The organism is Mycobacterium sp. URHB0044, assembly GCF_000620625.1.
Lineage (GTDB): Bacteria > Actinomycetota > Actinomycetes > Mycobacteriales > Mycobacteriaceae > Mycobacterium.
The window spans coordinates 336,168-392,664 of record NZ_JIAW01000002.1 but is presented as its reverse complement, the minus strand read 5'-3'; the positions used below and the strand labels follow the sequence as shown (position 1 = coordinate 392,664).

Annotated in this window: 54 protein-coding genes and 3 pseudogenes (2 of these 57 only partly in view); 29 read left to right on the top strand and 28 right to left on the bottom strand. The window is 66.9% G+C overall.

Annotated elements, in window-relative coordinates; translation table 11 throughout:
• On the top strand, positions 1-682 hold the 3' portion of the coding sequence (locus N536_RS0106005) for an FAD-dependent oxidoreductase (RefSeq protein ID WP_029112782.1). Its footprint begins 494 nt before the window's first position; only the last 682 of its 1,176 coding nucleotides appear in the window; the start codon falls outside the window, past its left edge; its stop codon occupies positions 680-682.
• Position 683: 1 nt separating this feature from the next.
• On the opposite strand, the gene N536_RS0106000 is transcribed toward N536_RS0106005, so the two are convergent.
• The 7 genes and pseudogenes from N536_RS0106000 to N536_RS0105970 form a co-directional block, all read right to left on the bottom strand.
• A complete protein-coding gene (locus tag N536_RS0106000; protein WP_029112781.1) occupies positions 684-1,190 on the bottom strand; it encodes a transglycosylase family protein in 507 nt (168 codons plus the stop codon).
• A gap of 241 nt (positions 1,191-1,431) precedes the next feature.
• Positions 1,432-1,659: pseudogene (locus N536_RS0105995) on the bottom strand (transglycosylase family protein); the annotation flags it as partial.
• 1,144 nt (positions 1,660-2,803) lie between these two features.
• Positions 2,804-3,376, bottom strand: coding sequence for a molybdenum cofactor guanylyltransferase (gene mobA, locus N536_RS0105990; protein ID WP_369798384.1), 573 nt, complete (start codon positions 3,374-3,376; stop codon positions 2,804-2,806).
• Between the two features lie 16 nt (positions 3,377-3,392).
• Positions 3,393-4,472: a 2-oxoacid:ferredoxin oxidoreductase subunit beta gene (locus N536_RS0105985; RefSeq protein ID WP_029112778.1), complete on the bottom strand. Its 1,080-nt coding sequence runs from the start codon at positions 4,470-4,472 to the stop codon at positions 3,393-3,395.
• Positions 4,469-6,403, bottom strand: a complete 1,935-nt coding sequence (locus N536_RS0105980; protein WP_369798389.1) for a 2-oxoacid:acceptor oxidoreductase subunit alpha — start codon at positions 6,401-6,403, stop codon at positions 4,469-4,471. Before N536_RS0105980 ends, N536_RS0105985 begins: the two co-directional genes overlap by 4 nt.
• Positions 6,404-6,760: 357 nt before the next feature.
• Complete coding sequence (locus N536_RS0105975) at positions 6,761-7,618, bottom strand: PfkB family carbohydrate kinase (RefSeq protein ID WP_231514426.1); 858 nt, start codon at positions 7,616-7,618, stop codon at positions 6,761-6,763.
• A gap of 89 nt (positions 7,619-7,707) precedes the next feature.
• Entirely contained in the window at positions 7,708-8,712 is a 1,005-nt protein-coding gene (locus tag N536_RS0105970; RefSeq protein ID WP_029112775.1) for a LacI family DNA-binding transcriptional regulator, read from the bottom strand.
• Between the two features lie 175 nt (positions 8,713-8,887).
• Between N536_RS0105970 and N536_RS0105965 the strand changes: the two genes are divergently transcribed.
• From N536_RS0105965 to N536_RS0105940, 6 genes are all read left to right on the top strand, one after another.
• Positions 8,888-10,045, top strand: coding sequence for a phytanoyl-CoA dioxygenase family protein (locus tag N536_RS0105965; protein WP_029112774.1), 1,158 nt, complete (start codon positions 8,888-8,890; stop codon positions 10,043-10,045).
• Positions 10,042-11,049 (top strand): Gfo/Idh/MocA family oxidoreductase, encoded by a 1,008-nt coding sequence (locus tag N536_RS0105960; RefSeq protein ID WP_029112773.1) that lies wholly within the window; start codon positions 10,042-10,044, stop codon positions 11,047-11,049. Before N536_RS0105965 ends, N536_RS0105960 begins: the two co-directional genes overlap by 4 nt.
• Complete coding sequence (locus N536_RS0105955; protein WP_036435555.1) at positions 11,046-11,924, top strand: sugar phosphate isomerase/epimerase; 879 nt, start codon at positions 11,046-11,048, stop codon at positions 11,922-11,924. The genes N536_RS0105960 and N536_RS0105955 overlap by 4 nt, the downstream gene beginning before the upstream one ends.
• Complete coding sequence (locus N536_RS0105950) at positions 11,921-12,910, top strand: Gfo/Idh/MocA family protein (protein WP_029112771.1); 990 nt, start codon at positions 11,921-11,923, stop codon at positions 12,908-12,910. The genes N536_RS0105955 and N536_RS0105950 overlap by 4 nt, the downstream gene beginning before the upstream one ends.
• Before the next feature lie 113 nt (positions 12,911-13,023).
• A complete protein-coding gene (locus tag N536_RS0105945; RefSeq protein WP_029112770.1) occupies positions 13,024-13,392 on the top strand; it encodes a nuclear transport factor 2 family protein in 369 nt (122 codons plus the stop codon).
• A gap of 92 nt (positions 13,393-13,484) precedes the next feature.
• Positions 13,485-14,399, top strand: coding sequence for a zinc-binding dehydrogenase (locus N536_RS0105940; RefSeq protein WP_029112769.1), 915 nt, complete (start codon positions 13,485-13,487; stop codon positions 14,397-14,399).
• A gap of 34 nt (positions 14,400-14,433) precedes the next feature.
• Here the strand turns inward: N536_RS0105940 and N536_RS37560 are convergent, their stop codons facing one another.
• Together N536_RS37560 and msrB are read right to left on the bottom strand one after the other, a co-directional pair.
• Positions 14,434-17,187, bottom strand: a complete 2,754-nt coding sequence (locus tag N536_RS37560) for a LuxR family transcriptional regulator (protein WP_036435553.1) — start codon at positions 17,185-17,187, stop codon at positions 14,434-14,436.
• 74 nt (positions 17,188-17,261) lie between these two features.
• Complete coding sequence (gene msrB, locus N536_RS0105930; RefSeq protein WP_029112768.1) at positions 17,262-17,720, bottom strand: peptide-methionine (R)-S-oxide reductase MsrB; 459 nt, start codon at positions 17,718-17,720, stop codon at positions 17,262-17,264.
• A 144-nt stretch (positions 17,721-17,864) separates the two neighbouring features.
• Between msrB and N536_RS0105925 the strand changes: the two genes are divergently transcribed.
• Genes N536_RS0105925 through N536_RS0105915 form a run of 3 tightly spaced genes read left to right on the top strand, consistent with a single transcriptional unit; the run spans position 17,865 to position 20,272 of the window.
• On the top strand, positions 17,865-18,557 hold the full coding sequence (locus tag N536_RS0105925; RefSeq protein ID WP_029112767.1) for a type 1 glutamine amidotransferase domain-containing protein: 693 nt from the start codon (positions 17,865-17,867) through the stop codon (positions 18,555-18,557).
• Between the two features lie 28 nt (positions 18,558-18,585).
• Positions 18,586-19,347 (top strand): SDR family NAD(P)-dependent oxidoreductase, encoded by a 762-nt coding sequence (locus tag N536_RS0105920; protein WP_155948442.1) that lies wholly within the window; start codon positions 18,586-18,588, stop codon positions 19,345-19,347.
• 25 nt (positions 19,348-19,372) lie between these two features.
• Positions 19,373-20,272 (top strand): ABC transporter substrate-binding protein, encoded by a 900-nt coding sequence (locus N536_RS0105915; RefSeq protein WP_029112765.1) that lies wholly within the window; start codon positions 19,373-19,375, stop codon positions 20,270-20,272.
• On the opposite strand, the gene N536_RS0105910 is transcribed toward N536_RS0105915, so the two are convergent.
• From N536_RS0105910 to N536_RS0105870, 9 genes are all read right to left on the bottom strand, one after another.
• Positions 20,252-22,999 carry an AAA family ATPase gene (locus tag N536_RS0105910; RefSeq protein ID WP_029112764.1) on the bottom strand — a complete coding sequence of 916 codons (2,748 nt, stop codon included), beginning with the start codon at positions 22,997-22,999 and terminating at the stop codon, positions 20,252-20,254. The two genes, N536_RS0105915 and N536_RS0105910, sit on opposite strands and share 21 nt — an antisense overlap.
• A gap of 101 nt (positions 23,000-23,100) precedes the next feature.
• Positions 23,101-24,618: a malate dehydrogenase (quinone) gene (gene mqo, locus N536_RS37555; RefSeq protein ID WP_051574272.1), complete on the bottom strand. Its 1,518-nt coding sequence runs from the start codon at positions 24,616-24,618 to the stop codon at positions 23,101-23,103.
• A 1-nt stretch (position 24,619) separates the two neighbouring features.
• A complete protein-coding gene (locus N536_RS0105900) occupies positions 24,620-25,561 on the bottom strand; it encodes an aldo/keto reductase (protein ID WP_029112763.1) in 942 nt (313 codons plus the stop codon).
• 4 nt (positions 25,562-25,565) lie between these two features.
• Positions 25,566-26,270 (bottom strand): cysteine hydrolase, encoded by a 705-nt coding sequence (locus N536_RS0105895; protein WP_029112762.1) that lies wholly within the window; start codon positions 26,268-26,270, stop codon positions 25,566-25,568.
• 102 nt (positions 26,271-26,372) lie between these two features.
• Entirely contained in the window at positions 26,373-26,960 is a 588-nt protein-coding gene (locus N536_RS0105890; RefSeq protein WP_029112761.1) for a TetR/AcrR family transcriptional regulator, read from the bottom strand.
• Between the two features lie 32 nt (positions 26,961-26,992).
• Positions 26,993-27,856, bottom strand: a complete 864-nt coding sequence (locus N536_RS0105885; RefSeq protein ID WP_029112760.1) for an ABC transporter substrate-binding protein — start codon at positions 27,854-27,856, stop codon at positions 26,993-26,995.
• A gap of 12 nt (positions 27,857-27,868) precedes the next feature.
• Complete coding sequence (locus N536_RS0105880; protein WP_029112759.1) at positions 27,869-28,621, bottom strand: SDR family NAD(P)-dependent oxidoreductase; 753 nt, start codon at positions 28,619-28,621, stop codon at positions 27,869-27,871.
• 1 nt (position 28,622) lies between these two features.
• A complete protein-coding gene (locus tag N536_RS0105875) occupies positions 28,623-29,561 on the bottom strand; it encodes an aldo/keto reductase (RefSeq protein WP_197040071.1) in 939 nt (312 codons plus the stop codon).
• A complete protein-coding gene (locus N536_RS0105870; protein ID WP_029112757.1) occupies positions 29,561-30,412 on the bottom strand; it encodes an enoyl-CoA hydratase/isomerase family protein in 852 nt (283 codons plus the stop codon). The genes N536_RS0105875 and N536_RS0105870 overlap by 1 nt, the downstream gene beginning before the upstream one ends.
• A 182-nt stretch (positions 30,413-30,594) precedes the next feature.
• Between N536_RS0105870 and N536_RS0105865 the strand changes: the two genes are divergently transcribed.
• The 3 genes and pseudogenes from N536_RS0105865 to N536_RS37550 form a co-directional block, all read left to right on the top strand.
• Positions 30,595-31,344, top strand: a complete 750-nt coding sequence (locus tag N536_RS0105865) for an SDR family oxidoreductase (RefSeq protein WP_029112756.1) — start codon at positions 30,595-30,597, stop codon at positions 31,342-31,344.
• Positions 31,341-31,907: a sigma-70 family RNA polymerase sigma factor gene (locus N536_RS0105860; RefSeq protein WP_029112755.1), complete on the top strand. Its 567-nt coding sequence runs from the start codon at positions 31,341-31,343 to the stop codon at positions 31,905-31,907. The genes N536_RS0105865 and N536_RS0105860 overlap by 4 nt, the downstream gene beginning before the upstream one ends.
• A gap of 44 nt (positions 31,908-31,951) precedes the next feature.
• Positions 31,952-32,392, top strand: a pseudogene (locus N536_RS37550) (zinc-binding dehydrogenase); the annotation flags it as partial.
• A 517-nt stretch (positions 32,393-32,909) separates the two neighbouring features.
• Here N536_RS37550 and N536_RS0105850 read toward each other — a convergent pair.
• From N536_RS0105850 to N536_RS0105830, 5 genes are all read right to left on the bottom strand, one after another.
• Entirely contained in the window at positions 32,910-33,800 is an 891-nt protein-coding gene (locus N536_RS0105850; RefSeq protein ID WP_029112754.1) for an NAD(P)-dependent oxidoreductase, read from the bottom strand.
• 9 nt (positions 33,801-33,809) lie between these two features.
• Complete coding sequence (locus N536_RS0105845; protein WP_036435551.1) at positions 33,810-34,202, bottom strand: carboxymuconolactone decarboxylase family protein; 393 nt, start codon at positions 34,200-34,202, stop codon at positions 33,810-33,812.
• Positions 34,199-35,005 carry a TauD/TfdA family dioxygenase gene (locus N536_RS0105840; RefSeq protein WP_029112752.1) on the bottom strand — a complete coding sequence of 269 codons (807 nt, stop codon included), beginning with the start codon at positions 35,003-35,005 and terminating at the stop codon, positions 34,199-34,201. The genes N536_RS0105845 and N536_RS0105840 overlap by 4 nt, the downstream gene beginning before the upstream one ends.
• Positions 35,006-35,053: 48 nt before the next feature.
• Positions 35,054-35,227 (bottom strand): hypothetical protein, encoded by a 174-nt coding sequence (locus N536_RS42075; RefSeq protein ID WP_155948440.1) that lies wholly within the window; start codon positions 35,225-35,227, stop codon positions 35,054-35,056.
• A 222-nt stretch (positions 35,228-35,449) separates the two neighbouring features.
• On the bottom strand, positions 35,450-36,085 hold the full coding sequence (locus tag N536_RS0105830; RefSeq protein WP_029112751.1) for a TetR/AcrR family transcriptional regulator: 636 nt from the start codon (positions 36,083-36,085) through the stop codon (positions 35,450-35,452).
• A 126-nt stretch (positions 36,086-36,211) separates the two neighbouring features.
• Between N536_RS0105830 and N536_RS43470 the strand changes: the two genes are divergently transcribed.
• The 4 genes and pseudogenes from N536_RS43470 to N536_RS0105815 all read left to right on the top strand — a co-directional run bounded on the left by N536_RS43470 (position 36,212) and on the right by N536_RS0105815 (position 38,346).
• A complete protein-coding gene (locus tag N536_RS43470) occupies positions 36,212-36,484 on the top strand; it encodes an SDR family NAD(P)-dependent oxidoreductase (protein WP_369798383.1) in 273 nt (90 codons plus the stop codon).
• Positions 36,415-36,561, top strand: a pseudogene (locus tag N536_RS43465) (hypothetical protein); the annotation flags it as partial. The gene N536_RS43470 and the pseudogene N536_RS43465, both read left to right, overlap by 70 nt.
• 121 nt (positions 36,562-36,682) lie before the next feature.
• Positions 36,683-37,597, top strand: a complete 915-nt coding sequence (locus tag N536_RS0105820; protein WP_155948439.1) for an SDR family NAD(P)-dependent oxidoreductase — start codon at positions 36,683-36,685, stop codon at positions 37,595-37,597.
• Positions 37,594-38,346 carry an alpha/beta fold hydrolase gene (locus N536_RS0105815; protein ID WP_029112748.1) on the top strand — a complete coding sequence of 251 codons (753 nt, stop codon included), beginning with the start codon at positions 37,594-37,596 and terminating at the stop codon, positions 38,344-38,346. The genes N536_RS0105820 and N536_RS0105815 overlap by 4 nt, the downstream gene beginning before the upstream one ends.
• Before the next feature lie 29 nt (positions 38,347-38,375).
• Here the strand turns inward: N536_RS0105815 and N536_RS0105810 are convergent, their stop codons facing one another.
• Positions 38,376-39,047, bottom strand: coding sequence for a TetR/AcrR family transcriptional regulator (locus N536_RS0105810; RefSeq protein ID WP_036435549.1), 672 nt, complete (start codon positions 39,045-39,047; stop codon positions 38,376-38,378).
• Between the two features lie 131 nt (positions 39,048-39,178).
• Here N536_RS0105810 and N536_RS0105805 point away from each other — a divergent pair, with 131 nt between their 5' ends.
• The 6 genes from N536_RS0105805 to N536_RS0105780 all read left to right on the top strand — a co-directional run bounded on the left by N536_RS0105805 (position 39,179) and on the right by N536_RS0105780 (position 46,329).
• A complete protein-coding gene (locus N536_RS0105805) occupies positions 39,179-40,516 on the top strand; it encodes a hypothetical protein (RefSeq protein WP_029112746.1) in 1,338 nt (445 codons plus the stop codon).
• Complete coding sequence (locus N536_RS0105800) at positions 40,513-41,949, top strand: acyl-CoA reductase (RefSeq protein ID WP_029112745.1); 1,437 nt, start codon at positions 40,513-40,515, stop codon at positions 41,947-41,949. Before N536_RS0105805 ends, N536_RS0105800 begins: the two co-directional genes overlap by 4 nt.
• 176 nt (positions 41,950-42,125) lie before the next feature.
• Complete coding sequence (locus N536_RS0105795; RefSeq protein WP_029112744.1) at positions 42,126-42,797, top strand: GntR family transcriptional regulator; 672 nt, start codon at positions 42,126-42,128, stop codon at positions 42,795-42,797.
• 99 nt (positions 42,798-42,896) lie between these two features.
• On the top strand, positions 42,897-44,255 hold the full coding sequence (locus tag N536_RS0105790; RefSeq protein ID WP_081809066.1) for an MFS transporter: 1,359 nt from the start codon (positions 42,897-42,899) through the stop codon (positions 44,253-44,255).
• Positions 44,252-45,196, top strand: coding sequence for a dihydrodipicolinate synthase family protein (locus N536_RS37540; protein ID WP_197040070.1), 945 nt, complete (start codon positions 44,252-44,254; stop codon positions 45,194-45,196). Before N536_RS0105790 ends, N536_RS37540 begins: the two co-directional genes overlap by 4 nt.
• A complete protein-coding gene (locus N536_RS0105780) occupies positions 45,193-46,329 on the top strand; it encodes a mandelate racemase/muconate lactonizing enzyme family protein (protein ID WP_029112742.1) in 1,137 nt (378 codons plus the stop codon). Before N536_RS37540 ends, N536_RS0105780 begins: the two co-directional genes overlap by 4 nt.
• 11 nt (positions 46,330-46,340) lie before the next feature.
• Here N536_RS0105780 and N536_RS0105775 read toward each other — a convergent pair whose 3' ends face one another.
• The 3 genes from N536_RS0105775 to N536_RS0105765 are packed head-to-tail and all read right to left on the bottom strand — an operon-like array spanning position 46,341 to position 49,248.
• Positions 46,341-47,165: an ATP-binding cassette domain-containing protein gene (locus N536_RS0105775; RefSeq protein ID WP_029112741.1), complete on the bottom strand. Its 825-nt coding sequence runs from the start codon at positions 47,163-47,165 to the stop codon at positions 46,341-46,343.
• A 3-nt stretch (positions 47,166-47,168) separates the two neighbouring features.
• Complete coding sequence (locus N536_RS0105770) at positions 47,169-48,227, bottom strand: ABC transporter permease (RefSeq protein ID WP_029112740.1); 1,059 nt, start codon at positions 48,225-48,227, stop codon at positions 47,169-47,171.
• Between the two features lie 31 nt (positions 48,228-48,258).
• Positions 48,259-49,248, bottom strand: a complete 990-nt coding sequence (locus N536_RS0105765) for a substrate-binding domain-containing protein (protein WP_029112739.1) — start codon at positions 49,246-49,248, stop codon at positions 48,259-48,261.
• Positions 49,249-49,435: 187 nt separating this feature from the next.
• On the opposite strand from N536_RS0105765, the gene N536_RS0105760 reads away from it, so the two are divergent.
• A complete protein-coding gene (locus N536_RS0105760; protein ID WP_029112738.1) occupies positions 49,436-50,224 on the top strand; it encodes a TIM barrel protein in 789 nt (262 codons plus the stop codon).
• A gap of 16 nt (positions 50,225-50,240) precedes the next feature.
• Here N536_RS0105760 and N536_RS0105755 read toward each other — a convergent pair whose 3' ends face one another.
• On the bottom strand, positions 50,241-50,972 hold the full coding sequence (locus tag N536_RS0105755) for a GntR family transcriptional regulator (RefSeq protein WP_029112737.1): 732 nt from the start codon (positions 50,970-50,972) through the stop codon (positions 50,241-50,243).
• A gap of 156 nt (positions 50,973-51,128) precedes the next feature.
• On the opposite strand from N536_RS0105755, the gene iolC reads away from it, so the two are divergent.
• The 5 genes in view from iolC to N536_RS0105730 are tightly spaced (at most 59 nt apart) and all read left to right on the top strand, a layout consistent with a single transcriptional unit that may run on beyond the window.
• Positions 51,129-52,100, top strand: coding sequence for a 5-dehydro-2-deoxygluconokinase (iolC, locus tag N536_RS0105750; RefSeq protein ID WP_029112736.1), 972 nt, complete (start codon positions 51,129-51,131; stop codon positions 52,098-52,100).
• Positions 52,093-53,001: a hypothetical protein gene (locus N536_RS0105745; protein ID WP_029112735.1), complete on the top strand. Its 909-nt coding sequence runs from the start codon at positions 52,093-52,095 to the stop codon at positions 52,999-53,001. Before iolC ends, N536_RS0105745 begins: the two co-directional genes overlap by 8 nt.
• Before the next feature lie 2 nt (positions 53,002-53,003).
• Positions 53,004-53,879: a 5-deoxy-glucuronate isomerase gene (gene iolB / locus N536_RS0105740; protein ID WP_029112734.1), complete on the top strand. Its 876-nt coding sequence runs from the start codon at positions 53,004-53,006 to the stop codon at positions 53,877-53,879.
• A gap of 2 nt (positions 53,880-53,881) precedes the next feature.
• Positions 53,882-55,828, top strand: a complete 1,947-nt coding sequence (iolD, locus tag N536_RS0105735) for a 3D-(3,5/4)-trihydroxycyclohexane-1,2-dione acylhydrolase (decyclizing) (RefSeq protein ID WP_029112733.1) — start codon at positions 53,882-53,884, stop codon at positions 55,826-55,828.
• 59 nt (positions 55,829-55,887) lie between these two features.
• On the top strand, positions 55,888-56,497 hold the 5' portion of the coding sequence (locus N536_RS0105730) for a Gfo/Idh/MocA family protein (protein WP_029112732.1). It continues 410 nt past the right edge of the window; the window shows 610 of its 1,020 coding nt (coding positions 1-610); its start codon is at positions 55,888-55,890; its stop codon lies beyond the right edge, outside the window.

Below are 56,497 nucleotides of genomic sequence, written 5' to 3'. Positions count from 1 at the left end.
CGGTGCGTTGCCCCGCCGCTATACCGGTTACACCGCGTGGCGCGGCGTCGCCGACCATTCGCTGGACCCGAACTTGTCCGGCGAGACCGTGGGCTCGGGAACCGAATTCGGCCACGTGCCCCTCGGCCCGGATCACACCTACTGGTTCGGCACCGAACGCAGCCCGGAGGGCCGGTGCGCGCCCGAGGGTGAACTGAACTATCTACGGTCGAAGTACTCCGGCTGGGCGGACCCGATTCCCACGTTGTTGGCGGCGACCGATCCCGACGACGTGCTGCGCAACGATCTCTACGACCGGGCCGGGGCCCGGCAGTGGGCGCGCGGTTGCGTGGTCCTCGTCGGCGACGCCGCCCATCCAATGCGGCCCCACCTGGGCCAGGGCGGCTGCCAGGGCCTCGAGGACGCCGCGATCCTGGCGCACTACGTGGGATTCAACGACGATGTCGGGCACGAAGACGACCTGCCTGCTGCGTTCGCGCGTTTCGCCGACTTCCGTCGGCCCCGACTGCGGTCCCTGATCCGTGAATCGAGGCTGCTGGGCGAGATCGTCAACGTCCGGCCTTCGTTCGTTGGTGCCGCCGTGATGCGGGCCTCGGCGCTGGTGCCGGAGGCACTCCTGACCCGCCATCTGGCGTCAGTCGCGTCCCGGTCGGCATTTGCGCTACCCCAGGGCGGCCGTTAGATCAGCGTCCCAGCGGACCGAGCAGCGCCGAGCACATCTGGCGCGGGTTGATGAAGCCGAGCAGTCCGCTGGTGGGCATGGCCGCGCAGCCGGTGGCGATCGGGGCCTGAACGGGAACTTGGGCCGTGGACGCGGTCCACAGCGGAGGGGTACCACCGAGCGCGCCGCACTTGGGCCATGCCTTGGCGCCCTGGCTGGCGAGGACGTTCTCGGCGACCCGGATCTGCTCCTCGCGCGACGCGGCGACGGGCGAGCCGACGCCGCCGTTGGAGGACCAGGTGGCCGGCTTGAACTGCAGTCCGCCGTAGTGACCGTTTCCGGTGTTGGCGGCCCAGTTGCCGCCGGACTCGCACTGGGCGACGGCGTCCCAGTTCATGCTGTCGGCGTGGGCAGTGCCCGAGGCCAGCACGCTGGACATGGCCATCGCCGCGACGGCGAAGGCGCCGCTGACCAGGACAACCTTCAGGCTGCGAGTAACTATCTTGCGAATGCCGTTACGAACGTTCATCTTGCGGTCCTTCCCCGACCGGTTTGACACGAGGACCGCTCCAACAGCGCTGCGTTATTGACGCGATCACTCGGTAATTCGTGTGATGCGGCTCACGCGTTACAGAAGAGGTGGAAGTTCTTTACCGGGGCGTGATGGAAAGCAGAGAACAGTGAGGTAGACGGGGTAAAAGAGAAGAACGGCGCCGGGCGTGTCGCCCGGCACCGTTTCGTCACCCTTGCAAGTGGTCGACCTGGGTTTATTAGCCCCGCCGGCCACAGACCGGCCAGGCGCCGATGCCCTGGCTCTTGAGCACGTTGTTGGCGACGCGGATCTGCTCCTCGCGGCTGGCCTGGTGCGGCGAGCCGCTTCCTCCGTTGGAGCGCCAGGTGCCCATGGTGAACTGCAGGCCGCCGTAGTAGCCGTTGCCGGTGGCGATGTGCCAGTTCCCGCCGGACTCGCAGGCTGCGACGGCGTCCCAGTTCACCCCACCTTCCGCATTCGCGGTACCGGCGCCCAGCGCCATCGGAGCCATCACGAGCGCCCCGGCAAAGGTGGCCAGTCCAAGCGTCTTGCGGATGTTCTTCAACTTCGATCCTTTCGCCAAGCGCGCGCCAAAGATGCCCGCGGCGGACGCGGACGTAGATGCCTGGATTCCAGGCGGCAGGATTGGGTCGCACCGTCTCGGTCGGGCACGACAGCGGGAGGCCGGTTTCGCCTCGCGGGCATCACGCCCGGCCTACGGGGGCCCGTGGCCCACCGCAGCCCCGCTCACACGCAGGTTCGTGGTATTTGAAATTATTTGCTCCATTTGGAGACTCAGGGACCGTACAAATCTTTCGACGCAAAGTCATGTTTAGCGACATACGTGTCGCGGGTACATCACGAACAGATCACGACGGGCTTATGGACTGTTCGCGCAGGTGAACGGTGAGTTTCGGCGCGGTGGACGCTCTGCGCGATCACCCTGGAAAGGTGAGGCAGATCACCATCTTTGTGTGACCCCGCCCACTAAAAGTGGTTTCACACCAGCACCTTTGGCCACTTTCACCGGTCGAAAAGGGCTTGGACGTGCACCAACGCGGTTGGGAGCCGGAAACCGGTTCGCTGACGGGCGGTGCCGCGCTGCGCTGGATCACGCGACCGAATGCCGTTGCAAGTCACTGCATTTCAACGACCAAGAGCGAGCACGTAGTTCTGCGGCCATGATTCGTCCGGAGCTCGACTTACCATGGTGTTTTTGCGAATCACGCTGGGCGACATTGTCTTTCGAGTCGCGCGTCCGAGTCGCCTCGGGAGCCGCCACCGCGCGCGTCGTCCCTACCCGGGCTCCGGCGCTGCCCGTTCGACGCGCCTACCGGCGCTTACCGCGAATGGTGGCGCGTGCCCGACCCCTCCGTCGTATTCCCAGCCGAAAGCCGAAGAATTCCCGCCAGGGGAAGCGGCCATCAAATCCGCACTCCCCTAGTGGATTTCAGGGCGCCGACCGCACCGTCCGACATCCGGACCGGCAGACGCCGCCCACAATTACTTCATGAATAACATGCACCAAGCGTCACAAGGAATTCCAATTAATGGTGTTAGTCGTGAATTGCGACCAGTTCGCGCATTAATTGGTAATTTGCTGTGCCGGCTCAGACGAGATCGGCTGCGGTGTTCACGTTGGTGAGTGCGCGCTGCTCGGGCATGACGATGCGTTGGGTGTCCGCGTGCCCGACCAGCGCGCGCATGCTGCGCTCGCCCGCCGCCACGAGGTCGTCGGCGCGGGCGGCCAGCGCGGTGCGATAGACACCGGCGAGGTAGTGATCCCGCCCGTCCCATGGCAGCACCACGTCCGCGCCGAGGCGCACAGCGGGCCCAACCAGCTGGTCGATGAGCTCGACGGTCAGATAGGGCATGTCGACCGCACAGACGAAAGCCAGCTCACAACCGGCGTCGGCCGCCGCCCGCAGACCGCGGGCCGTCGCCAACAACGGGCCGACGCCACGCACGTCGTCGCGCAGCACCACGGCGTTCAGCGCCGGAAGCGCCTGCCCGGGTGCCGCGACCACGAAGATGGGGGAACAACGATCCCCAAGAGTCGCCACGGTGTGCTCGACGAGCGTCGTCCCGCCCGTCCGGCCCGGCACGGTCAACGTCGCCTTGTCGCGGCCCATGCGCCGAGAAGCCCCGCCGGCCAAAATCACGGCAGCCAGCGGGGTCGTCACGACTATTTCACCGTTACTAGACGGTCCAAGTGTCCTTGCCACGAAGCAAGGATTGCAGAGCCGCAGCGTCGTGGGGCTTGGAATCCATGGCCGACTTGACCTGCTCGCGCGCGGCACCGTCATACGTCGGCCGATTCACCTGACGGAAGATGCCCATCACGTAGTGCTCGAGGTTCTGTTCGGACAGCCGTGACAGCGCGAACGCGTAGGCCGGGTCGTCGAGGTTGGCGTCGTGCACCACGATGTCGGACGGCGCCACGTCGGCGGTCTTGGCGATCTCCAGCCCGTATCCGGACTTCACCACGCACTGCTCGCCGTTGGCGCCGAACGTGATCGGCTGGCCGTGGGAGAGGTTGATCAGGCGGTCCTCGGAACCCTCCTTCCGGAGCGCGTCGAACGAGCCGTCGTTGAAGATCGGGCAGTCCTGCATGATCTCCACGAGCGCCGCACCGCGATGCATGGCCGCGGCCCGCAGCACCTCGGTCAGACCCTTCTTGTCCGAGTCCAGCGCGCGACCAACGAAGGACGCCTCGGCGCCAAGCGCCAGCGACACCGGGTTGAACGGGTAGTCCAGCGAGCCCATCGGCGTCGACTTGGTGACCTTGCCGACCTCGGACGTGGGTGAGTACTGGCCCTTGGTCAGCCCGTAGATCCGGTTGTTGAACAGCAGGATCGTGATGTTGACGTTGCGGCGCAGCGCGTGGATCAGGTGGTTGCCGCCGATGGACAGCGCGTCGCCGTCACCGGTGACGACCCAGACCGACAGGTCGTCGCGGGCGAGAGCCAGACCCGTCGCGAACGTCGGGGCCCGACCGTGGATGGAGTGCAGACCGTAGGTCTCCAGGTAGTACGGGAACCGGCTCGAGCAGCCGATGCCGCTGACGAACACCATGTTCTCGCGCTTCAGACCGAGTTCCGGCAGGAAGCTGCGGATGGTGTTGAGGATGACGTAGTCACCGCAACCCGGGCACCAGCGCACCTCCTGGTCGCTGGCGAAGTCCTTCGCCTTCTGCGGCTCGTCGGTGGTCGGTACGCCGCTGATCTTGGTCAGGCCGGCAGGCGTCAACCCGAGATCTGCCCCGATAACGTCAGTCATCCATCCGCTCCTACGGCACTGTCCACGGTAGCTGCTGCCAGCCGTGCGAACTTGGCCTTGTCGCTTTCCTTTTCGCCGAGCGTTCCGTCCAGAGCGGCATCGATGATGCCCTCGACCTCTTCGGAGAGGAACGCCATGCCTTCCACCTTGGTCACCGATTGCACGTCGACCAGGTACTTGCCCCGCAGCAGCAGTGCAAGTTGACCCAGGTTCATCTCCGGGGCCACCACGTTCGGGTAACGGCGCAGGACTTCGCCCAGGTTCGCCGGGAAGGGATTGAGGTGGCGCAGGTGGGCGTGCGCCACCTTGATGCCCTTGCGGCGGGCGCGTCGGCATGCCTCACCGATTGGGCCATAGGAACTGCCCCAGCCGAGGAGGAGCAGTTCGGCCTCACCGCTCGGATCGTCGACCTCGATGTCGTCGACCGGGATGCCGTCGATCTTCGCCTGGCGCAACCGGACCATCAGGTCGTGGTTCTTCGGTTCGTAGGAGATGTTGCCCGAACCGTTCGCCGATTCCAGCCCGCCGATGCGGTGCTCCAGGCCCGGCGTCCCCGGGACCGCGAACTGGCGCGCGAGCGTCTCCGGATCACGGGCGTATGGCTGGAACGGCTCGCCGGACTTGGCGAAGCTGTGGTCGATCGGTTCGAACGTCGTGACGTCCGGAATGCGCCACGGCTCCGAGCCATTGGCGATGGCGCCGTCCGACAACACGATCACCGGGGTGCGGTAGGTCAGCGCGATGCGCACGGCCTCCACGGCGATGTCGAAGCAGTCCGACGGCGACTTGGGCGCCAACACCGCGACCGGCGACTCGCCGTTGCGGCCGTACAGGGCCTGCAGCAGGTCGGCTTGCTCGGTCTTGGTCGGCAGTCCCGTCGAGGGCCCACCGCGTTGGACGTCGACGACCAGTAGTGGGAGTTCGGCCATCACGCCGAGGCCGATGGCCTCCGACTTCAGCGAGATCCCCGGTCCGGAGGTGCTCGTCACGCCGAGCGCGCCGCCGTAGGAGGCGCCCAGTGCGGCGCCGATGCCTGCGATCTCGTCCTCGGCCTGGAAGGTCAGCACGTTGAAGTTCTTGTGCTTGGACAGCTCGTGCAGGATGTCCGACGCCGGCGTGATCGGGTAGCTGCCGAGCATCACCTGCGTGTTCGCCAGCTGACCCGCGACGACGATGCCGTACGCGAGGGCGGTGTTGCCGGAGATCTGGCGGTACTCGCCGGACTTCAGCTGGGCAGGCGACACCTCGTAGGTGGTGCCGAACGCCTCGGTGGTCTCGCCGTAGTTCCAGCCGGCACGGAGCGCCAGCACGTTGGCCTCGGCGACCTCCGGCTTGCGGGCGAACTTCTCCCGGATGAAGATCTCGCTCTGCTCGAGCTCGCGGCTGTACATCCAGGACAGCAGGCCGAGCGCGAACATGTTCTTCGCCCGCTGACCGTCCTTCTTCGTGGCGCCGATCGGCTCGACGGCGCCCAGCGTCAGCGTGGTCATGGCGACGGCCTGCACGACGTAGTCGGACAGTTCGTCGGTCTCGAGCGGGTTTGCCTCGTAGCCGACCTTGGCCAGGTTGCGCTTGGTGAACTCGTCGGAGTTCACGATGATCAGGCCGCCGCGGGGCAGGTCGGCGACGTTGGCCTTGAGCGCGGCGGGGTTCATCGCGACGAGGACGTCGGGCCGGTCGCCCGCGGTGAGGATGTCGAAGTCGGCAATCTGGATCTGGAACGACGACACACCGGGCAGGGTGCCCTGTGGCGCGCGGATCTCGGCCGGGTAATTGGGTTGCGTCGCAAGGTCATTGCCGAAGAGGGCGGCTTCGGTGGTGAACCGGTCACCGGTCAGCTGCATGCCGTCGCCGGAGTCACCGGCAAACCGGATGACGACCTTCTCGAGCTTCTGCGGCGGGGCTGGGTTCGTCCCGGCGCCGTTGACGATGCCGTTTTGACCCACGACCCCTGCCTTTCACATGCTGTTCTGGTCACACCATTTCGCGTCGCGATCGTGCGATGCGCCGTCGATATGACGTCCACCAAGTTTGTATGTCACTGGTAGTACCGATTATTGCACTTTCCTTAGTCTGGCCTGTTCAGGACCCGCCGGTTACCGGGAAGTAAATGAAAGGAGAGATCGCAGGTCAGTGACATGATCTCCAGCCGAAGGCGAGGAAATTGTGGTTTTCGTCACGTTCGGAGAACGTCATTCTCTAAGGATGCGGTTACCGACGAGTAGCCGGATGGCTAGCACGACCGGGGCGGTTTTGACACGTGTCGACTTTGCCTGCGTTACCTGCGGCTACACCAGGTCGGAGGAACCGACCCGCAGCCGGCGATCGAGTTCGCGGGCGACGAGTTCACTCGCGAGTTCGACGGCCCTGCGCGGACCGGCCCCCGCGGCGCGATGTGCCACGTAGCAGGACGTGAACATGTCGCCCGCCCCCGTGGTCTGTACGCCTTCGACGCGCCATGCCGCCGGCACGCGGACGACCGTGTCGTCGGTGTAGATGTCGCACCCCTCGGATCCGTACGTGACGAGGATTTCGGGGACGCCGAGTTTCTTGGCGGTCGACTGGTCGAACGGGCCGTCGGCGACGATGACGGCCTCGTCCTCGGCGAGCTTGAGCACGCTGACGTTGCGGAGCAGTTCGGGCGGGTAGTGCCGGTCCACGAGCAGCGGTCCGAGCCGGTCGGCGCGGACGAGCCCCTGCCCGTCGTAGGCGACTCGATGTCCTCGTTCGGCGAGGAGGGCGACGGTGCTTGCCGGAAAGTCGGTGCGCAGCAGCGGTGCGAGGTGAACCCAGGTGGTGTCGGGATCGGCGGCTTCGATCTCGGCCGGACCCCACACCGGACCGATGGCGTCGACCGACATCCGGCGGTGGTCCACGTCGTCGTAGTCGAGACTGAACGCGCTGGTCCTGTCGGCGGGCAAGATCCGGACGATCGAGCCGAACCGCTCGAGTAACGCATCGAACAGGGCATGGTCCGTCTCGGCGGCCAACGCCACGATGCGACCGGGTCCACCCGCGTCTTCCAGGGCGACCCCGGAGAATGAGGCGCAGCCACCCGGGCTCTTCGGCGCGCCGTCGATGACGTCGATGGCCAAGTTGCCGAGCACGGTCACGCCGTGGATGAGCTTGAGGCGCTGTCGCCGCACCGATCCGTCTCCTGGTCTACGTCGGCGGGTGTCGTCGCCATTGGGGCGAAATGATAGTCGTGATCGCCGCGAATCGACGATTCCGGCGCTTAGCCGGGCAGGTTGTAGGGCGTCACGACCTGGATCGGAGTGGGGCGGGCGGGTTCGGGCGGCAACGCCTGGTGTTGCTGGAGGATCAAGCGCAGGGCCTGCCGCGCGTCGGCGCGCAGGTCGTTGTGCAGCACGACCGAGATGCGCCCGTCGCGCAGCAGCCGCCGGTTGTCGGCGTCGAGGTCGTGGGCGATGAAGACTCTGCAGTTCCGTCCCAACCGGTCGAATGCGGCGACGGTGGCGGTGTTCCCGCCGCCGACCGAGTAGACCGCCTCGACGTTGGGATGCCGGTCGAGCGCCTCGAGGACCAGGCGTTCGTTGGTGGCGTCGATGCCGTCGCTGTCGCTCACCTCGACGATGCCCCGCCCGGTGCCGCGCAATGCCGATCGGAACCCGACCTCACGCTCGCCTTCGCCCCGGAACACCGTGCGGCTCACCGTGATCAGCACGTCCGACGGTGCCGAGCCGAGCCACTGATCCATCAAGTACGCGGCCGTGACACCCGCGCCATGGTTGTCGATGCCGACATAGGCGCACCGCGCACTGGTCGGCACGTCCGTCGTGTACGTCACCACGGGCACGCCCGCGGCAACCAGCCGGTCGACGGCCTCGGCCACCTCGGGCTCGTCCTGTCCCTTGAGTACCACGCCGTGACTGCCACGGATCCGTCCGAGGGCTTCGACCATCTGGGCGCTCGATCCGGACTCCCAGAGATGGAAGCGGGCCCGCAGCATCGCAGGCGCGAAGGCGGGCAGCTCGGCTTCGACCGCGGCCCGGAACGCGTCCGAGAACCGCCGCGGTGTCTGCATCACCACGTCGATGAGGTAGCGGCGACCGTTGAGCCGCAGTTGTGCGCGCTGCTTGTCGAGGTCGGCGATCGCCTGCATGACTTCGGCGCGGGTGTTCTCCCGTACGCCGGGCCGCTCGTTGAGGACGCGGTCGACGGTCGCCTCGCTCAGCCCCGACTGCTGGGCAATCTCGCGGACCTTGTACCGACGCGCCATCCTCGTCCCCCTCCTCTCTCGCCCTCCCCCCTCCCTCACCGCGATTTCGGCGTGATTTCGCTCGCTGAGCGAGCGTCTCCACGCCCAAATCGCTGGGGTGAGGCCGCAATCGTGAGGGGTTTTTGATGGTTTTTTGGTGTTGATTGCGGCGCGGATCACAACAACACTAACGGGTATGCCTGCGCCGCTGACCACTACGCATGGCGCGTGGATCGAGGAGCGGGACTGCAATCTCAACGACTTCCACGCGCTGGTATCGCAGCACACCGACCTCGCCGACTACCCACTCGCCGTCGATGTCCGTCGTGACGTCCTGGTCTACTCCGCCGAAACCGTGGCGACGGCGGACCGGTGCCGCCTGCAAGCCGAATTGATCCGCGCACTCGCCGACGGCCCCGGCGTGGTGGTCTTCGAGGGCGCCTTCGACGCCGACGTCGTGGACGCGGCGAGCGAGGCGTTCACCGCGATCATCGAGGCTCAGCGGGGGGTGACCGCCGGCGACCACTTCGGCAAGGCTGGCGCCAACGACCGGATCTGGAACGCCGCGCAGAAACTGGCACTGCACGCACCCGCCGTGTTCGCCGACTACTACGCCGCCGACGCGCTCGCGCTCGTCTCACAGGCCTGGCTCGGCCCGCGGTATCAGGTCACCTCGCAGGTCAACGTCGTGAATCCCGGTGGCGCCGCACAGGTTCCGCACCGCGACTACCACCTCGGGTTCGTCGCCGCCGATCAGCTGACGGCCTTCCCCGCACACGTGCACCGGATGTCGGCGATGCTGACCCTGCAGGGTGCCGTCGCGCATTGCGACATGCCGTTGCACAGCGGGCCCACGATGCTGCTGCCCCACTCGCAGCGCTACGCCGGCGGCTACGTCGCCTTCTACCGCCCCGAGTTCATCGACTACTTCGCGCGCCATCACGTGCAGGTGCCGCTGCGCAAGGGCGACGCGGTGTTCTTCAATCCCGCGCTGTACCACGGCGCGGGGGCCAACACGTCGACGGACATCCGCCGGATGGCGAACCTGCTGCAGATCTCGTCGCCATTCGGCCGCGCGATGGAGGCGCTGGACCGCACCGCGATGGTGCGCGCGGTCTACCCGGCACTGCAGGCGATGCGGGCCGCCGGCCGACCGGATCGGGAGATCCGCAACGTAGTCAACGCCGCCGCCGAGGGCTATGCCTTCCCCACCAATCTCGATCGCGATCAGCCGATCGGCAGCCTGGCACCGCCAAGCCAGGTCGACACCGTACTGGCCGCGCTGGCCGGCGGTCTCACCCCAGAAGCACTCGACATCGCACTCGGCGATCAACACGAACGGAGAATCCCATGACCACCCTCGGCGTAATCGGGCTGGGGCGCATCGGCGCCTTCCACACCGAAACCCTCAGTGCCCTCGAAGGTATCGACGGGCTGGTGGTCACCGACGAGCGCACCGACGTCGCCGCCGCGGTGGCCGCCAAACACGGCGCCAAGGCCGTCGACACCGTCGAGGAGTTGTTGTCCTCTGGCGTCGATGGCGTGGTCGTCGCGGCCGCCACCCCGGCCCACGCGGCGCTCACGCTGGCCGCGGTCGAACGCGGCATCCCGACGTTCTGCGAGAAGCCGATCGCCGCCACCGCCGCCGAGAGCGCCCGAGTCGCCGAGGTGATCGCCCGCTCCGGCGTGCCCGTCCAGGTCGGCTACCAGCGCCGGTTCGACGCGGCGTTCGCGGCCGCCAAGCGCGCTGTCGACGACGGGTCGCTCGGCACCCTGCACACCGTGCGCAGCACCACGATGGATCCCGCTCCCCCGCCGATGGAGTACATCGCCGGCTCGGGCGGCATCTTCCGCGACTGCGCCGTGCACGACTTCGACGTTCTGAACTGGATCACGGGGCAACGTGCCGTCGAGGTGTACGCGACCGGCACCGTCCAGGGCGATCCCCGATTCGCCGAGTACGGCGATGTCGACACCGCCGCCGTGGTGGTGACGTTCGACGGCGGGGCCATCGGCCTGGTGTCCGCGGCACGGTACAACGCCCGCGGCTACGACTGCCGCCTGGAGGTCCACGGTTTCGACGACAGCGTCGTGGCGGGTTGGGACGAGGGCGCACCGGTGCGAAACATGGATCCCCGCAACACCTTCCCCGCCGGCCCTGCGCACCACTTCTTCATGGACCGCTTCACCGACGCGTTCCGCGCCGAGCTAGCCGCATTCGTCCAGGTCGCCAACGGTGGCCCGATTCCGGGCGCCACCGTGGCAGACGCCGTCGAGGTGGCCTGGCTGGCCGAAGCGGCCACCGAGTCCCTGCGCCGGGGTACGCCGGTGCGCATCGAGGAGGTACGGAACTCATGACCACTTCAGCGCAGATCAAGATTGCCGGGGCCCCGATCTCGTGGGGCGTCTGCGAAGTGCCGGGCTGGGGTTACCAGTTGGCGCCCGACCGAGTTCTCTCGGAGATGCGGGGCGCCGGGTTGACCGCAACCGAGCTGGGGCCCGACGGCTTCCTGCCCGCGGACACCGCTGAACTGAAGTCGGTGCTGCACGCGCACGACCTGGAGTGCGTCGGAGGATTCGTGCCGGTCGTGCTGCACGACGCCGACCACGATCCGGCCGTCGACCTCGCCGGACCGCTCGAGGCACTGCACGCCGCGGGCGCGGGCATGGTGGTGTTAGCCGCCGCGACCGGATCCGAGGGTTACGACTCGCGCCCCGTTCTCGACGACGGCCAGTGGGCGACACTCCTTTCCAACCTCGACCGGCTCGCGACCATGGTGTCGGCGCGCGGGCTGACTGCCGTGCTGCATCCACACGTCGGCACGTTGGTGGAGACCCGCGCGGACGTGGACCGGGTGCTGGCCGGCTCGTCCGTCCCGCTGTGCCTGGACACCGGTCACCTTCTGATCGGCGGCACCGATCCGCTCGAGTTGGCCAAGGCCGTGCCGAACCGCATCGCGCACACTCACCTCAAGGACGTCGACGCCGCGTTGGCGGCCAAGGTGCAGTCGGGTGAGTTGACGTACACCGACGCGGTGCGGGCCGGCATGTACACCCCGCTCGGCACCGGTGACGTCGACATCGCCGGCATCGTCTCGGTGTTGCGGGACAATGGTTTCGACGGTTGGTTCGTACTCGAGCAGGACACGATCCTGGATGGCGAGCCGGCCGGCGAAGGTCCCGTCGGCGACGTGCTGGCCAGCGTCGCGTTCCTCGGAGCCGTCACGGCATGACCCTGCGCATCGGGGTGCTCGGTGCGTCGCGGATCGCGGAGTTGGCGATCGTGGGACCTGCCGCCGAACTCGGCCACCGCCTGGTGGCCGTGGCGGCGCGGGATCGGGTCAGGGCGGAGGCGTTCGCCGAGAAGCACGGCGTGGAACGCGTCGTCGCCTCCTACCAGGACCTCATCGACGACCCCGACGTCGACGTCCTCTACAACCCGCTGGCCAATTCGTTGCATGCGCCGTGGAACCTCGCCGCCGTCAAGGCGGGAAAGCCGGTGTTGACTGAAAAGCCCTTCGCGCGCAACCAATCCGAGGCGTGGCAGGTCGCCGAGGCCGCCGACGCCGCAGGCGTGACCGTGCTGGAGGCCTTCCACTACTACTTCCATCCCGTCACCGCGCGCGCGTTCGGGTTGGCCGCCGACGGCACCTTGGGCGACATCACCCACGTCGAGGTGCGGATGGCGATGCCGGCGCCGAGCGACGACGATCCGCGCTGGTCGCTCGAGATGGCGGGCGGCGCCTTGATGGACCTGGGCTGCTACGGCCTGCACGTGATGCGGTCGCTGGGCCGCCTCGAGGTGCCCGGCATCGGCGGGCGGCCGTCCATCACCCACGCGCATGCCGATCAGCACGTCCCCGGCGTCGACGGCTGGTGTGACGTCGAGCTCGCGTTCCCCGGCGGCGCCACCGGATTGTCCGCCAATTCAATGGTGGCAGAAGACCGTTCGTTCACCATGCGCATCGTCGGCACGGCCGGGGATCTGCTGGTGCACGACTTCATCAAGCCGCACCACGACGACAGGATCACCGTCAACACCCCGCATGGCAGCACGGTGGAACGCCTGGGCACACGGCCCTCCTACGTCTACCAGTTGGCGGCCTTCGCCGATCACGTAGAGCACGGCACGCCACTGCCCTTCGGCACGGCCGACGCCGTCGCGAACATGGCCCTGATCGACTCCGCGTACCGCGCGGCAGGCATGGAACCCCGGTAGACCCGAGGCCAATTCAACTACCCGGCGGGTAATCGACACGCGGCATGACGCCCAGCCAAGGTAGTGGTGTCGGTGCCGGAGAGGCCGGACCGCCGAGGCAAGAGAGGCTCCCCATGACTGCTTACGACGACCTTGCACAGGGTTACATCGACAGCTGGAACGCGACCGATCCGACGGCCCGTCGCGCGGCGGTCGATCGGCTGTACTCCGAGGACGCCCGCTACGTCGACCCGCTGGCAGTGGCCGAGGGTCGGGAGGCGATCGCTGCCACCATTGGCGCCGTGCAGCAACAGTTCCCGGGCTTCGTGTTTCGCCTGGCCGGTCCGGTCGACGGCCACCACGACCAGGTCCGGTTCGGTTGGGAGCTGGGACCGGCCGGTGAGACCGCACCTATCGTCGGATTCGACGTCGCCGTGATCGATGACGCCGGTCGCATCCAGACCGTATTGGGCTTCCTCGACAAGGTGCCAGCAGCCATCTGACCACGACGCCGCCGGCGCTGACCACCGCCGTGGTCGGCGCCGGTTGGCGTTGCGGCGGAATAATCTCGCAGGCCTGAGGGTTTGCGACAAGCATGCGCGCCGTCGTGTACGACCCACAGGTTCCCATCAATCTGCGCTTCGGAGAGGTGGACCCACCGACCGTCGCCGACGGCGAAGCCCTGATCGAGGTCCGAGCCATCGCACTGAACTTCGGCGAGATCCACTTCATCGAGCGCATGCGCCAGCCTGGCGAGGTGCCGGGATGGGACGCGGCGGGTGTCGTCGTCCAAGCCGCGGCCGACGGCAGCGGCCCGCCTCCTGGGACGCGCGTGGTGTCGTTCAACGGGTCCGGCGGGTGGGCAGAGCGCCGCGCGGCATCGACGGGCAACCTCGCCGTACTACCGGAAGCGGTGGAGTTCGCCGACGCCGTCGCACTTCCGGTCGCCGGAGTCACTGCGCTGCAAGCACTCCGAGCGTTGGGTCCCGTGGTGGGCCGGCGGGTTCTCATCACCGGGGCATCGGGAGGGGTCGGCCGGTTCGCCGTGCAACTCGCCGCGCGGGCCGGTGCGCACGTGATCGCGGCGGTCGGCAGCGCAGCGAGGGGCGCCGGGTTGGCGGAACTGGGTGCTGCCGAGGTGACCGTCGGGCTCGACGCCGTCACCGAGCCCGTGTTCGGCGTTCTCGACAACGTGGGTGGTCCGCTGCTGGCCCAGGCGTTCGGCCTCGTCGGCGACGGCGGCTCGGTGCAGTCGATCGGCATGGCGTCCAACCAGCCCACCACCATAGACTTCGAGGTGGAACGCAATCGCGGGGCACGGAAGCGCTTGGAGCCCTTCACGGTTCGCGCGCCCTTCAGTGCGGACCTGCACTACCTGGTCGAATTGCTGGCCGCCGGGCAATTGGATCCACAGATCGGGCTGCGCGACTCGTGGGACAACGTGACGGCTGCCGCCGAAGCGCTCCTTGGCCGCCGCGTGCCAGGCAAGGCGGTATTGGACGTCTCCTGACGCTCAGTACCCGCGGGCCGCGGGCGGCCGACGGTTAGTCGAGGAGAGAAGACTTTCGGCGCGCCAACGCGGTGTCGATCTCGCGGCGGGAACCGATCTCGAGCTTCGCGAAGATGTTTCGCAGATGCCATTCCACGGTCCGTGGACTCAGGAACAGCTGCGCGCCGATTTCGGGGTTCGTACGTCGTCGCCGCGCGAGTTGGGCGATCTGCTCTTCCTGCGGCGTGAGTTCTCCGCTTGACGGAACACTGCGCCGACGAACCTTCTCCCCCGTCGCCTCCAGTTCGGCGTGGGCCCGCGCGGCGAATCCGTTCGCGCCCATCTGGGCCAGCGCCTCATATGCCGGTTTCAATTGCTTGCGCGCGTCGATCCGGCGGTTCTGGCGTCGCAACCACTCGCCGTAGCTCAGCCGGGAACGCGCGACCAGGACGGCCATCCGCGTCCGACTGAACCGCTCGATGGCTTCGCGGTACAACTCCTCGGCGGCGTCGCCATCGGTGAGCATCGCGCGACACCTGGCGTCCATGGCGCAGGCATAGTCGCCGCCGCTGGCCGCGGCGACCGCCGACATCCGTTCCGCCGCAAGCTCAGCGCGGTCGCGGTGCCCGCATCGCGTTGCCGCCTCCACGAGTTCGAACAGCGCACGCACCGTGTATCCGGGCTCGAGATCGAAGCTGGCGCTGGGATATTCGGCGTCGTCTGCTGCGGCAGCGTAGTCGGCGAGCCCGTTGTGGAGCACCGCGTTCCCGTACTCCGCATACGTCAGCGCCCACCCCTCGCCTCGGTCCTCTGCCGACTCGACGACTGCCTCGAGCGCTCCGCGCGCCGCCGGGGCGTCCCCACGCCACGCGGCGATCAGAAACGCGATGCGCGGCGCGGTCGCGGCGGCCACCACTGGGTCGATTCGGTCGACCTCCGCCACCAACGCCTCTGCCCTGGCGAACTCGCCCGCGTGGACGTAGAACTCGGCCAACGAATCCAGCGCCAACGGCAGCCAGCTGAGCATTCCGCTCTCCCGGGCCAGGTCCACCTGGCCGATCACCATCTCGTACCAGGCCACGTCGTCACACAGGTGCATGGCCATGACGTTGAAGGCAAAACCGACCACGCCCGGGTCGGGTGCCGCGCTGCGATGCCGCCGCACTGCTTCCTTCAGCGCCGGGGCCGCCGCGACGTAACCGTCGGACAACCACGTCGCGATGCCATGTACCAGCAGATGCGTCGCCGGAATCGGTTCCGGATCCAACGGAAGTGCTTGCGCCGCCCGGGCGATGCGCACCCGGAGGTCCGAGTCGCCGAGCCGTCCTGCGTATCCCGCAGCGATGAGCGCCTGAAGGTACGTCAGGCGGGCGAGTTCGAGGTCCAACGGTTGAAAACCCTTGGCCGCCTTGAACAACAGTGCTGGCGCGTCGCCGCCCCGGTATTGCGTGAACGCCATCGCGCCGCGGATCAGGTCGACCTTCGCCCGGTCGATTGCACCCAATGGGCCGCTTTCGGCTTGCGCCAGCAGTTTGGCGGCGGCCTGCAGGTCACCGACCGCGAACTTGGCCTCTGCGGCGGCAAGCGCGCGAGGGGCGCGGTCGCCCGGCTCGGGCGTCAGCGCCACCGCGCGCTCCAAGAATGCTGCGGCCGCCGCTGCGCCCCCTCTGGCGTGCGCGCGGCCTGCCGAGCCGATCAGCTCGGCGGCGACCTCCTCGTCGGCGGCAGACGCCGCGTAGGCGCGGTGCCATGCCCGTCGGTCCGGGTCGACGTCCCCGTCAGTCGCGGCGGCGAGAGCGCCGTGGGCCGTGCGCCGTTCGTCCACGCTGGCCGCCCGATAGACGCCCGAGCGCAACAGCGGATGACGAAATCTCAACGTCCCGCCCTTGGCCAGCAGACCGGCGTCGACGGCGGAATCGGCGGCGTCGATGCCCATGTGAAGAGATGCAGCGGCGCGGTGGATCAGCGTGACGTCGCCTGCGGGGTCGGCGGCTGCCAGCAGGACCAGTCGTTGCGTATCTCGCGGTAGGTCGCTCAGGCGCGCGAGGTACTCGTCTTCGATGCGAGCACTCAGGCTGGTGCCGGCGAGCGTGGCGAAGCCGCCGGCGAACGACGCCGCCCCCATCGTGGCGCCGAGTTCGAGCAGTGCGAGCGGATTGCCTCGGGTCTCGTCGATGATCCGAGCCCGGACGTCCTCATCGACCGTCACCGTGCCAGCCGACCGCAGCAACTCGCCCGACGAGCGAGTGTCCAGACCATCCACGCCCAGTTCCGGCAGACCCGCGAGTGGATCGGGCATCGTCACGGGCGGACGGGCGGCGAACACCAGCCCAACCGGTTCGGCGAGCAGTCGTCGTCCGACGAAGCCGAGGACTTGAGCCGAGGCCTGATCCAGCCAATGGGCGTCCTCGATGACGCACAGGACCGGTTTCTGTTCGGCGGCCGCCGCCAGCAGACCCAGCGTGGCGAGTGCCACCTGCAGCCGGTCCGGGCTCGGTCCCGCCGCCAATCCGAGCGACACGGTCAGCGCAACCCGTTGCGACTCAGGCAAATCAGCGAACGAAGTCAGCAACGGCGAGCACAGTTCGTGGAGGCCGGCGAAGGGCAATTCCATCGCCGATTCCACACCGGTGCACCGCAGGGTGGTGAATCCGGTTGTCCGGTCGGACATGTGGCGCAACAGGGCGGTCTTGCCGATCCCCGGCTCACCGCGCAACATGAGCACGCCACTGCGCCCCTCGCGGACCTGCACGAGGAGTTGGTCGATTGCGGCGCATTCGCGTTCGCGGCCCAGCAACTGCCCATCCATCGACTGACCTCTCGTCAGGGCAGTCAGATGCTAGTCGCTGCGCACGAGATGCAACAGGGTTAAGTGCTGCGACCTCAGTCTGTAAAGAGCGCTTCGTAGGCGCCGTAGCCCTCGGACTCCAAGTCGTCGACCGGGATGAACCTCAGCGCGGCCGAGTTGATGCAGTAGCGCAGTCCACCCGCGTCGGGCGGGCCGTCGTCGAATACGTGCCCGAGGTGGCTGTCGGCGAACGTCGAGCGGAGTTCGGTGACCGGGGTCGGGTAGTGCGGATCGGGACCCTCAAGGACGTTCGTCGAGCCATCAGGCTGCTCGATCGGCTTGGTGAAACTCGGCCATCCCGTGCCGCTGTCGTACTTGTCCACCGACGCGAACAGCGGCTCGCCCGACACGACGTCGACGTAGATGCCCGGTTCGTGATTGTCCAGATATTCACCCGTGAACGGCCGCTCGGTGCCGTCCTGCTGGGTGACGTAGTACTGCTCCGGCGAGAGCGCGTTCACCGCAGCCGGGTTGCGGTTGTAGTCCTCGTTCATGGATCGAGCGTGACGCGCACGAGCGGGTCGTCGCGCCCGTGAAACACCCTGGTGGGAATCGGACCAGTGACTTCCACGGGCGCGAACGAGCAGCTCGTTGGCCGACGCTGGGGTCATCGCATTGACAGGGAAGAGGTGCTCGCCATGGCAAAGGTCTTGTTCGTCGTGACCGGTGCAAGCTACTGGACGCTTGCCGACGGGACGCGGCATCCCACCGGCTACTGGGCCGAGGAATTCGCCGCGCCGTACGCGGCACTCACCGGAGCGGGCCACGACGTCGTGGTCGCGAGCCCCGGCGGGGTGGTGCCGCACGTCGATTCCATGAGCCTGCGCCCGGCGATGGCGGGCGGCGCGCAGACTGCGCTCGACCTGGAGGAGGTGTTGCGGTCGGCCGAGGAACTGCGGCACCCCATTGCGCTCGCCACGGCCCGCGTCGACGACTACGACGCCGTCTACTACCCCGGTGGGCACGGGCCGATGGAGGACCTGTGGCAGGACGCCGACTCGGGCAGGTTGCTGATCGCGGCGTTGGCGTCCGGCAAGCCGCTGGCCATCGTGTGCCACGCGCCGGTCGCCATGCTCGCTACCCGACGCAACGGCGTCAGCCCGTTCAGCGGTTACCGGGTCACCGGTTTCACCAACGACGAGGAGGACGCGGTCGGCTTGCGCGCCAAGGCACGGTGGACCTGCGAGGACGAACTGGTCAAGCTGGGCGTGGACTTCACCCGCGGGCAGATGTGGAAGCCCTACACCGTCGTCGACCGCAATCTCTACACCGGCCAGAATCCCGCGTCGGCGGGACCGGTGGCGCGTGAATTCCTCAAAGAGCTCACGTAGGGGTGTGCCACATGACGAACCCCAATCCATGATGCGGACACCCGTTGACGGGCAGGTCGTCGTGGTGGGGGCGACCGGAGAGATCGGTGCCGCCATAGTCGCGCGACTGCGCCACGCCACCGTTCCGGTGGTTGCCGTGGCGCGTGATCGGGAACGCCTCGTGCAGTTGGGCGCAGCCGACGATGGGATCACGCCATGCCCTGCCGACATCGGTGACGATTCGTCCGGCGACGCAATCGCAGCAGCCGTCTCCGGACGAGTCGGGATGGTGGTGCAAGCGGCAGCCGAACCTGCCAGTCCACCCCTGGCCACGATCGACCCGGACACCTTGGGACGGTCGGTGTCGTTGAAGCTCGGCGGCTTGTTACGCCTCATTCGTGCTGTCGAGGACCGATTCGTGACCGGCTCGCGGATCGTCGCGATCGGCGGCCATTTCGGTTCAGAACCCACGCCGCAAACCTGCGCGGCCGGTGTCACGAATGCTGCTCTGGCCAACCTCGTCCGCCAGCTCGCCGACGCCTACGGGCCGCGCGGTGTCACCGTGCACCTGGTAGCGCCCGGCGTCTTGGAGACCGATCGGCTTCGTCGCTTCGCCGACGTCGCGGCTCAGGCGCGCGGCGTCAGCGTCGAGACCGTCCTCGACGAATACCGACGCCAGTCACCGTTGGGTCGACTCACCACGGTCGACGAAGTGGGCTGGGCTGTAACCCAACTGCTGGCGCCCGAGGCCGACGCGCTGCATGGCGCCACTCTCGCTCTCGATGGCGGCGCCCGCCGAGGACTCTTTTAGCGAATTCCTGGAAGGAGTGTGGACCGTGGAGACGATCGATCTCGCCTACGTCGAACGTGGCGTCCACGAGGAGCTGGTCGCCCAAGTGGCCGACCAGGAGGGCTACTACGAGGAAGAAGGGGTCCACGTCGCGATCCGGAACGGGATCGGCTGGGGCCCAGAGCGGCTGCGACGCGGCGCGTCGATCGGCCTGGGCCGCGCCGTGTTGCACCGGCTGACGGGCGCCGTCGACTGGAAGGTGCTCAGCGTCAATACGCACCGCCCGCTGTTCTGGTTCGTCGGCAACGCGGAGGTGACCTCGATGGCGCATCTGCGCGGGCGTCGCGTCGCGGTCCATCCCGCCCAGACCGCGCCGGGCTGGTTCACCAGAATCGTCTTGCGCGAGCACGGTCTCGATCCCGATCGTGACCTGGAATGCCTTGCGCGACTTCCCGTCAACTATCAGATGGATCTTCGGCGACTTCGGGACGGCTCGATCGACGCCGCCTGTGTGGGTACTACGTTTTCCCCCGAGCAGGTCGCCGCGGAAGAAGGGTTCCACGTCCTCGCCTGGGTCGGCGATTACGTCCAGATTCCCACCGTGGGCATCGCAGTGGACCCCGCCCACATCCCGCTGGACAGTCCCGCGCTGCAGGCGCTGGTGCGGGCGAACGATCGGGCCCTTCAGACGATCGCCGCCAAGCCAAGCCTGACCGTCGATTACCTCGCCACGTTCCTCGACCGTCTGACGCGCGACGAAGTGCAGCAGTACTACGAGCGCTACGTCGGCCCACACTTCACCCCCAGCGGGCGGGTGAACCTCACCGTCGCGCAGCACGGGATCGATGCAGTTGCTGCAGAACTCGGTCTCGCCTCCGTACCAGCCGAGGACATCTACGTCGCCCCTCAGTGCGAGGGGACGCAATCACGCCCCGCGGTCGGCTAGCGCCGCATCCAATTCCCTACGCGACTTGATCTCGAGTTTGGCGAAGATCTTGCGTAGGTGCCATTCCACCGTGCGCGCGCTGAGGAACAGCTCGGCACCGATCTCGGGGTTGGTGCGGCGCTGCCGGGCCAGTTGCGCGATCTGTTCCTCCTGCGGAGTCAGGTCGGCACTGCCTGGGCCGGCTCGCCTACGCACCTTCTCCCCCGTCGCGAGGAGCTCGTGCCTGGCACGTTCGGCGAATCCGTTGGCCCCCATGGCAGCGAAGCTAGCGTGGGCAGACCTGAGTTGTTCCCGCGCGTCATCGCGCCTGTCGGCGCGGCGCAGCCACTCCCCATAGCTCAGGCGGGCTCGCGCGACGTGCGCGGCCATCCTGGTTCCACCGAGCCGCTCGACGGCTTCCCGGTAGAGGCCGTCGGCGTCATCACCCTCGGCGACCAGGGCCCGGCCGTGGGCGGCCATCCCGCCGGCAAAGTCGGTACCGCTGGCCGTGGCGGCCGCCGACAACTGCTCAGCGGCCGCGACGGCGCGTGCGGGCTGGTTGCTGCGGGCCGTGGCCTCGACGAGTTCGTACAGCGCTCGCACGGTGATGGCGAATACGAATTCGCCGTCTGCACAAGCACTTTGCGCCGCATCAGCGGCCGCATGGTGATCAGCAAGACCGTTGTAGAGCACTGCGTTCGCATAGTCGGCGTAGGCCAACAACCATCCCTCCCCTCGCGTTGCACCCGCTTCGGCCACCACTTCCAACGGTCCTCGGGCACCGGCGATGTCACCACGCCAGGCAGCCACCAGCAGGGCGATGCGCGGCGAGGTGGCGGCGGTGATCACCGGGTCGATGAGCCCGGCTTCGGCCAACAGGGCTTCCGCCTGCACCAGATCACCTGCAGGAACCAAGAACTCGGCTTGACCATCGAGGACGAACGGCAGCCAGCTCAGCATTCCGCGCTCCCGTGCGAGCTCCACCTGCCGGGTCACCATCGTGTACCACGCCGCGTCGTCACACAGGTGTACGGCAGTGGCGATGAAGGCGTAACCGACGACATCGGGGTCGGGTGCATCGTCGAGGTACTGACGCACCGCGTCTCTGAGAGCCCCGGCGCTCGCAGCGTAACCATCGGCCTGCCAGGTGGCTATGCCGTGGATCAACAACTGGATGGCCGGCGTTGGTGCTGGATCCCGCGGCAGTGCCTGTGCCGCGCGTGCGATCTCGAGCCGCACCTCGGGGTCGGCGAGGCGACCGGCGTAGCTCGTGGCGATCAGTGCCTGCAGAAATGCCAAGCGCGCCATGTCGGGGTTGATTGGCCGTAGGCGGGTGGCCACCCGCAGCAGCAGATTCGGCGCCTCCCCACCGCGGTATCGGGCGAACGCGATCTGGGCGCGCAACAGGTCGACGATCGCCTGCTCGAATTCGCTCAACGATTCAGCGTCGATTTGGTCCAACAGTCGCCCGGCGGCATCGAGATCCCCCGCGCCAAACTTGCTTTGGGCGGCTGACAGCGCCCGGGACGACCGTTCGACGGCGTCCGGGGTCAACGCGACCGCGCGCTCCCAGAACGCGGCGGCCGCGGCAATTCCGCCACGTGCCTGAGCCCGACCCGCCGAGCCGATCAACTCGCCCGCCACCTGTTCGTCGGGACCGGTGGCCGCATAGGCTCGGTGCCACGCGCGCCGATCCGCATCCGACTCGGGGTCACTCGCCTCGGCGAGCGCCTGGTGCACGACGCGGCGTTGCTCGCCGGTGGCGCCGCGATAGACGGCCGAGCGCAGCAACGGATGACGGAAGCGCACCGACGCACCGACCGACAGCAGGTCGCCGGCGACGGCGGCATCGGCGGCGTCGACGCCGAGGCCCAGATGCGCGGCCGCCCGCTGAATGAGCCCGGTGTCGCCCACGGGATCGGCGGCGGCCAGCAACGCCAACTGCTGGGTGTCGTAGGGCAAGTCGCTCAGGCGTGCGCGGTATTCGTCCTCGATGCGCTCGCTCAGACTTGGTCCGTCGACCATGGCGAACCCACCTGCGAACCCCGCCGTCATCATCCGCGCGCCCAGTTCCAGCACCGCCAGCGGGTTGCCCCTGGTCTCGTCGAGAATCCTGGCGCGGATCGTCTCGTCGATGCGCATCCCGCCGACTGATCGGAGCAACGCACGCGCCGCCCGCTCGTCGACGCCTTCGATCCGCAACTCGGGCAAGCCCATCAGATGGTCCGGCGTCGTCAGGGATGCGCGGGCGGCGAACACCAACCCGACGGGCTCGCCCCGCAGCCTGCGTCCAACGAAGGCGAGCACTTGTGCCGAGGCGTTGTCCAGCCAGTGCGCGTCCTCGACGACGCAGAGCAACGGCCCGCGTTCGGACGCCGCGCCGATGAGACCTAGCGCCCCCAACGCCACGAGGAACTTGTCCGGGCTTCCACCCGCCTCGAGACCAAGCGCACCGCTGAGCGCACGCTGTTGCGGTTCTGGTAGCGAACCGAGACCGTCGAGGATCGGCGAGCACAGTTCATTCAGGCCCGCGAAGGGCAACTCCATCTCGGATTCGACACCGGCGCAACGCGTCACGGTGAAGCCGGACGCCGCATCCGTCAGATGCCGAAGCAGCGCCGTCTTGCCGATTCCCGCCTCGCCGCGAAGCACCAACACTGCGCTCTGCCCGGTCCGCACCTCACCGAGCAACCCATCCAGTGTCCCGCACTCGCGGTTGCGACCCCGTAACTGTCCAGCGGCTGCCATCGGGCAGCACCCCCTTGCTGGCGCGAGGGCCGCACCGACCTGACCTTGATCCTAAGGCCCGGTTCACGCCGACGTCACGCACTCACAGGACACTCCCAGTCTCACGGGTCGACGATGGCTCCTGTCGGTCGCGTGGAGTTGGCAGCGCTCGGTTGCAGACCCAGCACCCGAGTTCCCCAGTCCCACACCTCACCGAACAGCGTGGGCTCGTCCGAGAGTTTGGTCCCCAGCGACGGGATGATCTCCAACAGTCGGGGACGCCACGTCGTGGCGAACTGCTTGCCGAAGCAGCGCTCCATCACGTCGAGCATCGCGGGGATCGCCGTCGTCGCACCCGGCGAGGCACCGAGTAGGCCGGCGAGGCTGCCGTCGGCCGCCGCGATCACGGTGGTGCCGAATTCCAGGGTGCCGCGAAAGCCCTTGCCCGGCTTGATGACCTGCACCCGCTGACCTGCCACCGAGAGGCTCCAATCGGAATCGATTGCCGTGGGCACGAATTCGCGCAACGCGTCGACGCGATCTGCCTCCGACAATCGGAGCTGGCCGATCAGATACTTGACCAGGCTCAATTGGGTTCGTCCGACGTCGAGCATCGGTCCGAGGTTGGTCGGGGTGACGGACCTCGGCAGATCGCCGAGATGGCCCTGTTTGAGGAATCGCGGCGACCAGCCGGCGAAGGGGCCGAACAGCAGCCACGGCTCACCGCCGATGATCCTGGTGTCGAGGTGGGGCGCCGAGATCGGTGGTGCGCCCAGCGGAGGGAAGCCGTACACCTTGGCGTGGTGCGCTGCCGTCAGCATCGTGTTCGGGGTGCGGAGGAACTCGCCGCTGACCGGAAAGCCGCCATACCCCTTGGCCTCGTCGATGCCCGACTTCTGCAGCAGGTGCAGGGCGCCACCGCCTGCGCCGACGAACAGGAAGCGGGCGTTGATCTTTCGGTCGTCGCCGGTGCGGCGGTTACGGATGTCTACCGTCCAGCTGTCGTCGGACTCCTTGGCCAGTCCGCGCACCTCGTGGCCGAACAGCGTGGTGGTGCCCGTGCGGACGCCGTAGCCGATGAGTTGTTTGGCCAGCGACCCGAAGTCCACGTCGGTGCCGTTGGTGGTCCAGTTCAGCGCGACCGGGTCCGCCCGGTCACGCCCGGCCGCCATCAGGGGCAACCGGCGCGCGACCTCGTCGGCGTCGTCGACGAACGTCGTGGTGGCGAACAGCGGGTTGACCACCAGGGCTTCCCTGCGGCGACGGAGATAGTCGACACGATCGGCACCCTGCACGAACGACACGTGCGGGACCGGGTTGATGAAGCTGCGCGGATCGGTCAGCACTCCCTTTTCCACGGCGTGCGACCAGAATTGGCGCGACACCTGGAACTGCTCGTTGACGAAAACCGCCCTGCTGATGTCGATCGACCCGTCGGGCAACTGCGGCGTGTAGTTCAGTTCGCACAGCGCGGAGTGTCCCGTGCCCGCGTTGTTCCACGGGTCGCTGCTCTCGGCGGCGACGCCGTCGAGCCGCTCGATCAGGGTGATCGACCAGTCGGGTTCGACCAGTCGCAGCAATGTGCCGAGGGTCGCGCTCATGATGCCGGCGCCGATCAGCACGACATCCGTCTTGGTCATCTCAACTGCCTTGGGGCACTTCGAGGAATCCGGGCTCTCCCGCGTCGACGACGGAGTTGAACCGGTGGCGGGTCTCCAGCTCGCTGATCTGTTGCACGACGTCCTCCGGCAGCGCGGTGACGTCCGCGTTCTCCGTGATGCGGGTGGGCGTCACCGACGACGTCAGCACCGCGCTGCCGCGTTGGATGCCCCAGGCGAGAAGCACCTGTGCGGGCGTCTTGCTGAGGCGTTCGGCGGTCGTCACGATGAGCGGGTCGTCGAGCAGTCGCGGCTCCAGCGCGTGCCCCAGCGGCGCGAATGCCAGCAGGACGATGCCCTCGGTCTGGCACAGCTGGTGCAGCCCCCACTGCGGGTGGTAGGGATGGGATTCGACCTCCACGACCGCGGGCCTGATCCTCGCGGTGTCGACGATCTCGCGGGTGCCCTCGACGTCGATGTCGGACAAGCCGATGGCGCGCGAGAGTCCCTCGTCGACAAGGCTTTCCATGGCACCCCAGGTCTCCTCGAGCGTCACCCCATCGTCGTAGACGACGGCGCCGTGCGGGTGCCGGGGATCCTGATCGTCACCGGGCTGGAACGCGAACGGGGTGTGCACCAGATAGAGGTCGACGGAGTCGAGGCCGAGCTTGTCGAGGCTGGCCTGCAGGGCGGGCTTGACGCGCTCGGGGCGGTGGTTGTTGTTCCACAGCTTCGTGGTGACGAAGAGGTCCTCGCGGCGGATCGCGCCGGAGGCGAGGAGGTCCTTGAGCGCGGCGCCGACCTCTGCCTCGTTGCGGTAGCGCTCGGCGCAGTCGAGGTGGCGGAAACCTGCCTCCACGGCAGCCACGGTGGCGTGGCGGGTCTTGCTGCTGTCCGACACCAGTGTGCCGAATCCGAGCGCGGGGATCTCGCCGTCGCCGTTGTTCAAGGCGAACCGGTGGTGTCGCGGATCGTGGATCGTCATGTCTTCATTCACCCTTCAGGTAGTGGACGGCCTCGGCGGTGGTCCACACCGCGCTGGCCAGGAAGCGGTAGTTGACCAGCGCGGCCAGGTAGCCGTCGCCTTCGGGTAGCCGTGGGCCTGCGGTGGCGTCCTTGACGACGACCACCTCGAAGCCCTGCTCGACGAGTTCGCGCAGGTGGCCCTCGACGCAGAGGTTGGCGGCCATGCCGGCGATGATGACCTGGCTGATGCCACGTTTGCGTAGTTGCAGGACAAGGTCGTTGGACTCGGGGCCGACGATCTTGTGCGGAGAGGTGATCACGGTCTTGCGGTCGTGGATGTGGTGCTGGTAGTCGGGCAGGAAGTCCGCGCCGGAGCCGGCGAAGCCGTCCAGCGTGTACGGGCCCCGACGCCCGAACATGCCGACGCCGGCCATGAATTTCTCCAGCGGATCGCCGAACCCCCACTGGGTGTCGGTGGGATAGAAGTAGTGCGGCGACACCGCGACGGTGATGCCCACGGCCTTCGCGGCGTCGAACAGTTCGCCGATGTGGGCGACGGTGCCGTTCTCCGTGATGCTGTCGCCGAATACGGCCCAGGTCGCTCCGTCCGGACTGAGGAAGTCGATCTGGGGGTCGGTGACGACGAGCGCGGTGTGGTCGAGGTCGAGGACGAAGCCGGAGTCCGGCAGCGCGGGATTCGAGGGTTCGGCGTAGATGGGGTTCGTCATGGCGTCCTTGAGCTCGGAGAGGCGGGTTCCTCTCCTTCAAAATAGATGACCGGTCGTCTACTAACAAGGTGCTGTTCGTCACCGCCATCAGCCGTCGGCGAGTCAGCGCAGAAGCGCCGGGACGGTGACCGCCTCGAAGCGGTCGTAGGGAGCACGACTGCGGGTCACCTTGCCGCGAAGGGCAGCGCCCTCCCACGACTCGATCAGCGAGGCGGCGAGCTCACCCGCGTCGAGGTCGGTCCGAATTGCGCCGTCACCCTGGCCGGCCCGCACGCATGCAGTCAGGGCGGCATCCCACCGATCGAGAATGCTGGTGAGCTGATCACGCACCGCGTCACTCGAGCCGCCCAGCTCCAGCGAGAGGTTGCCGATCAGGCAGCCAAGCAGGAAGTCACCGGCCTCGTGCTCGTCGGCGAGGGCATGGAAGAACCGTGTGATCCGTTGCTGCGCCGGGTCATTCGCCTCGAGGATGGGCAGCAGTCGTCGCTCGATGTCGGCCCAGTAGTGCTCGAGGATCGCCGTGGCGAACGCCTCCTTGCTGGCGAAGTAGGCGTAGAACGAGCCCTTCGGCACCCCGGCCGAGTCGGTGATGTCCTTGACGCCACTGGCGGAGAACCCGCGACCGTGAACCAGCTCCAGTCCGGCGGACAGGAGGCGGTGACGCACGTCGGGATTCGGGGGCCGGGGCATGACATCGAGGGTAGCCGACCGGTCACGTATCTTCATGGGACCCCGTAGACGGTCTCGGCGTCTACCTCCGTGACGCCGAGTTCGGCCGAGACGGCGGCGATCGCACGCCGCGCGACGTCGAGGTCGACGTGGCCGTCGGCGGAGAAGTACGGCCCGACGTAGCGGTCGTAGTACTGCGTCGCCTCCTCGGGGGTGACGCGGTTCAGGAACCCGGCGATGTAGTCGACGGCCAGCTTCGGCTGTTCGGCCAGCGTCTTCAACGCCCGCTCGTTGGCGCGCACCAGCGCCCGCAGCGCGGGGCTGTCCAGCGGAACGTGCACCGGATCGACGGCGACGCCCACCGTCGGGATCTGGAAGTGATCGCCGACCCACGCCAACACGTGAAACCCCTCCTCCCGCGCCACCTGCTCGGGCGACAACGTGCTCCCGACGTAGGCGGCGTCGATCGAGCCGTCGCGCAGACGGCGCAGGTCCATCTGGTAATCCCCCGGATCGCGTGTCACACAAGACAAGTCGCGGTCGGGGTCCAACCCATGCTGGCGCAACACGATTCGGGCGAAACATCCTGGCGCGGTGTGGGCGGCGTGAACCGCGAGGCGACGGCCGCGGAGCTCCGCCATCGACGTCACCTCGGCGTTGCCGAGGAACCAGAACAGCGGCCGATGGGTGTTGACGCTGAGCACCGTCCAGCCGATGTCGTCGGTCAGGCGGGACAGCAGCGACCGGCCGAGACCGATCGTCGCGCCGCGACGCAACCGCTCGATGGGCCAGTGCACGCCGTCGCGGATGGCGACGTGAACCTCCTCGTCCTCGTAGTAGCCCTCTTGGTCGGCGACGTAGGCGACCAGCTCCTCGTGGATGCCGTGCCCGGCGAAGGCCAGGTCGATCGTGTGCATCGGATCTCCTCTTCAGTCCATCGCCAGGCCGCCGTTGACCGGCAGGTAGTGGCCGGTGGTGAACCCGGATTCCGCGCTGGCCAGGAAGGCGATGGTCGCGGCGACCTCGTCGGGACGGACGAGGCGACCCATGGGGTTGGTGGCGCCGAGATGGGCGAGCTGGTCGGCGGTCAGCTGTCCGGTGATCTTCGTTTCGTCGACCGTGGCGGGCGCGACGAGATTGGCCGTGATTCCGTGGGGCGCCAATTCGAGCGCGACGTAGCGCACGAACTGGTCAAGTGCCGCCTTGGCGGTGCCGAGAGCGATCATGCCGGCACGGGGCCGTCGCGACAAGCCCGTGCTGAGGTAGACCAGCCGGCCGTACTTACGGGAGATCATGCCGGGGACAACGGCTTTGGTGATCAGGAAGGCGGCGCGCATCTCGCGGTCGAGCTTGCCGCCGAGCTGCTCCCAGGTCACGTCGTCGAACGAGGTGGTGACGAACGGGATCAGCGCGTTGTGCACGACGACGTCGATGCCGCCCCACCGTTCTTCGGTGTCGCTCACCATCGTCGCTACGGCGTCGGCCTCGGTGACGTCGGCCTTCGCGGCCACCGCTGCACCGCCGGCAGCGGTGATCGACGCGACCACCGCGTCGGCCTCCTCGGCACTCGACCGATAGTTGACCACCACCCGGAACCCGCGCTGCGCCAACACCGTCGCGGTCGCCGCGCCGATGCCCCGGCTGGCTCCGGTGACCAGTGCGACGTTCGTCGTGCCCGTCATCTCAGGAGGCTCTCGGGATGAACCCGGGAACTCCGGTCTGCACGACGGAGTTGAACCGGATGTTGGTGGTGATGGCGTCCCGGATCTCCTGCATGGCATCTTCGGGAAGCGGCGATATGTCGTAATTCTCTTGAATGCGTTGAGGATTGGTCGACGTGGTCAGGAATGCGGTGCCGCGTTGCACGGCCCACGCCAGGGCCACCTGGGCGGGCGACATGTACAGGCGGTCGGCGATCGCGGTGATGACGCCGTCCTGCAATACATTCGGCGTCATGGCGTGTCCCAACGCCGCGAAGGCCAGCAGGACGATGCCGTTCTCTCGGCAGTAGTCGAGCAGTTCCCACTCCGGGAGATAGGGATGCGATTCGACCTGCACGACGGCCGGCTTGATCCGAGCCCCGGCGACGATCTCGCGCAGGGTGTCCAGCGAGACGTTGGACAACCCGATGGCGCCGCAGTGCCCGTCGTCGACGAGGCGCTCGAGTGCTTGCCACGTCTCCCCCAACGTGACGCCGGGGTCGTAGACGACTTCGCCGCGTTCGTCGCGCGGGTCGAAGTCGTCGCCGGGCGCGAAGGCATAGGGCGTGTGGGCGAGGTAGCAGTCGACGTAGTCGATCTGCAGTCGTCGGCGACTCCCGTCGAAGGCCGCCCTGACCCGTTCGGGACGGTGGTTGGTATTCCAGAGCTTGGTGGTGATGAACAGGTCGTCCCGCGCCACCGTCCCCGCCGTCAGCGCGTCGTGGAAGGCGTCGCCGACGGCATCCTCATTGCGATAGCGTTCGGCGCAGTCGAAGTGCCGGAATCCGACCTCCAGTGCGGTCTTGGTGGCCTCCTTGGTGTCGATGAGGTCCGGAATCAGGGTGCCAAACCCCACGGCTGGCATCGCGCCCGAACCGTGGGCGAGCGGAATCCTGCTGTGCCGGAATGTCTCCGAGTTCATCATCTGCTCATACTTTCGGTGAGGTCGCCCAACAGGCCAACGTGGTGTCCGAGCCGGGTCTCGACGTCGCCCGGTTGCTGTAGTCCGCGCTCGAGGAGCGTCTTGATCCGCAGTTGAGCCGCAGGGCGTCCGAGGGCGGCGAGGAAGGCGTCCCACTCCGGCGCGATCTCGGAGTCGGGCGGCAGGCTGTTGACATCGACGAGGCGCTTGGTCTCGGCGATGGCCTCCTTGTCGAACGACGAGATCCTGCGGGCGAGCGCGTCGACGAAGTCGTCCAGCTCGGCGTCGGGCAACGAGCGGTTGACGTAGCCGTACAACTCCGCGAGGTCACCGGTGAGGTCGTCCGCGCCGAGCAGGACTTCGAGGGCGCGTCCCCGTCCCACGAGCCGAGGCAGTCGAGCCATCGGGCCTCCGCCCGGCACCAGCCCCGCACCGACCTCCCATTGCGAGAAGACCGCCTTCTCGCGGCTGGCGAAGCGCATGTCGCTGGCCAGGGCGAGCTCACTGCCCACGCCGGTGGCGCGCCCGCGGATCGAGGCGATCGAAACAACCGGCGCCCGGCTCAGTCGGACCAGCATGTCGGGAAGCGGTTGCAGGCCCGTGGGTCCGGGAGGAACCTCCTCGGTCGTGGCGACCAAGTCGTAGTGCGTGAGGAAGAAGCCGTCGACGGCGCTGTCGAAGACGACGACCTTGACGTCCGGATCCTCTTCCAGGGTTGTGATGACGTCGTTCAACTGCGGGATGGTCTCGGGTCCGAAGACGTTGAGCGGGGGGTGGTCGAAGGTGACCCGCACGTAGGCCGGCGACCGGCGCGTGAGGATCACCTGCCTTGAGTTGTCCGTGCGAATCACGGGTGTCTCCTTGGGTTGCGGGGAACTGACTGCCCGCGACCATCATCACGCGGCGTCGTGCGCGCTCGCCCCCGTAGAACACCCTGGCCTCAGCCACGAGGTCCGCGGCCAGGGTGTTTCCCGGGTACGAGCCGACCGTTGCTACCCGAAGGTTGGAGCCCTCAGCCAACCGGGAGGTCCAAATGAAAGTCGTAGTCGTCGGGCAGGACGAGCTGATCGCGCGCGCCGTCGCGTCGGCGTTGATCGAGGGCGGCCATCACGTCGCCACCGTGCACCCGCGCAGCGGTGACGTACTGGCGGAGACGTGCGTCGGGGCGCGGGTCGTGGTCGACGTGACCGATCCGCCTTCCTACGACGGGCGCATGGCGTGGGACTTCCTGTCCGTCGCCACGACCGATCTGGTCAGCGCTGTCAGGCAGACCGGGGTGATGCACCTGGTCGCGCTGTCGGCGGTGGGAACGGGCCGGCTGCTCGCCAGCAGCTACTTCCGCGCGAAGGCCATGCGAGAGCGGGTCATCGCGGACTCCGGGGTGCCCTTCACGATCCTGCGCGGGACGCAGTGCTTCGAGTCGCTCGGTCGCATCGCGGACTCGGCGACCGACGGAGACGCCGTTCGGATCTCGCCGGCGCTCATCCAACCCATCGCTGCCGACGATCTGGCATCTGCCGTGGCGACGGCAGCGCTCGACCTTCCCGTCGGCGGCGTCCGCGAGGCCGCGGGCCCGCGCCGATACTGCCTCGACGACATGATCCGCGCAAATCTGCGGGCGCACAACGACACCCGTTGTGTCCTCTCAGAACCGCAGGCACGCTACCTCGGCGCCAGACTGGATGACGACGTGTTGCTTCCCAGCGTTGACGCCGCGGTGTACCCCACCGACTTCGCCGACTGGCTCGCCCGCGACCTGTCCCGCCATGGGCTGCTGACATGACCACGAGCGTCGAGACCGGTAGCGACTTGGCGGGTCGTTTCGCCCGGGAAGCCGAACCCCTAATGGATGCGTTGGCCCGTCGCGCGCGGCGTCTGACTCAGAATCACGCGGACGCCGAGGAACTGCTACAGGACGCGATGCTGCACGCCTACTCGGGTTTTCACGGTTTCGAGCCGGGGACGAACTTTCGTGCATGGATCTTCCGCATCCTTCAGAACCGGTGGTACAGCAATTTCCGGATGAGGCAATGCCGCCCGGGCGAGGTGCTCACCGACGACATCGAGTGGGGTCACGTGACGGCATACGCGCCGGGGACCGAGCGCTCGGCGGAGGCCGAGGCGCTGGGCGCGTTTGCACACAGCGACGTGCGCGCCGCCATGGGCACCTTGCCGATCGGCGTTCGTGAGGCGCTCTACTACACCGTCGTCGCGGGATACAGCTATGCCGACACTGCGAGGATGACCGGCGTTCCGTTGGGAACCGTGATGTCGCGAGTTTCGCGCGGCCGCAAGCGGTTACGCATCTCCCTCGCCCACGTCGTTCCGATGGATGGGCCGACGTGACGAGAAGCGCCCACAGCGAGCTTCCCCGCCTTGAGCCCTGGCCCGTTGCGGTCCTGCCGGACGCGGTGGAGTTCGCCGACGCCGTCGCGCTTCCCGTCGCCGGAGTCACGGCGCTGCAAGCACTCGGAGCGTTGGGTCCCGTGGTGGGCCGGCGGGTCCTCATCACCGGAGCATCGGGAGGGGTCGGCCGGTTCACCGTGCAACTCGCCGCGCGGGCCGGTGCGCACGGCCTGGTCGGGGACGGCGGTTCGAAGTCGATGGTGGTGGGCTGGTTGGAACGCAACCGCGGGGCACGGAAGCGCTTGGACCCCTTCATAGTTCGCGCGCCCTTCAGTGCGGACCTGGACTATCTGGTCGAGTTGCTGGCCGCCGGTCAGTTGGATCCGCAGATCGGCCTGCGTGACTCGTGGGACAACGTGACGGCGGCTGCCGAAGCGCTCCTGGGCCGTCGCGTGCAGGGCAAGGCGGTACTTGACGTCTCCTGACGTCCCAGTACCCGCGGTAATCGCGCCGGCGGGTTGTCCAGACAGTGGCGGGCTCGATGCGTATCCAGGTCACTGCCAAGTGGAACCATCGCTCCGTGAGCACGACGGGGTCCGATCCGGACGCGTCTCGGCCGAATCATCGGGTCAAGTACTTGGTCGCCGTAGCTGTGTCCATCACCGTCACGATCGCCGCGGTGAGCGCGGTAACCGTCGATGCGCCGGGGCGGATCTGCCCGATTCTGTGCACCCAATGCTGGCCTCTAGATTCGGTGTTTGTTCCTCCCGCACACGCCGAATCACCACTGAGGCAGCTGGATTCGATGTAGTCATTCCGCGAGCGAGGAGTTCGCCATAGACCTTGCGAAGGGACGTCACGCGTCCAAGTCGGGATGGCGCGCCAACGTCGACAAGGCGGGGGCCCTCGGGGTTGCGCCGATCAGCGGGAAGCATCGGAGACAGGCCGCCACGCACGTCGTCATCCCATGTTCTGCGGGCAAGGGCGCTACGCGTACGGGTGTCATCGACGTCCTCCGACTGTCACACCCGCTGCTTCTTCGATTGGCTTGATCACCGAGGTGAAATCGGAGTCGGCACCGGTCTCGCGGAGCACCACCTCCCAGAGTCGCTCGACGGCCTCGGCGATCTCCAGTGACAGTCCTGCGGCCTTGGCCTCCTCCAAGCACAGGCGAACGTCTTTGACCATCAGTCCGGTGGCGAAGCCGTAGTCGAAGCTTCGCGGCAGGATGGCCCGCGGAAACTTGTCGCGACTGGCATGCGTGGCGCCCGAACCGGCGTTGAACACCTCGATCATCACTGCAGGATCCAGACCCGCCTTGACACCCATCACCACCGCCTCCGAGGTCGCCGCCAAGGTGGCCGCTGCCAGTAAGTTGTTGGCCAGCTTCATCGTCTGCGCCGATCCGGCCTGTTCGCCGACGACGAATACCCGGCCCAGAATCTCCAGCACGGAACGCGCCGACTCCACCTCGGCACTGGGGCCCGAGACCATCATGGCCAACGTGCCGTCGCGGGCGCCGGTGACCCCGCCACTGACCGGACTATCGATCTGAGTGATTCCCCGCTCGGCCAGCGCGCCGGCGATGCGCGCCGCCATTCGCGCTCCCACAGTCGACAGATCGATGAACCTCTTCACCCGTGAACCGTGGATGACTCCGTCCGCGCCGGTTGCCACGTCCAGGGATGCCTGTAGCGAAGGCAGGCTGGCCAGGACGGTGTCAGCCCGGTCGGCAACATCGTGGGGTGAGGACGCGGCCTGCGCGCCAAGGGACACCAACTGACCGATCACCTCCGGGCGGGCGTCGAAGGCCACGACGTTGTGGCCCCCTTCCACGAGGCGTTGCGCCATCGGAAAGCCCATGTGGCCCAACCCGATGAATCCAATGTCCACGATGATCTCCTAGTTCTCGGCACTCGCGTCGAGGTCTGCGAAGACCTCGCCGGCGATGCGGAAGCTGTCGACGGCGGCGGGCACGCCTGCGTAGATCGCCACCTGCAGAAAGACCTCCCGAATTTCAGCACGGGTGACGCCGTTCGTCAGCGCGCCCTTGATGTGGGTACGCAACTCGTTGGGTCGGTTGAGGATTGGAAGCATGGCCAGATTGAGCATGCTGCGCGTCTTCAGCGGCAGCTCCTCACGACCCCACACCGCACCCCAGCAGTACTCGGTCACAAGGTCTTGCAGCGGGCCGCTGAAGTCGTCGGCTGCGGCCAGCGCCTTGTCGACATAGGCCTCACCGACGACAGCTCTGCGGATCTGCAGGCCCTGGTCATAGGTGTCGCGATCGGTCATGCCCAGGGCTCGTCACCGGCGATGGTGGTGCGCTGCATGGTTCGCTCCGAGGACGCTTCGTAGGGCAGCGCCCGATGAAGCATGCCGGTGTTGTCCCAGATGACGACGTCACCGACCTGCCACTGGTGGGCGTAGCAGAATCGCTCCTGGGTGGCCCAGGCGAGCAGTTCGTCGAGGAGGACGCGGCCCTCCTGGGCGTTCATACCGACGATCCGATCGGCGGTTGCCCCGATGGCCAGGGAGCGTCGGCCGTCACGGCGGGGCCACACCAGCGAGGTCTCATGGGTGGGCACCGAGCGCAACGCGCGCAACTCCTTGTCCGTCGGGTCAGGGTTGACCAGCCGCTGGGCGGCTTCGAAGCTGTGCACCACCCGCAGACCGTCGCAACGCTTGCGTTCGTGCTCGGGAAGGTTCTCGTAGGCGGCATAGGTGTTCGCGAATTCGGTTCCCCCACCCACCATGGCGACTTGGCGGGCGGTCAGCATGGTCGCCTTGGCCGGCACGTCGTTGGTGGTGTCGTCGATATGCCAGTGGAAGGTGCCCTTGAGATACTCCGCGGCGGGATTCTTCGACTTGTCGAGGGTGACGGTGAAGATCTCCTTACCGCCCGGAGCCAGCACCGGACCCAATTGGCGACTGAAGGCGAGCTGACCGTCGTCATCGAGGTTCAAGCCGCGAATGAGAAGCACGCCACGCCATTTCAGCGCCTCCAGACAACGGCTGACTAGGGTGGGTTCGAGCAGGTCCTCCACCCCGAGCACTTGAGCACCCAGCCCCGGGGTGATTGCGACGGTTTCGATCATGGCGTTTCCTTCGACGTGAGGTGTTTCGTGGACGATGCTGTCGTGGCGTCAGACGACGGTCGCGAAGCTCTTGCTCTCCTGGAATTCGCGCAGCCCGTCCAAACCCATTTCACGGCCGATGCCCGCCTGCTTGTAGCCGCCGAATGTACTGTCGGGCAGCCTGCTTGGCTTCGCGTGAGGGATAGGGCGGCACGTCGCCTCCTGAAGCGTTGATGCGGACATTCGCGCCCGAAGTCGTTGCAACCGTTGAAGTGAGGGCAAGAACCACGCCGAACGCTCGCCGCGAGGTCCGTCGCTTCGAGAACACCCTCAGGCCGTTCTGGAAACGATGTTCTCGCCGTACGAGAGGAGAGTATCGCGTTCAATCCACTATGTAAACGCAACCGTTACGTTTTTCGGACCGGCGTAGCGCGGAAGAGACGGTCGGTTCGAGCGGAGAAGTGGTCACTGCCAGCGGGGAAGTATGCCCCGCACGAAGAGGGCGACGGCATGTTCGAGGTGCTGCTCTTCGACCTCTGGGCTGCGGAAGATGCCGAAGTCGGCCATCCTGCCGGGCACGAGCGCCACCATGGCGATGAACTGCTCCGCGGCTATCTCGACATTGGCGATTTCGAGGCCCATCGGCTCCCTGAAGCGTTCGAGCGTCTCCATCACGGCGCGCTGCTGCGCCGACCACAGCAGCGAGTGCGCGGCGACTCCGAATTCGGGGAACCGATCGGATTCGTCGAGGGCGATCCGCAACAGCTTCGCGCGATCGGGGTCGACTGCGCGCGAAATAGCCGCCCTCCCAAGGGAGATGAGCGACGCTGCGAGATCCTCGTCGGCGTGTTCATCGTCGGCGTCTGACAGTTCTAGACGCGACAGGGCCCAAGGAATAACACTGGCGAACAAGGCGTGCTTGTCCGCGTAGCGGGTGTACAACGTCTTCTTGGAAATACCGGCGGCCCGTGCGACCGCCTCCATGGTGGCCCCGTCGAAACCGTACTGCAGGAAGGTATCTACTGCCGCCTGACGTAATCGCTCATCGAGTTTCTTCGCTGCAGCCCGCGTGGGCCTGCCCGTACGGGACGCTGCGGTCATTGGCCTCGTGCCCCAGAGACGGTCGAACCCCATGGCGGCACGCAGCCCACCGCGAAGACCATCGATCTCCTCACCTTCGGTCGCATTGGCGACGACCGCCTCGCAGGCGGGGCTGGGGATGACGACATGTTGACAGGCAGGCAGTTTACGCGTACTACTGCGAAAACGGAACGTTTGCGTTTACTTCTGTGTTTCGTGATCCGTACCCTCGAACCGAAAGACGACACGCATGTTGCGGAGGTCCACGACGACTACGGTCCAATCGCCGTGTTGGTCAACAACGCCGGCCTCGAGGGATACGAAGCCTTCCTCAAGATCACGGCGCCAACATGGGACCGACTGCTCTCAGTGAACCTCACCGGCACCTTTCATTGTTGCCAGGCCGACTGCCGGACATGATCAACCGTGGCTGGGGACGGATCGTGAACATCTCCTCGTCGAGCACCCACGGTGGCCAGCCCTACATGGCGCATTACGTCGCATCCAAGTCCGGCGTCATCGGGTTGACCAAAACTCTTGCACTGAAGTTCGGTGGCGTGCCGTGCCGTGGTCATGGCGACATAGCCCGTTCGAAACACCAAGAGAGAGGAAATCGAGATCGACACATGTTGGGACACCACGGAAGTCCCGGACCAGAGCGGTCGCGTCGCGATCATCACCGGCGCCAACAGCGGGATCGGATGGGAGACCGCCAACGTGCTGGCCGCCCGTGGAGCCCATGTGGTGCTGGCGGTGCGGGATCTGGTCAAGGGTGCCGATGCCCGAGCACGGATAATTGACGCCGATCCGCGCGCCGCGGTATCCCTGCAGGAGTTGGATCTTGCCTCGCTGAGTTCCGTGCGAGCAGCGGCCGACACTCTACGATCGGACCACGCGCGTATCGACTTGCTCATCAACAATGCCGGCCTGATGTTCCCTCCGAAGGGCGCCACCGCCGACGGCTTCGAATTGCAGTTCGGCACCAACCACCTGGGCCACTTCGCGCTGACCGGTCTGCTCTTGGACCGGCTCTTGCCGGTGGCAGGCTCACGGGTGGTGACCTTGAGCAGTAACGGACACAAGTACGGGGCCGCAATCCACTTCGATGACTTACAGTTCGAGACCCGCTACTCGGCCGGCAAGGCCTATGGCCAATCCAAACTGGCCAACCTGTTGTTCACCTACGAGCTCGACCGTCGCCTTGCCTCCTATGAGACCACGGTAGCTGTTGCCGCACATCCGGGCGCCGCCAGGACCGAGTTGACCCGTCATACCCCGTCGCGATTCCGGTGGTTGCAAAGTCTGGCGACCAAGTATCTCTTCCAGAGCGCGCCCATGGGCGCCCTACCGACACTGCGCGCCGCTACCGACCCCGACGCGTGTGGCGGACAGTACTACGGGCCGGCAGGCTTCATGGGTCAACGGGGGTACCCCATGGTGACCCAGTCCAACTCCAACTCGCACGACGTCGTCGTGGCCCGCAAGCTCTGGAAGGTATCGCAGGATCTGACCGGGGTCGTGTATCCGTTGTGAACGCCCCGGCGCTGGTTCTCGTCCATGGCGGCATGCAGGCCGCCGACAGCTGGGACCTGACCGTTGCCGAGATCGCCCGCCTCGCACCCGATCTCCGCGTACTAGCAGTGGACCTGCCGGGGCGCCCGCGCAACCCGGTTCCGCTGCCCTCGGTCAGCATCGCGGGCTGGGTCGCGTCGGTGGTCGCCGATGTCGAGCAGGCCGGCTTCGACGAGATCGTCCTCGCCGGACACTCTCTGGCAGGGGTCACCGTGCCCGCAGTGGTCGCCGCGTTGGGTTGGCCGCGAGTCCGGGAGATGATCCTGGTGGCCGCCTTCGTTCCTCCAGCAGGACAAGCGGTGGTCGATGCGGTGCGCGGGCCGCTGGCGCGCTACGCCCGCTGGGGTGCCCGTCGAGACAAAGCCGGGGCGATCCCCTGGATGGCTGCCCGCTGGCTGCTGTGCAACGGGATGAGCCCGCTACAGCGCAACTTCCTTTCCTCGCGACTATGTGCCGAATCGGCGCGGGTGATCGGCGAGACCGTCGACCCCGTGGTGCTCCCCCCTGAACTCGTGCGGTCCTGGGTGATGACAACGCGAGATCGGATTCTTCCGCCGCGGGCGCAGCGCCGCAGCATCATCGCAATCGGTGGCGTCCACAGCATCGAGTTGATCGATGCGTGCCATCAGGTGATGGTGAGCAACCCAAGAGAATTGGCGCACATCTTCGTGCAACGCTGTGAACAGCACGTCGGCGACGTCCGTCACTGATGGCTCGTACCACCCACCCTGCAAGGCGCTCAGCGGGGTCGGACGCCGTTGAGAAACAACTGGGTACAGAACACAATTCGACGTTCGATCTCGTCCTCGTCGAGCACCACCCCCCACGCCGCCCCCATGGCCAGCCCGCCCACCACGAGACTCAGGAACGATTCGCCAAGCAAACGGGGATCCTCAACGAAGATCTCTCCGGTCGCGGCGTGGCGGCCGAACACCTCAGACAGAAAGCCGATCGCGGGCAGGGTGCCCTGTTCGTACATCAGTCGGTGCACGTCCGGAAATCGATAGGACTCGGCGTTGAGGATCCGCTGCAGCCGCAGGCCTGCTGGGCTGGTCGCGTTGTTCAACCGGATCCGCGCGACAGCGGTCAAAGTGGCTTCCAGATCGTCTGTCTCGGCGGCGCGCAGATCGTCGACGGGCACCACCCATCGATCGACAGCCCGCTGCACTACTGCCCGAAACAGCGCCGCCTTGTCGGGGTACCGGGCGTACACGGTCCGCTTGGTCATCCGCACCGAGGCCGCGATCGCCTCGATAGTCGCTAATTCGTAGCCTTTGTCCAGGAAGATCTCTAGCGCCTCGTCGAGGAGTTCTTCATGCCGCTGTTCGGCCTGGGCACGAGTGGGTCGACCAGCGCCGGGGGCCGAGGCAGAGCGCCGCGGCGCGATCGCTTCAGCTTCGTTGAGACCCATCGGTGCTCTCCTACTAGTAATGAAACGGTGGAGTTGCTATTGTCGCAATCGCAGCATAATGAAACCGTCCAGGTGTCAATATGGCGTAGCCAAGTAGACCGCACTGGACGGTGTCACACAGAGGAGTACCCATGGGGTCCGCCATCGACGAGGTTCTGGCACTACGCACCGCAAGCGATCCATACGATGTTGCGCCGGACGAAATCCTGCCGCTGCAGCTGGACGCGATTCAAGAACGGCTGGAGATGCGCATCGCCGACATACCGCTGCTAGCGCGTCGCGCACAGGACGGCGGCATTGCCAAGGTCGCCGAGCGTAGCGATCTCATTCCGTTGCTCTTCGCCCACAGCGCATACAAGAGCTACTCCGAGTCGTGGCTGACCGAGGGTCGATGGGACCGGATGGCCAAGTGGCTCAAGACCGTATCCGCCAATGCACTGGACGGCTTGGACCTTGACGGAGTCGCCGACATCGACCAGTTCGTCGATCGGCTGGAGTCAGTTGGAAGTTTCGTCACATGCACGAGTGGCACCAGCGGCAAGCCTGCCATGATCGCCTGCTCGGCCGAAGACCTCGACACCGCCTCGCAGTCCAACGTGACCGGCCTGTCCTGGGCCACCGGCATCGCCCCGGCCGGCGACCGCAAGCTGTTCGGGCTGGGACCGCGCACGAAGGTCGAGCGCAACGAGCGCACACGCCTGGCCCTGGTCGAAGCCTTCTCCTCAGAAGCCGATTCCTACCAGTTGCCGCTGGAGCCCATCGGCATCGGATCGATCATGGGCATGATCGCCTTCCGCCGTCGCGTTGCAGAGGGCGAGGCGAGTCCGTCCGAAGTGGCAGCTTTCGAGCAGCTCAGCACCTCCCGTCAAGCATCCATGGACGTTGCCGTGGAAGAGGCCGTCGACGAACTGATCGCCAGCCGCGACCGAAAGCTCCTCTTGACCGGAATGTTCGCCTCGCTCTACCAGATTGCCGAGGGAGTGCGCGCCAAAGGATTCAGCGGCAGGGACTTTCAGGACGACACCGGGCTGCTGGTCGGTGGTGGCCTCAAGGGTGTCACGCTTCCGGACGACTATCGCGAACGCATCTTCGAGACTTTCAACATCCACGAGGACAAGGTCTACCACTTCTATTCGATGCAGGAGATCAACTCCCCGTTCCCCAAGTGCGGTGCGGGTCGCTACCACGTTCCACCGTGGGTCATGACACTGCTGCTCGACGAGCCTGGCGACAATCTGCTCGACGTTTCCGGTTCAGTCCAGGGCCGCGCGGCCTTCTTCGACATCTCCCTGGATGGGCGCTGGGGCGGCGTGATCTCCGGAGACCGTGTCGATGTCGATTTCGCGAGATGTGAATGCGGACGTTACGGCCCCACCATCGGGCCGGACATCACCCGCTATGCCGATCTGGGTGGCGACAAGATCAGCTGCGCCGGGACCATCGACGCCTACGTGAGAGGTGAAGCATGACCACCACCGAGACCCTTTCGGCACCGTTCTTCATCCGGGGCGCCCTGGTCGAGGGCGCCGCCAGCACTCACCGGTCGCGCGATCTCGGCGTCGACTTCTCCACTCCCGAAATCGATCTCGATGCTCTTGTCACCCCGAGGTCGGAACTGCCACCGCTGTTGGACGTGAAGCTCGACGAGATCATCGACTATCTGGTCGAGACGGGCAGGCGCTTGACGCTCGACGACAACCCCCACATGCAGCGCTGCCTGGATCTGGTGGCCGCGACCAACCCGCTGCCGCGGCGCGTCGTGGAGAACCTCTACCGCACCGCACCGGCCATGCTCGAAGCTGAGTCACTGCGCAGTCAGGTCGAGTCGAACTTTCCCGACCCCCAGGTGCTCGACGGCTGGGTGAGCCGCACTGACACCGCCGGCAATGCCGGTGCCATTCGCGCCTTCCCACCCCGGATGGTGCACATGCTCGCCGGCAACGCCCCGGCGGGGTGCATCGCCTCCATCGCCCAGGGCGCTCTGGTCAAGGCGGTCAATCTCTTCAAAATGCCCTCATCGGACCCTTTCACAACCGTTGCGGTGTTGCGCACCATGGCTGAGGTCGACCCGAGCCATCCCATCGTGCGGTCGATGTCTGCGGTGTACTGGCCCGGTGGCGACGAATCCATCGAGCGAACGATCTACCGTCCCCAGTTCTTCGACAAGATCGTCGCCTGGGGAGGCGGGCCTGCGATTCAAAACGTCATCAAGTATCTGGGCCCCGGCATCCAACTCGTTTCCTTCGACCCCAAGTCGTCGATCTCGATGATCGGCCGGGAGGTCTTCGCCACCGAAGAGACCCTCGCCGATGTAGCCGAACGAGTGGCGGCAGACACCGCCATCTTCAACCAGGAGGCATGCCTGGCGAGCCGATTCGTCTTCCTCGAAGCAGAACCGCGGCAGGCTGAAAGATTCTGTGCCGCACTGGTAGAGCGCCTCGGCGTCGACCGCTTGTTCGGATCGTCCGTCGCGCCGCTGCCGCCGTCGGAGATACGCGACGAAATCGAGGTCATGCAAGCCATGGACGACGAAGTCAAGGTGTTCGGACGCCTCGACGGACGCGGCGTCGTGCTCCTGTCGGATCGACCCGTGGACTTCCATCCCGCAAATAAAACCTCGAACGTGGTCATCGTGGAATCCCTCGACGTCGCAGTGAAGTTCGTCAACGTCGCGACCCAGACCATCGGTGTCTACCCCTTCGAACGCAAGGTGCAGTTGCGCGACAAACTGGCAAGCGCCGGCGGACAACGGGTGTGCCGAGTGGGCACCGCGAACGGCCATGTCGAGGGTAGCCCTCATGACGCGATGTACCCGCTGTCCCGCTTCGTGCATTGGATGGGCGATGACGACATCCTCAGCGCCGACGCCAACGCCGAAATTTCGAGCGAGTTCGGGATCTGAGCGCCAAGGGCGCCGCGAACCGCGACTTGCAGCAGCACTCCCTGCCAGCACTGCGGTGGCCCGCCACAGAGGACATTCACCCCCACTCAGAAACATCGCCACCGCCATTGCGCTCCGTCCGCGGAACCCGCTAGGCTCCGGTCGTATATGAGATACGATACGCCGGAGGGGTCAAAGTGACAGCGCCCACATCGAGCTTCCCCGCCTTCAGCCCAGGTGCGTTGCCGTCGCGGACGGCCCACGTCCTGGAGACCATCAAGGCGGGGATCCTGAACGGGCAGTTCAAGCCCGGTGCCACGCTCGTCGAGAACGAGCTGGCCGGGCAGTTCGGGGTATCGAAGACGCCGGTGCGCGAGGCGTTGAAGACGCTGGAGAGCTCCGGTCTCGTGGTGATTCGGCCGTACGTCGGCACCACCGTGCGTGAGCTCACGGTCGAGGATGCGCTGGCGATCTACGACATGCGCCTGCTCCTCGAGCCGGAGGCGGTGCGACGCAGCGTCGCCGCAGGCAGCGACTTCACCGATTCGGCACAGGCGCTCGCGCGCGCCACGGCGGCCACGGACGCGTCGACGCGCAGCTCCGCCAACCGGGACTTCCACCGCGGCCTCTACGTCGGCTGCGGAAATCCCCTCGTGGTCCAGACCCTCGACGGGCTGCGCGAGCAGACCGCACTGGTCTCGGCGTCGTCGTGGGCTCGTTCGCCGTCGTGGGACGAGGAGGCACGCGAACACACCGCGATCCTCGATCAAGTTCTCGCAGGCAACGCAGAGGAGTCCGCCAAACTCGTGCGGCGTCACATCGAAGGCTTTGTGGCCCGCCATCTCAGGAAGGAGAAGAGCACCCCCTGACCGGACGAGGTGCGGCCCGTTCTCCGCCAAAGATCCCGGACCGCACCTCAGAGCCGACGCCCCAATCGGAGCGTCACCGTTACCCTTTGAGGAGCAACGATGCCCAATCCTACCGCGCCAGCACCCACCACTTCGGTGTCCTCGCGCGCCCGACTTCGCAGCCGGATGCGCTGGACGATCGTCGGGTTCTCAGCACTCGGCCTGACGATCGCCTACCTGGACCGCGCCGCGCTCAGCGTCGCCGTGCCGTTCATGTCCGAGGAATTCCACATCAGCCCGGCCGTCAAGGGCATTCTCTTGTCGTCGTTCTTCTGGACGTATGCGTTGTTCCAGATCCCGTCCGGTTGGCTGCTCGACCGCTTCGGGCCGCGGGTGATCTACCCGATGGCCGTTGGGTGGTGGTCGATCTGGACCGCACTGACCGCGTGCGCAACCGGCGTCACCTCGGTGATCGTGTTCCGACTTGGCCTCGGTATCGGCGAGGCACCGGTGCAGCCGGCGAACGTCAAGGTGGTCTCGCAGTGGTTCCCGCGCCGGGAACGCGCATTCGCCTCGAGCCTGTTCGACATGGGCCAGCAGATCGGCACGGCGCTGTCCGTGCCGATCGTGACGACGCTGGCCGTCTTCGGCGGATGGCGGCTGTCGTTCATCGTGATCGGCGTGGCCGGACTGTTGTGGATCGTCGGCTGGGTGACGGTCTACCGCGACCCCGAACGGCATCCTCGCGTCTCCGCAAGCGAGCTCGCCCACATCCAGTCCGACCAGGGCGAAATGGTCGCCGCAGCCACGGCAGGCGAGAAGGAACCCTGGCATGCCCTGCTGCGCGACAACCAGGTGTGGGCGCTCACCACGGGTTACGTCTTCCGCTCGCTGGCCGGCGCGTTCTTCCTCACCTGGTACCCGAGCTACCTGCTCGACGACCGCGGCTTCAGCAAGGCCGAATTCGGCATGGTGGGAGCGATTCCCGCACTCATCGCCATCGGGTCGACGGTCCTCGGCGGCATCGTGTCCGACCGGATGCTGGTCTCCGGAATGTCGACGAACCTCTCCCGCAAGATCCCGATCGTGACCGGGCTCGGGTTGAGCGCCTGCATCGGCTTCGCACCCTTCATCGAAAGCAACCTGATGTTGATGGTCGTGCTGACGATCAGCAGTGCCGCGCACTCCTTCGCGGGAGCGGCGATCTTGAGCCTGCCTGCCGAGGTTGCCAAGTCGCCGTCAACCGTCGGTTCGATCGCCGGGTTCCAGAACTTCGGGTCTCAGCTGGGAAACCTGATCAGCCCCATCGCAATTGGGCTGTTCCTCACCTTCGCCAACGAGTCATACGTCGGCCCGATGCTCGGTGCTGCGGCCTGCTGTCTGATCAGCGCGGCCATCTACCTGTTCTGGGTGCGCATCAAACCCATCACCCCCGTCAGTGCCGTCGTACCGGCGGACCCCGAAAGGACCCCTCTGTGAGCTCCGCCCTGAACACCGCACACCTCGTCGAGCGGCTCAGCACCGTCGTCGGCATCCCCGTGGTGCCCTACCGCGAAGATGGCACGGTCGACCGGGACCGCACCGTCGCGCTCGCCGCACGCCTGATCGCCAACGGCATTTCGGTGCTGACCGCGAACGGCAACACCGGCGAGTTCTACGCACTCACCCCGGACGAGCGCCGTTTAGTTCTCGAAAGCGTTGTGTCCGTGTGTAATTCGGAGACGACGGTCGTGGCGGGGGTGGGCTTCGACGTGCAGACGGCGATCGCCGATGCGCGCTTCGCCCGCGACGTGGGAGCCAACGCGATCATGATCCACCAGCCGGTGTTGCCCTACCTGTCGCCCGACGGCTGGATCGACTACAACGCCACGATCGCCGCGGCCGTGCCGGGGCTCGGCGTGCTCCCCTATCTCAGCAATCCGGCGGTCTCGGGAACGCACATCGCGGCCCTGGCGAAGCGCGCACCGAACGTGGTGGGGCTGAAGTACTCGGTGCCCGATCCGGTCACGTTCGCCACCACCAGGGCACAGGCCGGCGACGGGTTGTTGTGGATCGCCGGGCTCGCCGAGTCCTATGCGCCCGCGTACTGGCAGGCGGGTGCGCGCGGATTCACCTCGGGACTGGTCAACATCGCACCGGCCGTGTCACTCAACATGCTCGCGGCCTTGCGGGCGGGCGACTACGAGGCTGCGGCAGAGGTGTGGCGCGGCATCCGGTACTTCGAAGAGCTGCGGGCGCGGGACCGCTCGGCCAACAATGTGTCGGTGGTCAAGGAGGCGATGCATCAGCTGGGCCTGTGCCGCAGGCAGGTCCGGGCCCCGAGCCACGAGCTGTCCGACGACGTGGCCGCCGAAGTGTCCGAAGCCATTCGGTCGTGGCAGGCGCTGGTGCCGGATCTGGAAGCGGAGCACGTGGCATGAAGATCGAATCACTGCAGACGTTCCGGCAGCGGGTGGGCGACCGCCCGCGCGTCCTGGTGAAGATCACCACCAGCGACGGAATCGACGGCTGGTCGGAGGTCTACAACCACGGGCCCGACCTCGCGTATCCCCCACTGCTGGAGTACCTATTCGATCAGATCAAGGGCATGGATCCGCTGCGGCCCACCGCGGTCAACCAGTTCCTGCTGCAGTCGAGCCGATTCCCGCAGGGCGCGTTGGGGTTGGCGGCCATCGCGGCGATCGACCACGCGTTGTGGGACATCGCGGGCAAGGCGTTGGGCGTGCCCGTCTACCGACTGCTCGGCGGCGCCTTGCGGGATCGGGTGCGCGTCTACGCCGGGCTGTACTCCGCCCCGGATGTCGCCGAGCTGCGGGATACCACCGCCGCCCTGCACGAGCAATTCGGGTTCACCGCGTTCAAGCTGAGCCCCTACCGTATGAAGCTGCACGAGCACCGCTTCGGGCTGGTCGTCCGCGAACTCGGCGACTACTTCGGCCACGTCCGCGAAAACCACCCCGAGGACTGGGAATTCGCGTTCGACGCCCACGCCTGCCTGTGGCAGCCCCGGCAAGCCGTCGAACTTGGTGCGGCGCTCGCGCCGAATCAGCCGCTGTTCTTGGAGGAGCCGATCCGGCCCGAGCACGTGCCGGCGTGGGCACGCATCCGCTCGGAGTTGCAGGTGCCGTTGGCGACCGGCGAGTCGCTCTACTCGACGCATGAGTTCCTCACCCTGCTCACCGCGGGCGGCGCCGACATCGTGCAACCCGATATCTGCGTGGTCGGCGGGTTGACCCAGATGGTGAAGATCGCCGCCATCGCCGAGGCGCATTATGTTCCTGTCGCGCCGCACAATCCGCTTGGCCCGCTCGCCACCGCCGCCAACGTGCACTTCGCCGCTGCCACGACGAACTTCGAGATTCTCGAGTTCAAGCCCGACGACGTGTCGTGGTGCGCCGATCCGTACCTACCGGTCGACGGACACCTGGAGCTGCGGCCCGACCGGCCGGGCTGGGGCATCCAGATCGACGAGGACGCATTGCGAACCGACGACTGGGTCAGCTGGGCGCGCCGCGTTCCAGTCCGCCGAGATGGGTCGACGGCGTGGATGTGAACTCGGGAGCGCTAGGAACCCTTGCGTCCCAGCTCGTGTGACAGCGCTTCGAGTTCGTCGCCGCCGGCCATCTCCTGGGTGAGGTGCTCCAGGGTGATGTCGTCGTAGGTGCAGTCCAGCTTCTGCCTGCCGCGGTTGAGCAGGACGAAGTGATCGCCCACCATGTGCGCGTGGTGCGGGTTGTGGGTGATGAACACGACGCCGAAGCCGGCCTCCTTGGCCGCGGTGATGTACTTCAGCACCACGCCGGATTGCTTGACGCCCAGCGCGGCCGTCGGCTCGTCGAGGATCAGCACCCGCGCTCCGAAGAACACCGCCCTGGCGATGGCGACGCACTGCCGCTGACCGCCCGACAGCGAGCCGATCGGCACGTCGACGTCGGGGAGGTCGATACCCATCTTGGCGAGCTCGGTCAACGTGGTGGCCCGCATCCCATTGGCGTCCAACGAGAATGGGAACGACTTCTTCCGCAGCTCCTGGCCGAGGAAGAAGTTGCGCCACACCGGCATCAGCGGCACGACGGCGAGGTTCTGATACACCGTCGCGATGCCCTTGCCCAGCGCATCCTTCGGCGAACCGAACTTCACCGGCTCACCGTCGACCAGCAGTTCACCGTCCGTCTGCTGGTGCAGACCGGAGATGATCTTGATCAGCGTGGACTTGCCTGCGCCGTTGTCGCCGAGAATGCCCGTCACCTCGCCGGCGTGCACGCGAAGCGAGATGTCCTTCAGCGCAGTGATGTTGCCGTAGGCCTTGCCGACGTTGCGAAGCTCGACGAGCGGGACCTTGCCACCCGACGGGGCGTCATGCGCGGGACGTTCCACTGTTGTGGTCACCGGTCACCTCTTCGCTGCGTAGTTGCGGAATGCGTTGTTGGCGATGACCGCGAACAGCAGCATCGCACCGAGGAAGAACTTGAACCAGTCGGGGTTCCAGCCGGCATAGACGATGCCCTGGTTCGTCATACCGAAGATGAACGCACCGATGGCAGCACCGATCGCCGTGCCGTAGCCGCCGGTGAGCAGGCAGCCACCGATGACGGCGGCGATGATGTACAGGAACTCATTGCCGATGCCCTGGCCGGACTGCACGGTGTTGAAGGCGAACAGCAGGTGCATGCCCACGAACCAGGCGGCGAATCCGACGAACATGAACAGCCCGATCTTGACGGCCGTGACGGGAACACCGACCGCGCGGGCGCTGTCCTCGTCACCGCCGACGGCGAAGATCCAGTTGCCGATCTTCGTCTTGAACAAGACGTAGGTCGCGACCACCGTGAACAGCAGCCACCACAGCACGGTGATGCGGATGTTCACGCCGCCGACGCTGAAGGACGAGGAGAACACCTTCTGCGCAGAGTCCCAACCCGCCATGTTGTTGACGCTCTGCGTGGCGACCTGACCCGAAATCAGTTTGGTCACCGCCAGATTGATGCCGGTAAGCATCAGGAACGAACTCAGCGTGATCAGGAAGCTGGGGATCTTCGTCCTCATCACGAGGTAGCCGTTCAGGAAACCGACCCCCAGCGCCAGCACCAACGCCAGCGCCGCACCGATCCACAAGTTCAGGTGCAGGTTGTAGGCGATCATCGACGCCGCCAGCGAACTCGTCGTCACGGCGACGCCCGCCGACAGGTCGAATTCACCGCCGATCATCAACAGCGCGACCGCGCAGGCCATGATGCCGATCGTCGAGCTCGCATAGAGCACCGTGGCGAGCGCCTCGGGCGTCCGGAACGGCGGTGCGACGACGGCGAAGAAGATGAAGATCGCGACGGCGCCGACCAGGGCACCCATCTCGGGTCGAATCAGCAAGCGCTGAATGCGATTCTGTTCCTTCACCCGCTCGTCGTGGACGACCTTTCGGGCCGAGAGATCGACCTCGGATTGCGTACTCATGTTCGTTCTCTCCTCTTCGCGCAAGCGCTCATCACCGCGTTCCGTTCTTCGCGTACTCGGCGACCGCGTCGATGTTGGTCTTGTCGATGAACGCCGGCCCGGTCAGCGTCGGCTTGCCGCCGCCGATGATGTTGCCGTTGGTGAGGTACAGCCACAGCGAGTCGACGGCCAGGTAGCCCTGCAGGAACGGTTGTTGGTCGACCGCCCACTGCACGTCACCGGCGTTGATGGCGTCGACGAGCGCAGCGTTGGTGTCGAAGGTCGCCACCTTGGCCTTGCTGTTCGCGTTCTTCACCGACTGCACGGCGGTCAAGGCGAACGGCGCCCCGAGGGTCAGGACGGCGTCAACACTCGGATCTTGTTGCAGCTTGGCGGTGATCGTGGACTCGACCGACGGCATGTCCTTGCCGTTGACGTTGAGGATCTCCGTTGCAGGGAACGTGTTCTTCACGCCGGCGCAGCGGTTCTCCAAGCCGACGTGACCCTGCTCCTGGATCACGCAGATCGCCTTCGTGGCACCGTCCTTCTTCAGCCGGTCTCCGGCCGCCTGGCCCGCGATGTACTCGTCTTGGCCGAAGTACTCCTTGACACCCATCGCCGACCATTGGTCGAGACCCGAGTTGAACGCGACCACCGGAATGTTCTTGGCCTCGGCGGCCTTGACGGCGGCCTGCATGGCGTCGGGCTTGGCCAGGGTGACCGCGATGCCCTTGACGCCGCTGTCGATGGCCGTCTGGACGAGGTTCGCCTGATTGGGCGCTTCGGGGTCATTCGAGTAGCGCAACTCGATGTTGTCCTTCTTCGCTGCGGTTTCAGCGCCCTTGCGGATGAGGTCCCAGAACGAGTCACCGGGAACTTCGTGGGTGATCATGGCGATCGTCATGCGCGGCGTGTCGACGGTTCCGCCGCCGCCCCCGCCGTTGCCCGAGTCTTCGGGCTTGCCACCTGTTGACGAACACGACACGACCGCCAGTGCGAGTACGCTCGCCCCGGCCAGTGCCGCGAGTCGACTGAACCTCATCTTCGCTCCTTGTCCTCGACATCGCCGCGCCGCCATGTCGACCCGTTGAGGCCGCGCCGAGCGGCACGCCTCATGGGTGATGTAATACGGCTCACACTCGAAAGTCAACACTTTGTTCGGACATTAGGACTGCAGGTCAAATGTTAGGGTGCGTCAGTGCAGGTCAGAGCGAGAAGGGCGACAAACAATGACGGAGTTTGAACTGGCGGTTTGCGCCGAGATGGTGTTCACCGACCTGGACATCCTGGACCGGGTTCGACGCATCGACGAGCTGGGCTTCGCCGTCGAAATCTGGAGCTGGCACGACAAGGACCTGCAGGCTCTGGCCGACACCGGCGCCCGGTTCTCCTCCATGACCGGATACCTGCACGGCGATCTGATCGACCGCGACGGCGCCGACGAGGTGGTGCGCACCGCCGCGCTGAGCGTCAAAGCCGCTGAGACCCTTGGTGTTCCGCGATTGAATCTGCACACGGCTGAGCTGGTCGACGGGAAGGCCGCGCGCCCGCGCCACCGCGCGACGGGTGACATGTGGCTGTCCGCGGCCCGGGCACTGGAGCGCATTGGCGAGATCGGCGCCGCCGCCGACGTCACGTTCTGCGTGGAGAATCTCAACACCATCGTCGATCACCCCGGCGTCCCACTCGCCCGCGCCAAGGACACGCTGGCGTTGGTGGAGGCCGTCGGGCACCCCAACGTCAAGATGATGCTCGACCTGTACCACGCTCAGATCGGCGAAGGGAACCTCGTCGAGTTGGTCCGCCGCTGCGGCGACGCCATCGGCGAGGTCCAGGTCGCCGACGTCCCCGGACGCTGCGAACCTGGCACGGGCGAGATCTTCTACCCCGTCATCGCCGACGCGCTGCGTGGCATCGGCTTCAGCGGCACCGTCGGCCTCGAGGCCTGGGCGTCCGGAGCAGGAGCGAGCGGTAGCGAGGCCGCGCTGAGTGCCTTCCGCAAGGCCTTCACCGGCTGACGGCTCCCTCGCGGGATCAGCGGTCGACGAGCGTGGTCTCGAAGTAGTAGCGCGACGCCCGATAGCCGTGATCACCGAACTCGACCGCCTTGCCGGAGTCGTCGAACGCGGTGCGGCTCATGGTGAGCAGCGGCGCGCCCGCCTTCTCGTCGAGGAGCCGCGCCTCGGTTCGACTCGCAGGCCGCGCGCCGATGCGCTGGCGCGCCAGCCGGATGTGCACGCCACGCGCCCGAAGGGATTGGTAGAGACCGCTTTCCTCGAGCTCGTCCGCGGCGGGCGCGAGTTCGACGGGCAAGTAGTTGGTCATCACCGCGAGCGGCTCACCGTTGGCACACCGCAGCCGCCGGATCGTCACGATCTCGTGGTCGCCGCTGAGGTTGAGTTCGGCCGCGACGTCGTCGCCGGCCACGCCGGTGTGGTACTCGAGCAGCTGCGTGGTGGGCTCCTGCCCGGCCCGGGTCAGGTCGTCGAACAAACTGGTCAGTTCGACGCGGCGGTGCACGGGGTTCTGCACCACCTGGGTGCCGACGCCGCGCTTGCGCACCAGCAGGCCCTTGTCGACCAGCTCCTGGATCGCGCGCCGAGTCGTGGGCCGCGACAACGTCAGCCTCTTCGCCAGCGCCAGCTCGTTCTCGAACCGGTCTCCCGGCGCAAGGTCACCGGTGCGGATCGCCGCCTCGATTGCCTGGGACAGCTGATAGTAGAGGGGCACGGGACTCGATCTGTCCAGCTCAACCACCAAAGGCACGTCTACTCCGATCTCGGGCCAATGACCAGAAGAAAGTAGCTGAATACTAACACCGGTTTGAGCGTAAGTTAGAATGTCAGGACAAACTATTGACATGGCGGAGTGATGCGAGGCACAGTCGTACCGAGTACCGCCCATCACTGCCGGGGAGCTGAATTGACTAGCACCGAAGCGTTCGACGTTCTCGCCATCGGGCGCAGCGGCGTCGACATCTACCCCCTTCAAACGGGCATCGGATTGGAGCACGTCGAGACGTTCGGCAAGTTCCTTGGCGGCAGTGCCGCCAACGTCGCCGTCGCCGCTGCCCGACTGGGCAACCGCAGCGCGCTGATCTCCGGCGTGGGCGACGACCCGTTCGGCCGCTTCGTCCGCGCCGAACTCGCGGGCCTCGGCGTCGACAACCGCTACGTCGGCACCCACGGTGAGTTTCCGACCCCGGTGACGTTCTGCGAGATCTTTCCGCCGGACCACTTCCCGCTGTACTTCTACCGCAAGCCGTCGGCGCCCGATTTGCAGATCCGCGCCGACGAACTCGACCTCGACGCGGTGCGCGCCGCCCGGCTGTACTGGTCGACGGTCACTGGACTGTGCGAGGAGCCCAGCCGCAGCGCGCATTTCGCAGCGTGGGAGGCGCGCAATCGCGCCCCGCTGACGGTGCTCGATCTGGACTACCGGCCCATGTTCTGGGCCACCCCGGCCGATGCCACCGAGCAGGTGCAGCGGGCCCTGGCACACGTCACCGTGGCGGTCGGCAACCGCGAGGAGTGCGAGATCGCCGTTGGCGAAAGCAACCCGCGCAAGGCCGCCGACGCACTGCTCGACCTCGGGGTCGAGCTCGCCATCGTGAAGCAGGGTCCGCGAGGTGTGCTGGGCAAGACCAAGCACAGCTCGGTGACCGTGCTGCCCAACGACGTCGACGTCGTCAACGGGCTCGGCGCAGGAGATGCCTTCGGCGGCAGCCTGATCCACGGTCTGCTGCGCAATTGGCCGCTGGAGAAGACGTTGCGCTACGCCAACGCCGCGGGTGCCATCGTGGCATCACGCCTGGAGTGCTCGACCGCGATGCCGACGGCCGCCGAGGTCTCCACGCTGGCCGAGCAGACCGCAGAGGAGGCCGTGAATGTCTAGCCTCTGCACCGATTACGCCGCGATCACCGATTTGCGCGCCACCGATCCCGGCGCGGTGGCGCGAGCCTGGCTGAACCGCACCACCAGGCCCACGGTCCAGGGCAACGGCAGGCTGATGATCGTCGCGGCCGACCATCCCGCAAGAGGCGCGCTCGCGGTGGGGTCGCGCCCCACCGCGATGAACAGCCGCACCGATCTGCTGGACCGGTTGCGCGCCGCACTCGCCGATCCGGGCGTCGACGGCGTCCTCGCCACCTCCGACATCCTCGACGATCTGCTGCTGCTCGGTGCGCTCGAGAACAAGGTGGTGTTCTCGTCGTTCAACCGCGGCGGCCTGGCGGGATCGTCGTTCGAACTCGACGACCGGATGACCGGCGCCACCGCCGCATCCACCGCCGCGGCGAAGATGAACGGCGGAAAAATGCTGTGCCGCATCGATCTCGGCGATCCCGGCACCGTCGCCACGATGGTCGCCTGCGCGCAGGCGGTCGACGAGCTGGCTGCGCACGGTCTGATCGCGATGGTCGAGCCGTTCATGTCCAGCCGCGTCGACGGCAAGGTGCGCAACGACCTGACCGCCGACGCGGTGATCAAGTCGGTGCACATCGGCCAGGGGCTCGGCTCCACGTCGGCCTACACGTGGATGAAGCTGCCGGTGGTCCCTGAAATGGACAGAGTGATGGACGCGACATTGCTGCCCACGCTGCTGCTCGGCGGCGACCCGCCCGATCCCGACGAGGCCTTCGCCAGTTGGGAGAAGGCCCTGGCGCTACCGTCGGTGCGCGGGCTGATCGTCGGCCGGTCGTTGCTCTACCCACCCGACGACGACGTGACTTCCGCAGTGGCCACCGCGGTTTCGATGGTGAGGGCCGGGTCGAGCGCGACGACGGGGGCGAACTAGGCATGCACAGCAAGCTCTACATCCCGGCTCGCAGTGCGGAGCTGCCCTACACCGTCCACATCACTCCCGAGTCGGCCGGTTGGAGCGAATCCTCGCTGCAGGTAATCGAACTCGACGACAGCCAGGTCGCCGAGCTCGACACCGGTGGCACCGAGGTGATGATCCTTCCGTTGGCGGGCGCAGGCACCGTCGAGTGCGGCGGTGAGTCCTTCGCGTTGTCGCCACGTGCCTCGGTCTTCGACGGCCCCGCCGACATGGTCTACCTCGGCATCGGCCAGGAGTACCACGTCTCGGGCGCCGGCCGGTTCGCGATCTGCGGTGCCCGCGCCCGACGCTCCTTCCCCAACCGCCGGGTCGCCGCGGCGGACGTGCCCGTCGAACTGCGCGGCGCAGGCAACTGCAGCCGCCAGGTGCACAACTTCGGCACCGCAGGGGTTTTCGAGGCCGACTCGTTGATCGCCTGCGAGGTCATCACCCCCGGCGGAAACTGGTCGAGTTATCCCGCCCACAAGCACGACGAGGACACGCCCACCCAGTCGCAGCTCGAGGAGATCTACTACTTCGAGATCGCGCCCGGCCCGGACGGCTCACGCGGCTTCGGCTATCACCGGGTCTACGGCACGCCCGACCGGCCCATCGAGGTGCTCGAAGAGGTACGCACCGGTGACGTCGTGCTGGTGCCGCACGGTTACCACGGCCCGTCCGTCGCGGCGCCGGGCTATCACATGTACTACCTCAACGTCATGGCCGGTCCCGGCACGGAGCGGGCCTGGATGATCGTCGACGACCCCGAACACGCCTGGCTGCGCGGCACCTGGGACGACCAGCCCGTCGACCCACGGCTACCGCTGCACGCACCCACTTCCCAAGGAGCATGACCGTGGTTTCCACCGCGCCGAAGCGGGCCGAGAAGACCGCCGACACCGAACCGACCGTACGACTCACGGTGGCGCAGGCCACGATTGGCTTCCTGGCCAACCAGTACGTCGAACGCGACGGCGAGCGAACCAAGTTCTTCGCCGGCTGCTTCGGCATCTTCGGCCACGGCAACGTGGCAGGCCTTGGCCAGGCCCTGTTGGAGGACGAGGTCCAGGCTGCCGAGGCCGGCACCGAACCCGCACTGAAGTACGTCCTCGGCCGCAACGAGCAGGCCATGGTGCACAGCGCCGTCGCCTACGCCCGGCAGAAGGACCGGCTACAGACGTGGGCGGTCACCGCCAGCGTCGGACCGGGCTCGACCAACATGCTCACCGGCGCGGCACTGGCCACCATCAACCGGCTGCCGGTGCTGCTGCTGCCCGCCGACACGTTCGCCACCCGGGTCAGCGCACCGGTGCTGCAGGAACTCGAACTTGCGTCGGCGGGCGACGTCACGGTCAACGATGCGTTCAAGCCGCTGTCGCGCTACTTCGACCGGGTGTGGCGCCCCGAACAGCTGCCCGCCGCCCTGTTGGGCGCGATGCGCGTGCTCACCGACCCCGTCGAGACCGGTGCCGCGACCGTCGCCATTCCGCAGGACGTGCAGGCCGAGGCGTACGACTGGCCGGAATCCCTGTTCGCACAACGCACGTGGCACGTCGCCCGCCCCCTGCCGGAGCGGTCGGTGATCGCACGCGCCGCCGAGGTCATCCGGTCGGCCACCAAGCCGCTGATCGTCGCCGGTGGCGGCGTCATCTACTCCGGGGCCACCGACGCGTTGGCCGCCTTTTGCGAGCAGACGGGCATCCCGGTCGGCCAGAGCCAGGCAGGCAAGGGATCGCTCCCCTATGACCACCCACAGTCGGTCGGCGCCATCGGGTCGACCGGCACCACGGCGGCCAATGCGCTCGCGACGGAGGCCGACGTCGTGATCGGCATCGGCACCCGCTACGGCGACTTCACCACGGCGTCCCGCACCGCGTTCAACAACCCGGATGTGCGCTTCGTCAACGTCAACGTGGCATCCCTGGACGCGGTCAAACAGGGCGGCGTCAGCGTCGTCTCCGATGCCCGCGAGGCCATCGAGGCGCTGGGCGTCGCGCTGGGCGACTACTCCGTCAGCGACGAATACCGTTCCCGCACCGCGGCTCTCGCGCGGGAGTGGGACGACACCGTGACGGCGGCCTACCGCGTCGACGACGGTGCAGCCCTGAACCAGAACCAGGTGATCGGCCTGGCCAACACGTTGTCCGATCCCCGCGACGTGGTGGTGTGCGCGGCCGGCTCGATGCCGGGCGACCTGCACAAGCTGTGGCGCATCCGCGACCCGAAGGGCTACCACGTCGAATACGGGTACTCCTGCATGGGCTACGAGATCGCCGGCGGCATCGGCGCCAAGATGGCCGAACCGGATCGCGATGTGTTCGTCATGGTGGGTGACGGCTCCTACCTGATGATGGCCACCGAGCTGGTGACGGCCGTGCAGGAGGGCGTCAAGGTCATCGTCGTGCTGGTGCAGAACCACGGCTTCGCGTCGATCGGTTCCCTGTCAGAGGCGTTGGGGTCTCAGCGATTCGGCACCGCATACCGGTTCCGCAGCGACGACGGCAGGCTCGACGGCGCGCCCTTGCCGGTCGATCTGGCCGCCAACGCCGCGAGCCTCGGTGCCGACGTCATCCGCGCCGTCACCGCCGCCGACTTCGCGGATGCCGTCAAGGTCGCCAAGGCCAGTGACCGCACGACGGTCATCCACGTCGAGACCGACCCGCTGATCGCCGCACCGGACAGCGAGTCGTGGTGGGACGTACCGGTTTCCGAGACCTCCACGCTGGAGTCCACCCAGTCGGCGTACCAGACGTACGCGGACTGGAAGAAGATCCAGCGTCCCCTGATCCGGCCGTCCGAATGAGCACCATCCTCGCGCCCCGCGCCGTTCCGTCCGCAACGTTCACTTAGAAGGCAAACACGATGTCAGACTTGCGCATTGCAGTACTCGGTGTCGGCATGATGGGCGCCGACCACGTCGCCCGCATCACGAACACCATCAGCGGCGCCCGCGTCACGGTCATCAACGACTACCTGATCGAGAAGGCCGAACAGGTGGCCTCCTCGGTGCCGGGCGCACGTGTCGTCGGCGACCCGCTGGACGCAATCGCGGCCGACGACGTCGACGCGGTGCTGTTGGCGACACCGGGACCCGTACACGAGAAGCAGCTGCTGGCCTGTCTAGACCACCGAAAGCCGGTGCTCTGCGAGAAACCGCTGACCACCGACGTCGAGACGTCGCTGGAGGTGGTGCGCCGCGAGGCCGAGCTGGGCACGCCCCTGATCCAGGTCGGGTTCATGCGACGTTTCGACCCCGAGTACGCGGCGCTGAAGGCGCTCATCGACGGCGGCGAACTCGGCCAGCCACTGGTCATGCATTGCGTGCACCGCAATGCTGCGGTACCCCCGAGCTTCACCAGCGAGATGATCGTCAAGGACTCGCTGGTCCACGAGGTCGACGTGACGCGCTTCCTGCTCGGCGAGGAGATCGCGTCAGTCCAAATCATCAGGCCCGCAGCGAATCCGGGTGCCC

What these genes read in the sequence shown, in the direction of transcription:
- N536_RS0105925 (WP_029112767.1), top strand. Translation starts at nt 17,865, where the DNA reads ATGGCAAAGGTCTTGTTCGTCGTGACCGGTGCAAGCTACTGGACGCTT.
- N536_RS0105770 (WP_029112740.1), bottom strand. Translation starts at nt 48,227, where the DNA reads ATGAGTACGCAATCCGAGGTCGATCTCTCGGCCCGAAAGGTCGTCCAC.
- N536_RS0105845 (WP_036435551.1), bottom strand. Translation starts at nt 34,202, where the DNA reads ATGACCGATCGCGACACCTATGACCAGGGCCTGCAGATCCGCAGAGCT.
- N536_RS37560 (WP_036435553.1), bottom strand. Translation starts at nt 17,187, where the DNA reads ATGGATGGGCAGTTGCTGGGCCGCGAACGCGAATGCGCCGCAATCGAC.
- N536_RS0105780 (WP_029112742.1), top strand. Translation starts at nt 45,193, where the DNA reads ATGAAGATCGAATCACTGCAGACGTTCCGGCAGCGGGTGGGCGACCGC.
- N536_RS0105880 (WP_029112759.1), bottom strand. Translation starts at nt 28,621, where the DNA reads ATGACGGGCACGACGAACGTCGCACTGGTCACCGGAGCCAGCCGGGGC.
- N536_RS0105800 (WP_029112745.1), top strand. Translation starts at nt 40,513, where the DNA reads ATGACCACCACCGAGACCCTTTCGGCACCGTTCTTCATCCGGGGCGCC.
- N536_RS0105960 (WP_029112773.1), top strand. Translation starts at nt 10,042, where the DNA reads ATGACCACCCTCGGCGTAATCGGGCTGGGGCGCATCGGCGCCTTCCAC.
- N536_RS0105955 (WP_036435555.1), top strand. Translation starts at nt 11,046, where the DNA reads ATGACCACTTCAGCGCAGATCAAGATTGCCGGGGCCCCGATCTCGTGG.
- N536_RS42075 (WP_155948440.1), bottom strand. Translation starts at nt 35,227, where the DNA reads ATGTCCGCATCAACGCTTCAGGAGGCGACGTGCCGCCCTATCCCTCAC.
- N536_RS0105985 (WP_029112778.1), bottom strand. Translation starts at nt 4,472, where the DNA reads ATGACTGACGTTATCGGGGCAGATCTCGGGTTGACGCCTGCCGGCCTG.
- N536_RS43470 (WP_369798383.1), top strand. Translation starts at nt 36,212, where the DNA reads ATGTTGACAGGCAGGCAGTTTACGCGTACTACTGCGAAAACGGAACGT.
- N536_RS0105810 (WP_036435549.1), bottom strand. Translation starts at nt 39,047, where the DNA reads ATGGGTCTCAACGAAGCTGAAGCGATCGCGCCGCGGCGCTCTGCCTCG.
- N536_RS0105860 (WP_029112755.1), top strand. Translation starts at nt 31,341, where the DNA reads ATGACCACGAGCGTCGAGACCGGTAGCGACTTGGCGGGTCGTTTCGCC.
- N536_RS0105940 (WP_029112769.1), top strand. Translation starts at nt 13,485, where the DNA reads ATGCGCGCCGTCGTGTACGACCCACAGGTTCCCATCAATCTGCGCTTC.
- iolB (WP_029112734.1), top strand. Translation starts at nt 53,004, where the DNA reads ATGCACAGCAAGCTCTACATCCCGGCTCGCAGTGCGGAGCTGCCCTAC.
- msrB (WP_029112768.1), bottom strand. Translation starts at nt 17,720, where the DNA reads ATGAACGAGGACTACAACCGCAACCCGGCTGCGGTGAACGCGCTCTCG.
- N536_RS0105910 (WP_029112764.1), bottom strand. Translation starts at nt 22,999, where the DNA reads ATGGCAGCCGCTGGACAGTTACGGGGTCGCAACCGCGAGTGCGGGACA.
- mqo (WP_051574272.1), bottom strand. Translation starts at nt 24,618, where the DNA reads ATGACCAAGACGGATGTCGTGCTGATCGGCGCCGGCATCATGAGCGCG.
- N536_RS0105895 (WP_029112762.1), bottom strand. Translation starts at nt 26,270, where the DNA reads ATGACGAACCCCATCTACGCCGAACCCTCGAATCCCGCGCTGCCGGAC.
- N536_RS0105945 (WP_029112770.1), top strand. Translation starts at nt 13,024, where the DNA reads ATGACTGCTTACGACGACCTTGCACAGGGTTACATCGACAGCTGGAAC.
- N536_RS0105920 (WP_155948442.1), top strand. Translation starts at nt 18,586, where the DNA reads ATGATGCGGACACCCGTTGACGGGCAGGTCGTCGTGGTGGGGGCGACC.
- N536_RS0105865 (WP_029112756.1), top strand. Translation starts at nt 30,595, where the DNA reads ATGAAAGTCGTAGTCGTCGGGCAGGACGAGCTGATCGCGCGCGCCGTC.
- N536_RS0105805 (WP_029112746.1), top strand. Translation starts at nt 39,179, where the DNA reads ATGGGGTCCGCCATCGACGAGGTTCTGGCACTACGCACCGCAAGCGAT.
- N536_RS0105840 (WP_029112752.1), bottom strand. Translation starts at nt 35,005, where the DNA reads ATGATCGAAACCGTCGCAATCACCCCGGGGCTGGGTGCTCAAGTGCTC.
- N536_RS0105965 (WP_029112774.1), top strand. Translation starts at nt 8,888, where the DNA reads ATGCCTGCGCCGCTGACCACTACGCATGGCGCGTGGATCGAGGAGCGG.
- N536_RS0105765 (WP_029112739.1), bottom strand. Translation starts at nt 49,248, where the DNA reads ATGAGGTTCAGTCGACTCGCGGCACTGGCCGGGGCGAGCGTACTCGCA.
- N536_RS0105875 (WP_197040071.1), bottom strand. Translation starts at nt 29,561, where the DNA reads ATGAACTCGGAGACATTCCGGCACAGCAGGATTCCGCTCGCCCACGGT.
- N536_RS0105885 (WP_029112760.1), bottom strand. Translation starts at nt 27,856, where the DNA reads ATGCACACGATCGACCTGGCCTTCGCCGGGCACGGCATCCACGAGGAG.
- N536_RS0106000 (WP_029112781.1), bottom strand. Translation starts at nt 1,190, where the DNA reads ATGAACGTTCGTAACGGCATTCGCAAGATAGTTACTCGCAGCCTGAAG.
- N536_RS0105970 (WP_029112775.1), bottom strand. Translation starts at nt 8,712, where the DNA reads ATGGCGCGTCGGTACAAGGTCCGCGAGATTGCCCAGCAGTCGGGGCTG.
- N536_RS0105790 (WP_081809066.1), top strand. Translation starts at nt 42,897, where the DNA reads ATGCCCAATCCTACCGCGCCAGCACCCACCACTTCGGTGTCCTCGCGC.
- N536_RS0105890 (WP_029112761.1), bottom strand. Translation starts at nt 26,960, where the DNA reads ATGCCCCGGCCCCCGAATCCCGACGTGCGTCACCGCCTCCTGTCCGCC.
- N536_RS0105745 (WP_029112735.1), top strand. Translation starts at nt 52,093, where the DNA reads ATGTCTAGCCTCTGCACCGATTACGCCGCGATCACCGATTTGCGCGCC.
- N536_RS0105760 (WP_029112738.1), top strand. Translation starts at nt 49,436, where the DNA reads ATGACGGAGTTTGAACTGGCGGTTTGCGCCGAGATGGTGTTCACCGAC.
- N536_RS0105950 (WP_029112771.1), top strand. Translation starts at nt 11,921, where the DNA reads ATGACCCTGCGCATCGGGGTGCTCGGTGCGTCGCGGATCGCGGAGTTG.
- N536_RS0105830 (WP_029112751.1), bottom strand. Translation starts at nt 36,085, where the DNA reads ATGACCGCAGCGTCCCGTACGGGCAGGCCCACGCGGGCTGCAGCGAAG.
- N536_RS0105900 (WP_029112763.1), bottom strand. Translation starts at nt 25,561, where the DNA reads ATGACGATCCACGATCCGCGACACCACCGGTTCGCCTTGAACAACGGC.